The organism is Sphingomonas sp. NFX23 (assembly GCF_049887795.1).
Classification (GTDB): Bacteria; Pseudomonadota; Alphaproteobacteria; order Sphingomonadales; family Sphingomonadaceae; genus Sphingomonas.
In genome coordinates this window covers 55,786-112,642 of sequence record NZ_JAGEKH010000004.1, presented here as the reverse complement: position 1 = coordinate 112,642, position 56,857 = coordinate 55,786, and the positions used below count along the sequence as shown (strand labels likewise).

Here is a 56,857-nt window from a genome sequence, read left to right as displayed (position 1 = left end):
CTCGGGCGACTCGATGGTCGAAGCGGGCATCCTCGACGGCGACTACGCCCTGATCCGCCGCACCGAAACGGCGAGAGACGGCGAGATCGTCGTTGCGCTGATCGAAGACAGCGAAGCCACCCTCAAATACTTCCGCCGCGAAGGCGCCATGGTCCGCTTAGACCCGGCAAACCGAGCCTACGACCCCCAACGCTACGCCCCCGCCCAGGTCCGCGTCCAAGGCAAACTCTCCGGCATCCTCCGCCGCTACGACTGAGTCGCGGAGACCGACCTGCGTTATCATCGCGCAGGCCGGTCTCTGTTTTAGCTGCTTAGGAAAAGTGCCCGCTCAAGCTGGTGAGCCAAGTCGCTCTCTCCCGCTAGCGACAGCGACCGGTCTGATCGGCAAATTAAGCGATGTACTCGGAGTTGTCCGAGACAGTTCTTCGATATGCCCAAGCAAAGACCGCCAAGCGTCCGGAAGACTCTGTCCCGCTTCGATGCATAAGCGCGACCTCGACTCGAACCCTAAATATCTGTGCCTCCGCGCCTTTGCGCGAACATATCGCCATCTGCCCCCCGCGCAGCCGAAGAATTGGTTCGCGCGGAGACGCGGAGGTGTTGCGTTCGGGGAGGGATGAAGCTGTTCCAATGCCTTCGGTAGTGAGACTGAACAATAGCCAGCCCGATTCATCCATCGTATCAAAATTCTCCGCGGCTCCGCGTCTCCGCGTGAACAAATTCTTCGCACTGCGATCGCAGGTGATGACGGATGATTTTGTTCACGCGAAGGCGCAAAGGCGCGAAGATGTGGTGCTTAGATTGGCGTCTATTTGTCTTCGCAGACCACGGAAAAACCGACGTCGGCTCATCGTTCATGAAGGTGTGAAGGTCTCCCGAATCGCATCACCTTCGCAACTGTGCGCCTTCACGTGAACATTTCTACTTTTGACGGCCTCGGCTGGCACGAAACGCCGGCGCAGTACCGTGAAACCGGTCATAGCGCGGCCTGAACGAATGCGCGGTGCGTTCGAGGAGAGGCGGATCGCGCCAAGGGTGACGATCACCTGCGTTCAGGATGGTCACGACTGTCCCGCTCCCCAAGGTCAGCGCGACGCCCCCCGTACGCCGGAGTACACGACGATCCAGTTTCAACCACCGCGGTACACACCGTCTCGGCAGACCGCGTTCGCTGACGACAATATCGGCGCCCTGACAGGCGGCGATGAACTCAGCAATCGGAACCATATAGGCGCTGCGCGTCGCAAGTATCCGCCACATCTGCCCACGCGCGGCGATATCGGTGACGCACAGATCGCGGCTGCACCGGGCATCGGGTTGGTCCGCGAGCAGGAGCGGCTCGCCGTCCACCCCGCCATTCTCGGCGAGCATGTCGCGCGTATAGTCGCCTGCCCGGTCACGCAGCATTGCCAGCCCCGCCGCGGTTCGTACCGCGACGTGGCGACCGTCTCCCGTCACCAGAACGTCAGGCGCTGGCGTGGTCAGCGCCCAGATCGCGCCGACCATGAGCGGCAGAATACCCAACCGACGCCACCAAGTCCGCCACAGCGCGATCCAAATCCCCCCGACAATCATGAGCACGAACGCCGCCGTCGGCATCGCGGGCAACGACCGCACCGAGCCGGGAGCGCTGGCCACGATATGCGCGAGCCACAGCAGCGCATCGAGCGAGCGCTGGACCAGCCACCAGATCGGCGCGCCGAAGCCGCCCGCATCGAGCAGCAGCGCCAGCGCCTCCAGCGGCATCACGACGAACGTGGTCAACGGGATCGCGACGATGTTGGCGAACGCGCCGTACAGCCCCGCCTTGTGGAAATGATAGACCGCGATCGGCATCAGTGCGAATTCGACCAGCAGCCCCGTGAGCAGCAGCGATGCGACACCCCGCGCCAGCTTGCGTCCCCGCCCTTCGTCATGCGGGCCGAAGAACGCGCGGATCACCGGATGTTCGTGCAGCGCCATGATCGCGGTGATCGCCGCGAACGAGAGTTGGAAGCTCGGCCCCGCCGCCGATTCGGGCAGGACCAGCATGACACACGCCGCCCCCGCCGCGACCAGCCTCAAGGTCATCGCCTCGCGTCCCATCGCCAGCGCGGCCAGCACGAGCAAGGCGGCCACGCAGGATCGGATCGTGGGGACCTGGCTGCCGGTCAGCAACGTATAGCCGATCGCCGCCGCCGCACCCGCCAGCGCGGCGATCAACGGCAGGCGCCCATGCAGCGCCAGCCACGGACTGAGCGCCAGCAGCCGCAACACGATCAGCATCGTCGCCGCCACGGCTGCGGTGATATGCAACCCGCTGACCGACAACAGATGCGCGAGCCCCGCCCGGCGCATCGCCTCCGAATCGTCCTCGCTGATCGCACCGACGTCACCCGTTGCTAGGGCGGCGGCGATGCCGCCTGCGCTGCCGTCCAGCCGCGAAACGATGTGGTGCGACAGCGCGACGCGTATGCCCGCGCCCGATTCGCTCGGCGTCGTTACGACCACCGGTGCGAAACCGCGTCCGGTCGCGCCAATTCCGCCGAACCACGCGACCCGGGCAAAGTCGTAGGCGCCCGGCACCGCTGGCAAAGGTGGCGGCATCAGGCGGGCGCGCAAATGCACGACTGCCCCGGTCCCGAGCAGCTTGGGCGCATCGGCCTCCGCGAGGTTGACGCGGACTCGGTATGGCAAGGCAACCGGCTGCCCATCAGTCTCCACACCTTTACCAAGTGGGAGAACCGTCAGCCGCACCAGTTTGCGCGCTACCAGCGGCTCGATCGCCTCCACCTTGGCCGAAAAGCTCGCGATCGTCGGGCCGCCCAACACCGGTCGTGCCACCGATTCCGACCGAGCCCAGATCAACCCAAGACCGAGCCCCGCCGTCAGCAGACCAATCGCCAGCGAGCGCGCCGCACGCCCGCCCTGCCCCACGGCCAGACAAGTCAGCCCACTCGCCACCAGCAGCAGCACCGCCACGCACCACGCCGGCGGGTCCGGCAAAGCGAACCACAACGCGATCCCGCTCCCCAGCATCACCGGCAGCCACAGCACCAACTGGTCGCGCTCCGCCTCCAGCCAGCGCTCGACCGCCAGGCCCCCGCGCTCCACGGCAAGCTCGACGACGGCCCCCCATCGCGGCACGCCCATTTGTCGCCGCCAAGGACGCATGCTAGGGGCGGCGACGGCTGTCATGGCCATCGTTTCTCCATCGTTTCATCAGTCTGGGAGCACCCGCGGTTGGGCGCAATATCTGATACGGGCACCGCCAATTCGGCCGCACCCGTGGTTACCCGTTTCGCTCCGTCGCCGACGGGGTTCCTGCATCTTGGCGGCGCGCGCACAGCGCTGTTCAACTGGCTGTTCGCAAAGGCGAACGGGGGTAAATTCCTGCTGCGGATCGAAGATACCGACCGGGTCCGCTCGACCCAGCCGGCGATCGACGCGATCATCGACGGGATGCGCTGGCTCGGGCTCGACTGGGACGGCGACGTCGTCATGCAGTTCGCGGGCGCCGAGCGCCACGCACAGGTTGCGCACGAGATGGTGGCAAATGGGCATGCCTATCGCTGCTACATGACCAACGACGAGATTGCCGCGATGCGCGCCGAGGCACAGGCCGCGAAGAAGCCGCTGCGCATCCGCAGCCCGTGGCGTGATCGCCCGGAAAGCGAAGCGCCGAGCCTTCCCCATGTCGTCCGCCTGCGCGCGCCGCAGGAAGGCGCCGTCACGATCGAGGACCGCGTGCAAGGCGCCGTCACGGTCAAGAACGAAGAGATCGACGACCTCGTCCTGCTCCGCTCCGACGGCACGCCGACCTACATGCTCGCGGTCGTCGTCGACGATCACGACATGGGCGTCACGCACGTCATCCGCGGCGACGATCATCTCAACAACGCGTTCCGCCAGTTGCCGATCTACCGCGCGATGGGCTGGCCCGAGCCGATCTATGCGCACATCCCGCTGATCCACGGCCCCGACGGCGCCAAGCTGTCGAAGCGTCACGGCGCAGTCGGCATCGAAGCGTACCGCGACGAGATGGGTATCCTGCCCGAGGCGTTCGACAATTACCTGCTCCGGCTCGGCTGGGGTCACGGCGACGACGAGATCATCAGCCGCGAACAGGCAGTCGAGTGGTTCGATCTGTCGGGCGTCGGCAAGTCGCCCTCGCGCTTCGACCTGAAGAAGCTCGAGAATCTCAATGGCCACTACATCCGCGAAGCCGACGACGCGCGGCTGGCACAGCTCGCCGCCGATCGCCTTGGCCACGACCTGCCGACCGGCGGACTCGATCTTCTGACTCGCGCAATGCCCGTCCTGAAGCCGCGTGCCGCAAACCTGAATGAGTTGGCCGAAGGGTCGAATTTCTTGTTCAGCCAACGGCCCTTGGCGATGGACGACGCCGCGGCGAGCCTTTTGCAGGGTGAAGCGAGTGCGATTTTGGTCAATGCCCATGCCGAACTTGACGCGCTCGCCACGTGGGATACGGAGGCGCTCGAAGGCGCGGTACGGCGCGTGGCCGAAGCGTGGGGCGTCAAGCTCGGCCAGGTTGCACAGCCGCTTCGCGCCGCGCTGACGGGACGCAAGACGTCGCCGGGGATCTTCGATGTGCTCGACCTGCTCGGGCGCGACGAGAGCCTGGGACGGATCGCCGACCGGATGGCTAGCTGATAAGATTTCGAGGAAGGATACAAGCATGAGCGAGACCGCAACCCTCAAGGTCGACGGCAAGGATTTCGAGTATCCGGTGATGTCCGGTACGGTCGGACCCGATGTCATCGATATCCGCAAGCTGTACGCGCAGACGGACAATTTCACCTATGATCCGGGGTTTACCTCGACGGCGTCGTGCCAGTCGAAGCTGACCTATATCGATGGTGACGCGGGCACGCTGCTGCACCGCGGCTACACGATCGGCGAGCTGGCCGAGCAGTCGAACTTCATGGAAGTCGCCTATCTGCTGCTAAATGGCGAACTGCCGAGCGAAGACGAGCTAGCGAACTTCTCGAACACGATCACGCGCCACACGATGGTGCACGAGCAGCTCGCGCAGTTCTTCCGTGGCTTCCGCCGCGACGCGCATCCGATGGCGATCCTGTGCGGCGTCGTCGGCGCGCTGTCGGCGTTCTATCACGATTCGACCGACATCCACGATCCGGCGCAGCGCGTCATCGCGTCGCATCGCCTGATCGCCAAGATGCCGACGATCGCCGCGATGGCGTACAAGTACAGCGTCGGCCAGCCGTTCGTCTATCCGGACAACACGCTGAGCTACACCGGCAATTTCCTAAAGATGACGTTTGGTGTCCCTGCCGAGAAGTACGTCGTGAACCCGATCGTCGAAAAGGCGATGGACCGCATCTTCATCCTGCACGCCGATCACGAGCAGAACGCGTCGACCTCGACCGTCCGTCTCGCCGGTTCGTCGGGCGCCAACCCGTTCGCGTGCATTGCGGCCGGCATCGCCTGCCTGTGGGGCCCCGCGCATGGCGGCGCGAACGAAGCCGCGCTCAACATGCTGCATGAGATCGGCACCGTCGACCGCATCCCCGAGTACATCGCCCGCGCCAAGGACAAGAACGATCCGTTCCGCCTGATGGGCTTCGGTCACCGCGTCTACAAGAACTACGATCCGCGCGCGGCCGTCATGCAGACGACCGTCAAGGAAGTGCTCGGCGAGCTGGGCGTCACCGACCCCGTGTTCGACGTCGCGATCGAGCTCGAGCGTCTCGCGCTCAGCGATCCGTACTTCATCGAGAAGAAGCTGTTCCCGAACGTCGATTTCTACTCGGGCGTGATCCTCTCGGCGATCGGCTTCCCGACGTCGATGTTCACCGTCCTCTTCGCGCTCGCCCGTACCGTCGGCTGGGTCGCGCAGTGGAACGAGATGATCACCGATCCCGACCAGAAGATCGGCCGCCCGCGCCAGCTGTACAGCGGCCCGACCGCGCGCGACTACGTCCCGATGGCGTCACGCTGATGAAGGCCCTTCGGCCGATTCTGATGATCGTCGGCGTGCTCAGCGCGCTGATGGGTCTGCTGTGGATCGGTCAGGGGCTCGGTTACGTCCACTGGCCGCAGTCGAGCTTCATGCTCGATCAGCGGCCATGGGCGGACCGCGGTGCATTCCTCGCCGCGTTCGGCCTCGCGCTGATATTAGTGGCGCGCCGGATCCGCCGGTAACGTCAGCACGAACCGCGCGCCTTCGCCGGGTGCGCTCTCGATTCCGAGATCCCCCTGCATCGCCCGCGCGAGACGCCGTGCGATGTACAGGCCGAGCCCGTTGCCGCCGGCCTCCGATGGATCGACCCGCTCGAACTTCTCGAAGATCCGCACCTGATCCTCGGGCGCGACGCCCTTGCCCTTGTCCGCGACCACGACGACCGCGTGGGTCTGAGTCCGCGTCACGGTGACGATCACCTGCGCACCGCGTGGCGAATAGCGCACCGCGTTGCCGACAAGGTTGACCAGAACCTGCAACACGCGGCGGAAATCGCCCAGAGCCGGAACACGCACGTCCAGCGCCGGGCGCGTGATCGTGACGCCTGCGTTCGCCGCGCGCACCGACAACAGCCCAGCCGCTCGTCGCGCTACATCGGCAAGGTCGATCGGCTCGGGCACGAGTGCAAAATCGGGCCGCTCGACCGCCTGGAGATCGACGAGGTCATCGACCAGTTCGAGCAGATGCCGTCCGGCGCTGGCGATATCCGCGGCGTAATCCGCGTAATCGCCCTGCACCGGGCCATCCGCCTGCGCATTGATGCTGTCTGCGTTGGCGACGATACGCGCGAGCGGAACCCGCAACGCCTTGTCGAGTCCGCTCGTAAAGGTCGGCGACAGTGTCTCGGTCGAGGCAGCAGGGGACGGCGCGTCTTCTACCACCATGCGTGCAGCGCCAACGAACCCCGCAAAGTCGCCCGCCGCATCATGTCGAACATTGGCCGTCAACGTCACCGCGCGTCCGGAACTCCGCAGCCGCGCGGGCTGCGCCGTCATCGGGCGTCGCCGGGCGAGAGAATCGAGGATCGGCAAAGCCCCATCCACACCGGTATCCAGCGAAAACATCGCCGTCAGCGGCTGGCCAAGCAAGGCGAACGCGTCGAACCCGTGCTTCGGCCCTGCATCGAGCGTGACGAACGTCAGCCGCAGCGCGGAATCCGTCTCCCACCGCCAATCCGTATCGCTGCCGTGGAAATCGTCCTGCGTATCCGGCGATGGTCGCGCCGGCCGCCACGCCGCGATCTCGCGCCAGCCGCTCACCGTGAGCCGTACGTTCTCACCATCTGGTTGAGCCCGCACCCAGAGATCTACGTCCGTTTCGTCGTCGGCGACGACCACGCCGCGCGACACAACGATTTCGAGCCGACGTGCGAGCCGGGCGATCGTCGCAAGCTGCGGCACGGCAAGTGGCGCACCGCGCATTCCGCCCGCCCGCTGGTTGAGCGCAACCAGCGCCGGGTCCGCAAACGACAGCGAGCCGTCCGGTGCGACGATCGCATGCGCGATCGGACTTTCGATCGAAGGGTCGAACACGCTCATCGCCGATCCGTACGCGCCAGCGCGCGCAACGCCATCCGAAAATCGCGGTTCAACGCCAATGGCGCGAGCGACGCACGCGCATCCTCGACCCCGACCGACACGATCGCATCGAGCGCATCCGCAAACGCCTCGATATCCCGCCGCGGATCCGCCTCCGACAGCGCCAGCCCGATCCGCGCGATCGTCGGCCGATCGAGATCGATCGCGCGCAACGCCAGCCACAGCCGATCGCCCTCCGGGTCCAGCGTGATAGCCCGCGCCTGATCGAACGCGATGCCGATCGCATGCGCCAGCACCGCGACGAACAAAGACAGCCGCCGGTCGCCGATCGATTCGACCAGCACCGCAGGCAATTCGTTCGGTCGCGCATCGAGCGCTCCGGCGAGCCGCGTCGCTACCGCATCGGGTCGCTCGCCTTCGTCATGCGCCGCGAGACTGCGCTGTGCCGCATCGGTGATCGCCCGGTCGCTTTCCCGCGTGACGGACTTCAAGCCATCGCGCACGGCCGCCGCCACCCACCAGACCAGCCGGTGATGCAGTTCGGCCGGCAACTCGCTGCCCCCGACGGCCCCCTGCTCGTTCGCCACCCGCCGCCGGCTTTCCGCAGCCAGCAGCGCAGACGCCGCCGACGCCACCACGCTGTCCGGCACCCCCGCCAGCCGTACCAGCAAGCTCGCTTCGTCGGGTTCCGCGACCTCGACCGGCAACGACGCGGCGATCAGGTCATGCCGCACGCGCGCGATCAGTTCGTCCATCAATTCTTCGTCGCGAAGCAATCCCGCCCGCGTGAGACGATCGAGAACGCCGCCCGCCCCGGCCTTCAACATCGCCTCCCCGGCCTGCGTCGCGCCACCACCCGCGAGCAGTCGTGCGGCATGTCGGCGGATGTCCCATTCGATCGCCCCGACGATCGCGCCGAGCACCTGCGCGAGCATCAGCCGCGTCCGGTCGTCGAGCCGTGCATCGGCATCGAGAAAGAAATCCGCGATCGTTCCGGTCAGCCGCGCGTCCGCGCGCAGGCGTGCATCCTCCGCTCGCGCAACGGGATCATAGGGCGACACGACGTCACGCACTGGGTCTGGACCGACCGACATGATCCCGTGCTTAGCCTCCGGACGTTAAGGTCCGCCTAAGGCGTTCGGCGAAGTCGCTCGATGACCACGGCCAGCGTCGCGGTCGCATACACCGCGGTCAAGCCGAGCCCGAACACCGGGAACCCCAGGATCGCGAACAGCGCGATGATCAGCAGATAGGCCGCCGGACTTCCCCACCACATCTGCCGTTCGCGCTCGAGGATGGCGCGTTCGGCCAGCGCGCCGATCGCGACGAGCGCGGTACCGATCGCCAATGCGGTGTTGTTCCCAGCATAGCCGCTGACAAAAAACGCGAAGACCAGGATCGATGCCGCGGCCACGCCGCCGATCGCCAGGGTCTGCCCCCGGGCCATCGACGCATCGTCGCGCAGTCCGCTGAGCACCGAGCCGAGTGCCAGGGCTACGCATCCGAGGAGCGACAGGACCAGGCCGATCGACGGCAGCCCGAAGCCGATCGTCACCAGTCCGGCCACGCCCAGCGCTGCGCCGGCGGCTCCAACGGTCGTACCAGCCGCACCGCGATCGACCAGCAGCGGCAATGCGAGCCGCGCGATCGGTGCGAGAACGAAGCGGTCGAACCAGCCGCGCCGCCCCGACACGATCGTCATCAGCACCGCGCGCCCGCGCTCTTCCAGCGTCCGCGCCTGACGCTCGATCCCATGCCCACCGCGCACCGCGTCGGTCGGCAGCAGCACGTGCGTCGCGCGCGACTGCACTGCGAACCGCAACAGCGACGACTGGAGATCGTAATCCTGCGGCAGGCCCGCGACTTCGGCGATCCGGCTCGAACTCAGCCGAGCGACGCCGGCCCACGCCATTTGCCCGCCGACACGCTCGAACCCCGGCCCTGCGTCGCTCTCGGGGACGACGAGCAGGCAGTCGCCATCTTCGACCGCCATCGCCTTGACGATCGCGTCGGTGGTGACGAGCCCGTCGCCGAGCATGAGCACCGGTGCCAGCGGATGAAGTTTCTCGCCAGCTTCCATCGCGGATCGTACCGTATCGACGCTCACGCCGCGTCGTCCGATGCGGTTGATCGCCCCGAGCAATTCGGGTGTCATGCGCGCGACGACGATGATGATCTGCGAAACGCCGGCGGCGATCAGCAACCGCGCCTGATACTCGATCAGCGTCACGCCGCTGAAGGGCAAGGTCGCAGCAAGACGATCGGGGCGATCGTCGGCATCATGAATTGCAAATAATAGGCCGGCAAGCATCGCAGGCTGTTAGGCGGTACGCGCCGTCCTGCAAAGCCCGCGTTCGGCCGAACCGCCCTGCGCCAAGGCTCGGTTCGGCGTGCAGGCACGAAACCGCGCGTCGTACGGTACCTAACCTTATGGTCGCCGGATCGTAAGCCGTGCCGCCCTGCTTACCGGACGGATGAACGCGCAAGGATCGCATCATCCGTTTTGTCCCGCTGCAATTCATGATACTTCCGCAGTTCATGAACGGGGGTTCGTCAATGATCGGGTTTCGCGCGTCGGCAGGCAATGCCCATCCCATTCGCGCGGATATCGTGATGGATCCGGTGATAGAAAACATGTCCGACACCGTCACAGAATCCAGTTTCGATGAGGTTTATCAAGACCCTGCGCCCGACCGCGCACGCCTTTACGTAGGTATCGCGGTTGCCGTCGTGGTCGTCTGGCTGGCGGCGATGCTGTGGCTCGCGCGCGGTTCGCTCGCGACGATCGAGCCGGTTGCTTTAGTCCAGTTCATCGCCGCGCTCTGCGTTATCCCGGCGCTGATCGGCATCGTCTGGCTGCTCGCGATGCGGACCAGCCGTAGCGAGGCGCACCGGTTCGGCATTACCGCGCAGGCGATGCGCGACGAGGCGGCGAGCCTCGAACGCACCGTCGCCGCCCTGTCGAACACGATCGACGCCAACCGCCAGCACCTCGCCGAACAATTGAACGCGTTGATGGCGATGGGCGGCGGCGCGACCGAGCAACTCGCAGCGATTGGCCGCGGCATGGTCTCCGAAATCGACCAAGCCGCAGCGCACGCGCGCAATCTGGCGACCTCGACGGCCGGCGCACAGACGAGCCTCGGCGTCCTGATCGCCACCCTCCCCCGCGCGCAGGCGGATATCGACGACGTCGCCAAGCGCCTCGAACGCACCGGGCTGTCTGCGAGCGAACACGCCGCCGCCCTCGACGCGCAGATCGTAGCGCTGGCCGAACGCGGCCGCGATGCCGACGCGATGGCCAGCGGCGCCGCACAGCGTCTCGCCGCCCACATCGTCCGGATGGAGGCGACCAGCCAGACCGCCGGCGCGCATCTCGAATCGGTCACCGACGGCATGTCCGCGGCGGTCGACGCACTGCTCAACCGCACCGCCGACGCGGTAGACCTGTCACGCCGTGGTATCGCCGCGCAGGGTGACGCGATGCTGGCGATGGTCGGCGCGAACCAGGCCGCACTCGACAGCGCCGCCCGCGACAGCGCCGAAGCGCTCGCCAAGCGGATCGCCAGTGTCGAGGACGCGATCGAACGCGTCGCGATCCGTCTCGACCTGCAACGCAGCGCCGGCGACCGTATCGTCGACGATCTTCACACCGGACTCGGCGAAGTCGAATCCCGGATCGAACTGCTCCATCGCCACGGCACCGAGCGCACGCAGGATCTCGCGGTATCGATCAGCGCGCTAGGCGGCTCCGCGGATGCCATGACCGAAGCGCTTCGGGCTGGCGACGACATGGCGCACCGGACTATCGCGACGACCGAAACACTGCTCGTCGCCCTCGACTCTGCCGCGCGCGAGATCGACGAAACGATGCCAGCCGCACTCGGCCGCCTCGATACGCAGGTCCTCGCCAGCAAGAGCATCGTCGTTTCGGCACGCCCCGAACTGCTCGCGCTCGTCACTGCGGCGGAGAGCACGCACGACGCGATCGAGGCGATCGCCGGGGTGATCGGCGAACAGCGCCATGTGCTCGACACGCTCTCGACCGACCTGCTCAACACGCTCAACACCGGCCGCGCGAAGGCCGATGCGCTCGGTCACATGGTCGATGAGGCGATCGGCCGGACGCAGCATTTCGCCGAAGACGCCGCGCCGCAGCTGATCGAGGCGCTCCACCGCGTCCGCGAGACCGCCGCCGTCGCCGCCGACAAGGCGCGCGAGACGCTGTCGAAGGTCATTCCCGAAGCCGCAGCCGCACTCGAAGCCGCCAGCGCCGACGCGATGCGGCGCGCGACCAATGACACCGTGGAACGCCAGGTCAAGGCGCTCACCGACGCCACCGGCGCCGCGGTCGACGCCGCTACCGGCGCGACCGAACGCCTTGCGCGCGAAGTCCAGGCGATCGTCGACCAGACCGCGATCGTCGAAACGCGGCTCCAGGAAGCCCGCGCCGAGCGCGAGGACGCCGACCAGGACACCTTCGCGCGCCGGGTCTCTCTGCTGATCGAATCGCTCAACTCCGCCTCGATCGACATCACCAAGGCGATCGCACCCGAAATCTCCGACAGTGCCTGGGGAGCGTATCTCAAGGGCGATCGCGGCGTCTTCACGCGCCGCGCCGTCCGCATCCTCGACGCCAGCGAAGTCCGCGAGATCGCCGGGCTGTATGACGAGGACGAGACCTTCCGCGAGATGGTCAACCGCTACATCCACGACTTTGAAGCCATGCTTCGCACGATCCTGACGCAACGCGACGGCTCACCGCTCGGCGTGACGTTGCTCTCATCCGACATGGGCAAGCTGTACGTGGCACTGGCGCAGGCAATCGAACGCCTGCGCTGAAAACGACCTCCCGAAATGATTCAACGTCACCGCTAACGGAGCAATCCGCCGACCGGACTCATATTTCGAGGCCCAAATGCCAAGACTGAACATGAAGATCTGCGTCATAACCGGCGCAGCCCGCGGCATCGGCCGCGCGATCGCCGAGCGCTTCCACGACGAAGGCGCCATCGTCATACTCACCGACATCGACGAAACCGCCGGCGTCGAGGCTGCGACGGCGATAGGCTGCCGGTTCGAAAGGCTCGACGTCCGCGAAGAGGCGGATTGGCAGCGCCTGGCGGAGATCGTTCCGGTGGTCGACGTGCTCGTCAACAATGCGGGCGTAACGGGTTTCGAGCACGGCATGGTCGCGCACGATCCGGAACATGCTAGCCTTTCAGACTGGCGCGCGGTCCATGCGGTCAACCTCGACGGCACGTTCCTCGGCTGTCGTTATGCGATCGGCGCGATGAAGGTGGCCGGCCGGCTCGATCATCAACATCTCGTCGAGATCCGGGCTGGTCGGGATTCCCCTCGCCGCGGCCTATGCGTCGTCGAAGGCGGCGATCCGCAATCACAGCAAGACGGTGGCGCTGTATTGCGCGCAGCAGGGGTGGAAGATCCGCTGCAACTCGGTGCATCCCGCGGCGATACTGACGCCGATCTGGGAGCCGATGCTCGGGGATGGGCCGGACCGCGAGGCACGGATGGCAGCGCTGGTGGCCGATACGCCGTTGAAGCGGTTCGGGGTACCCGACGAAGTCGCCGCGGTCGCGGTAATGCTCGCGTCGGACGAGGCGACGTATATTACGGGGACAGAGATCAATATCGATGGCGGCTTGCTGGCAGGTTCGGCCGCATCGCCGGGGTAACGACGACTGTGTAATCCTCCCCCGCTAGGGGGAGGTGGCACCGAAGGTGACGGAGGGGGAGGACACGGAACAGAGGTTACCACTTCCTCCCCCTCCGTCTGGCAAGAGCCAGCCACCTCCCCCTTGCGGGGGAGGATCGTGGGGTCGCCCCTCAGCGCGTGACCATGTTCCCGCGGTCGAACAGGTCGACGCTCTGCGGCGTGATCCACCCGTAAGAATAATTCAGCTGGAACAACACGAACAGAACCGTCGCGACCACAGTCACCCGCCACGCCGTCCACCCCGGCCGAAACTCGTGCGGCGCGCTTTCCGCCTGGCCGGGGACGTGTTCGCCCCCGACCTCCCGCGTCGTCTTCACGCCAAACGGCAGGACCAGGAACACCGAGAACGACCAGAACAGGACGTAGATCGCGAGTGCCGAGGTCCAGCGCATCGGCTCAGCCCTCGATCAGCAGGACATCGACGATCGGCTGCTTGCCGGTCCAGCGCTTGGCGACCTTGCGCACTGCGAGACGAATCTGCTCGCGCATCTTCTCGCTCTCGCGCTTGCCACCGCGTACCGTGTCCGTGGCCGCCTGGACCGCATCGGCGATGAACGCCGCGCGGTCTTCCTCGACCGGCACGCCCTGCACGCGAACCTGCGGCTGGCCGACCATCCGGCCGTCCTTGCCGAGCGCGACGCCGACCGAAATCTGACCGTTGATCGCCAGCTTGCGCCGCTCGCTCAGCGTCGCGCCGTCCGCCGGGAGGATCACGTCGCCATCGAGCACGAGACGCCCGACCGTCGCGTTGCCGATCTTCGCCGGGCCCTTGGGCGCCAGACGGATGATGTCGCCATTGCTCTGGACGATAGCGCGCGGAATGCCCTGCTCGAGACCGAAGCGCGCATGCTCCATCATGTGGCGCATCTCGCCATGCGTCGGCACGAGTACCTCCGGCCGGAGCCAGTCATACATCTGCGCGAGCTCGGGCTGACCCGGATGGCCCGACACATGGACGTGCGCCTGGCGCTCGGTGATCATGCGAATGCCCTTGGCCGCCAGCGTGTTCTGGATGCGACCGATCTGGACCTCGTTGCCCGGGATCTGCTTCGACGAGAAGATCACCGTGTCGTCGGCCTCAAGCGTGATCGTGTGCTGGCCATTGGCGACACGCGCCAGCGCCGCGCGCTCTTCACCCTGGCCACCGGTGGCGATGATCAGCACCTTGTTCGTGGGCAGGCGCATCGCCTCGTCTGGGCTGATCGTGTCGGGGAAATCCTTCAGATAGCCGGTCGCACGCGCGACCTTGATGATCCGGTCGAGCGAACGTCCGGTCACGCACAACTTGCGCCCGGTTTCCTTCGCGACTTCGCCGAAGGTGTGCAGCCGCGCGGCGTTCGACGCGAAGCTGGTGATCATCACGCGGCCCTTGGCCTTGGTGACCTCCTCGAACAGGCCCTTCCGCACGGTGCTCTCGCTGCCCGATGCGGTGGTGTTGAAGATGTTGGTGGAATCGCAGACCAGCACGTCGACGCCCTTGTCGCCGATCGCCATGAAGCCCTCGGGCGTGGTCGGATTGCCGATCACCGGGTTCTTGTCGAGCTTCCAGTCGCCGGTGTGGAACACGCGACCGTAAGGCGTGTCGATCAGCAGCGCGTTCGCCTCGGGGATCGAATGCGACATCTCGACGAAGGTAAAGCCGAACGGCCCGAGCTGGAAATTGCCGCCCATCGGGATCATCTTGAGCTTCACGCGGTTGGCGATGCCCTCTTCCTCGAGCTTGCCGCGGATCAGGCCCATCGTGAACGGGGTCGCGTAGATCGGCACGCCGAGGTCTTCGGCGAGATACGGCAGCGAGCCGATGTGATCCTCATGGCCGTGCGTGATGACGATGCCAAGCAGGTCATCGATCCGGTCCTCGATAAAGGACAGGTCGGGCAGGATCACGTCGACGCCGGGATATTGCGGATCGGCGAAGGTGATGCCGAGATCGACCATCACCCACTTGCCCTGGCAGCCGTACAGGTTGACGTTCATGCCGATTTCGCCGGAGCCGCCAAGGCCACAGAAAAGGAGTTCGTTCTTCGGAGTCATTGATTACTTTCAGGATTATACAGGAATATGGCCCGCAGGCCGGTCGGCGCGAGCCCAATGGCCCTAGATATGGTGACGATCCCACATCATCGCCAGCCCCTGGATCGTCAGGTCGGCTTCGATGACGTCGAACACGTCGGTCTGTTTCTCGAATAATGTAGCAAGCCCGCCAGTGGCGACGACCTTCACGGGACGGCCGATCTCGCGCTTCATCCGCGCGACCAGCCCCTCGATCATCGCGACATAGCCCCAATAGATGCCGATGTGCATCTGCGAGACGGTGTTGAGCCCGATCACGCTTGTATCGCTCGGCGCCTCGATCGCGATCCGCGGGAGTTTCGCCGCGGCGGTGACCAGTGCGTCAAGCGACAGGTTGATCCCCGGCGCAATGATCCCGCCCTTGTACGCGCCGCTATAGTCGACGACGTCGAACGTGGTTGCGGTGCCGAAATCGATCACGATCAGATCGCCGGGATGCAGCGCGTGCGCGGCGATCGTGTTGACTGCACGGTCGGCACCGAGCGACGCAGGCTCGTCGACGTCGATAGAGATGCCCCATTCGACCGGAGCGTGGCCCGCGATCAGCGCTTCGGTGTTGAAGTATTTCGACGCGAGCACCTGAAGGTTGTGCAGCGCGCGCGGGACGACGGTGGCGACTATTACGCCCTCGACCGCGTTACGATCATGCCCCCCAAGCTGCATCAACTGGCTCAACCACACCGCATACTCGTCCGCCGTCCGCCGGGGATCGGTCGCGATCCGCCAGCGTGCGACGATTTCGCCGCTTTCGACGAGCGCGAACACGACATTGGTATTGCCGGCATCGATCGCGAGCAGCATCAGCGGGGCCTCAAAGCAGGAAGACGTCGGCAGCGTGAATGACACGCCGTTCGCCAGACGCCAAGCGGAGGATCAGCGCGCCGTCGGTGTCGAGCCCGACGAACAGGCCGTCGATCCCGGTGCCATCGGGGAGCCGCGCGGTCAACGCTGTGCCCGCCGGGTGCGCGCAATCGACCCAGCGCTCGCGGACGGGGGCGATGCCCTCGGTGCGCCAACGGCCGATCCAGCGCGCGAAGCTGTCGGCGAGGATGTCGAGGAACATCGCCGGTTCGACGACCACGCCGTGCGCGGCGAGATCCGTCGTCGCACGGTCGGGCAAATCGGGATGATGCGCGATGTTGACGCCGTAGCCGACGATCACCGCATTGTCCGCGCGTTCGAGCAGGATACCCGACAGCTTGGCATCCGCCAGCAACAGGTCGTTCGGCCATTTCAGGACAAGCGTCTCGCTCGCATCGGTCGTGCCCTGGCAGATCCCCGCGACGAGAAACGTCGACACCGTTTCCTGCAAGGCGACCGCGGCGACCAGCGCTAGGCTGGCGGCTGGCGGATCGTTAGGTCGCAACCGGACGAGCGTGCTCGCGTAGAGGTTACCCTCGGGTGACGACCACTCCCGCCCGAGCCGCCCCCGCCCCGCCGTCTGTCGGATCGCACGCAGCCAGAGACCGTCCTCGCCACCGCCGCGTGCAAGCTCCAGCAGGTCGGCGTTGGTCGATCCTGTCTCCGCGACGGTGCGGATGATGCTCAGAACAACGCCCGTGCGGCCGCCATCGTCCACGCGCCGAGCACGGGGATGAGGAGGTAGCCGGCTGGCGACACGAACACCGCGGCGATGGCGATCAGGCCACCCTCGACCTTGCTCTCCATCGGCGCGAACGCCGGAGCGGGGTCGTCAAAGTACATCGTCTTGACGACACGCAGGTAATAATACGCGCCGATCACCGAGGCGGCGATGCCGACCACTGCCAGCGGGAACAGCCCGGCGTCGACCGCTGCGCTGAACACCGCGAACTTCGCGTAGAAGCCGAACAGCGGCGGGATGCCGGCGAGGCTGAACATGAAGATCGCGAGTGCCGCCGCCAACGCAGGCCGGGTCCGCGACATGCCGGCGAGACTGTCGATCGTCTCGACCGGCTGCCCGTCGTCACCACGCATCTGCAACACCACCAGGAACGAGCCCAGCGTCATCGCGACGTAGATCGTCAGGTACATCAGCACGCCCGATACGCCCTCCGGCGTCCCGGCTGCCAGACCGATCAGCGCGAAGCCGACATTGTTGATCGACGAGTACGCCAGCAGGCGCTTGATGTTGGTCTGGCCGATCGCGGCGACCGCACCGAGGATGATCGAGGCGAGCGCCGCGAAGATCACGATCTGGCGCCACTGGTCGGTTGCCGGGCCCATCGCATCGACCGCCACGCGCACGCTGAGCGCAAGCGCCGCGACTTTCGGGGCGGACGCGAAGAACGCGGTGACCGGGGTAGGTGCGCCCTCGTACACGTCGGGCGTCCACATGTGGAACGGCACGGCGCTGATCTTGAAGGCGAGGCCAGCGAACACGAACACCAGACCGAACAGCAGGCCGAGCGACTTCGTGCCTGCATAGGCTTCCGAGATGCCCGAGAACAACGTCGTGCCGCTGAACCCGTAGACCAGCGAGATGCCGTACAGCAGGATGCCGCTGGCAAGCGCGCCGAGCACGAAATACTTCAAGCCGGCTTCCGCCGAACGCCCGTCGCGCCGCATGAAGCTCGCAAGGACGTATGCCGCAAGGCTCTGGAGTTCGAGACCGACATACAGCGTCAGCATGTCGGTGGCCGAGACCATGATCCCCATGCCGCACGCCGACAGCAGGACCAGCACCGGATATTCCGGACGCAGATCGTCGCCGTGCGTCCGCGCGAAGAACCTCGGCGCCATGACGATCGCGACCGCCGAGGCGATGTAGATCAGCACCTTGGCGAACGCGCCGAACGCGTCCGCGCGGTACAGGCCGTCGAACGCATAGCCACCCGACGACGCCGGACCGACCAGTGCGATCCCTGCCCCGACCAGCACGAAGACGGCGGCGATGGAGACGGCGCGCGTGGACTTGTCCCCGCCCCAGGCCGAGACGAGCATCAGGGCGATCGCACCCAACGCAAGCACCAGTTCGGGCAGCGTCATTGCGATGTTAGCAGCGTAATCCATCAGTGTGCCTCCCCGTGCGCGGCACTATGGACGGTTGCGGCGGGCTTCCCCGCAGTTGGGTTGGAATCGTTGGCAGGCTTGGCGCGGTCGACACGGGCGAGAAGCACGCCCACGTCCTTGCGCATCGGTGCCAGGAAGCTCTCGGGATACACGCCCATCCACAGCACGACGGCTGCAATCGGTGCGAGCAGCCACATCTCGCGGCCCGACAGGTCGACCATCGCACGAACGTCATCCGACTTGATCTCGCCGAACACGACGCGACGGTACAGGAACAGCATGTACGCGGCGCCCAGGATGATGCTCGTCGTGCAGAGCAAAGCGGTCCAGGTCGAGACCTGATACGTGCCCATCAGCGACAGGAACTCGGCGACGAAGCCGCTGGTGCCCGGCAGGCCAATCGAGGCCATCGTGAAGAACAGGAAGAAGATCGCATACTTCGGCATGTTGATCGCAAGGCCGCCATAGCGCGAGATCTCGCGGGTATGGAGCTGGTCGTAGATCACGCCGACGCACAGGAACAATGCACCCGATACCAGGCCGTGGCTCAGCATCATGATCATCGCGCCCTCGATGCCCTGCCGGTTGAATGCGAACAGGCCGATCGTGACGATCGCCATGTGCGCCACCGACGAATAGGCGATCAGCTTCTTCATGTCCGACTGCACGAGCGCGACGAGCGACGTGTAGATCACCGCGACCGCCGACAGGCCGAAGATCAGCCAGGTCAGCTGACCCGAGGCTTCGGGGAACATCGGCAGCAGGAAGCGCAGGAAGCCATATCCACCGAGCTTCAGCAGCACGCCGGCCAGGATCACCGAGCCTGCGGTCGGCGCCTGAACGTGCGCATCGGGCAACCAGGTGTGGACCGGCCACATCGGCATCTTGACCGCGAACGACGCGAAGAACGCCAGCCACAGCCACGTCTGCACGGGCGCCGGGAAGTCGTAGTTCATCAGCGCCGGGATGCTGGTCGTGCCCGCAGTCTTCGCCATGTAGAGCATCGCGATGAACATCAGGACCGAGCCGAGCAGCGTGTACAGGAAGAACTTGTACGACGCGTAGATCCGGTTCGCGCCGCCCCAGATGCCGATGATCAGGTACATCGGGATCAGGCCGGCTTCGAAGAACACGTAGAACAGGAACAGGTCCTGCGCCGCGAAGGTACCGATCATCAGCACTTCGGTGAACAGGAACGCCGCCATGTATTCGGGCACGCGCGTGGTGATCGAGCGCCAGCTGGCGCCGATGCAGATCGGCATCAGGAACACGCTGAGCATGATCAGCATCAGCGCGAAGCCGTCGATCCCGAGCGACCAGCCGAACGGGCCGAAGATGCCGGGGGCATGCTCGACGAACTGCCACTGCGCGCCGCCGATATCGTAGTTCATCCACAGCATGATGCCGAGAACGAAGTCGATCAGCGTTGCCGACAGCGCCAGCGTCCGTGCCGTATTCGCCGAGACGAACAGGCACGCGATGGCCGCGATCATCGGGACCGCGATCAGGACGGAGAGGATAGGAAAGCCGGTCATTACAGTCCGATCGCCCAGGTTACGGCTGCGGTCAGCCCGATCAGCATGACGAAGGCATAGGTGTAGAGATATCCCGTCTGGAAGCGGTTGGCGACACGGCTACCGATCAGGACGACCCAGGTCGCGCCGTCGGGCCCGAACCGGTTGATCGTCTTCTCGTCGCCGCGGTGCCACAGGAAACGACCGATCGCGAACGCCGGGCGGACGAAGATCAGGTCGTACAGCTCGTCGAAATACCACTTATGCAGCAGGAAGTCGTAGAGCACGCCGAACTGTTCGACGACCTTGGCCGGGAACGTCGGGGCCTTGATATAGGCGTACCAGGCGGTCAGCAGTCCGAGCAGCATCGCGATCGTAGCCGACAGTTTGATCAGCAACGGCACGCCGTGCATCTCGTGCATCAGATGTTCGCGGAACGCGAGTGCGCCCTTCCAGAACTCTTCGCCTGCGGTCGGCTCGATGAAGAAGCCGTGGAACACGAAGCCGGCGAGAACCGCACCGATCGACAGGACGATCAGCGGGATCAGCATCGGCAACGGGCTCTCGTGCGGGTGATACCCACCATCGCCCTCGGCTGGCGCATGCGCGGCGTCGTGATGACCGTGCGGCGCGTGCCCTGCATCCTCGGCCTGAGCCGGGTTCGCATGATGATCGTCCGCATGATGCGCGTCATGCGCGTGGCCGTCATGACCATGCGCATCGTGAAGCGCATGCTGGATGTGCTCCGATGCAGCCCAGCGTGGCTTGCCCCAGAAGGTCAGGAACATCACGCGCCATGAATAGAAGCTGGTCAGCAACGCGACGAGCACGCCGACGAACCACACGCCCGGCTGGCCCGCAGCCCAGCTCGCCTCGATGATCGCATCCTTCGAATGGAAGCCTGCGAAACCGATCGCGGTGTTGCCGAAGATGCCGGGGATGCCGACACCGGTGATCGCGAGCGTACCCGCCATCATCGCCCAGAACGTCACCGGGATCTTCTTACGCAGGCCACCGTAATAGCGCATGTCCTGCTCGTGGTGCATCGCATGAATGACCGAGCCGGCGCCGAGGAACAGCAACGCCTTGAAGAACGCGTGCGTGAACAGGTGGAACATCGCCGCGCCGTATGCGCCGACACCGGCCGCGAAGAACATGTAGCCGAGCTGCGAACAGGTCGAATACGCGATCACGCGCTTGATGTCGGTCTGCACGAGGCCGCAGGTCGCCGCGAACAGGCAGGTCGCGGCACCGACCGAGGTGACCACGGTCAGCGCGACCGGGCTCATCTCAAACATCGGCGACAGGCGGCACACCATGAACACGCCGGCGGTGACCATCGTCGCTGCGTGGATCAGCGCCGACACCGGGGTCGGGCCTTCCATCGCGTCCGGCAACCAAGTGTGCAGGCCGAGCTGCGCCGACTTGCCCATCGCGCCGACGAACAGCAGCAGGCAGAGCACCGTCATCGTGTCGAAGCGGTAGCCGAGGAAGCCAAGCGTCGAGCCCGCCATACCGGGGGCAGCAGCAAGAATCTCGGGGATCGAGACCGTGCCGAACACCAGGAACGTACCGAAGATACCGAGCATGAAGCCGAGATCGCCGACGCGGTTGACGACGAACGCCTTGATGGCCGCGGCGCTGGCGGAAGGCTTGCGGAACCAGAACCCGATCAGGAGGTAGGATGCGAGACCCACGCCTTCCCAGCCGAAGAACATCTGGACGAGGTTGTTCGCGGTCACGAGCATCAGCATCGCGAAGGTGAACAACGACAGATACGCGAAGAAGCGCGGCTGGTCGGGATCCTCGTCCATATAGCCCCAGCTATACAAATGGACGAGCGCCGAGACCGACGTGACGACGACGAGCATCACCGCGGTCAACGCGTCGACGCGCAGCGACCACGCGACGTTCATGTCGCCGGAGTGGATGAAGTCGAGCAGCGGCGCGACGGTGGCCGTGCTGGTGCCCGAAAGGAAGCCGATGAAGATCGGCCAGGACAACAGGCACGACGCGAACAGTGCGGCCGTGGTGACGATTTTCGCCGGCACGTTGCCGATCGCGCGATTGCCGAACCCGGCAACGATCGCGGCCAGTAACGGCAGGAAGACGATAAGCTGGATCAACCGTATTACCCCTTCATCCGGTTGACGTCGTCGACCGCGATGGTGCCGCGACCGCGGAAATAGATCACGAGAATGGCGAGGCCGATCGCGGCTTCACCTGCGGCGACCGTCAGCACGAACATCGCGAACACCTGTCCGACGAGATCGTGGAGGAACGCCGAGAACGCGACGAGATTGATGTTCACCGCCAGCAGGATCAGCTCGATCGCCATCAGGATGACGATGAGGTTCTTGCGGTTCAGGAAGATGCCGAGCACCCCCATCGTGAACAGGATCGCCGCGACGACCAGATAATGGACGAGACCGATCGTCACAGTTCGACTCCCTGCCCGACGACCGGGCTCGTGTTGCGCGTAGCGTCCTGCGGACGGCGCGCGTTCTGGCGGCTGATGTTCTGCGCCTTGACGCCGCCACGCTGGCGGTGGGTCAGCACGATCGCCCCGATCATCGCGACCAGCAGCACCAGGCCGGCACCCTCGAACACGAACAGATAGCGCGTGTAGAGTAGGTTACCGATCGCCTGGATGTTGGGCACGGTGTCATCGATCGGCGCGGCACGACGTGCGAGCTGGATTGGCCCCGTGCGCCATGCGCCGATCGCGATCATCACCTCGGCGGCGAGTGCGACGGCCAATGCGAGACCGATCCCGAAATACCGGGCGACGCCTGCGCGCAGTTCGGTGAAGTCGATGTCGAGCATCATGACGACGAACAGGAACAGCACCGCGACTGCCCCCACATAGACGATGACGAGCAGCATCGCGATGAACTCGGCGCCGACCAGGATCATGAGGCCGGCCGCGTTGAAGAACGCGAGGATCAGCCACATCACCGAATGGACCGGGTTGCGCGACGCGATCGTCAGCGCGCCCGACAGGACGACGACGAAGGCGAAGAGGTAGAAGGCTAAGGCCTGAATCACGATTGCGGCCCCTTAGACGCCCACGAGAAGAATGAGCGCGCCATTAACGGTACGGCGCATCGGCGGCAAGGTTCGCCGCGATCGCGCTTTCCCAACGGTCGCCATTATCAAGCAGCTTCGACTTGTCGTAGATCAGCTCTTCGCGCGTCTCGGTCGCGAACTCGTAGTTCGGCCCCTCGACGATCGCATCGACCGGGCACGCCTCGGCACACAGGCCGCAGTAAATGCACTTGGTCATGTCGATGTCGTAGCGCGTGGTACGGCGCGAACCGTCGTCACGCGGCTCGGCTTCGATCGTGATCGCCTGTGCGGGGCACACGGCCTCGCACAGCTTGCACGCGATGCACCGCTCTTCACCATTCGGATAACGACGCAGCGCATGCTCGCCACGGAACCGCGGCGACACCGGATTGCGCTCGTACGGATAGTTGATCGTCGCCTTTTCCTTGAAGAAATAGCGAAGCGTCAACGCGTGCGCCTTCACGAATTCCCACAGGGTAAACGACTTGATGATCTGAGCGACGCTCATGAACCCACTCCAACGCGCGTCAGCATGAGATAGCCCGACACGAGGAAAACCCAGAACAGCGAGACGGGAAGGAAGACCTTCCAGCCGAGCCGCATCAGCTGATCGTAGCGATAGCGCGGCACCGTCGCCTTCACCCAGCTGAACAGGAAGAAGAAGAACAGGATCTTGGCGAACAGCCAGATGATCCCCGGCACGTAATACAGCGGCGCCCAGTCGACCGGTGGCAGCCACCCGCCCCAGAACAGCGTCGCGTTCAGCGCGCACATCAGTAGCACGTTGGCGTACTCGCCGAGCCAGAACAGCGCGAACGACATCGACGAATATTCAGTCTGGTACCCGGCGACGAGCTCGCTCTCCGCCTCGGTCAGATCGAACGGTGCACGCTGCGTCTCGGCCAGCGACGAGATGAAGAACATCACCGCCATCGGGAACATCAGCGGGTTGAGGATGTACCCGTTGAAGAACCAGACGTGCGACTTCTGCGCCATCACGATCGCGGACAGGTTGAAGCTGCCGGTCCACAGCACGACCGAAATCAGGATGAAGCCGATCGCGACTTCGTACGACACCATCTGCGCGGCCGCACGAAGCGCCGAGTAGAACGGGTATTTCGAGTTCGACGCCCAGCCCGACAGGATGATCCCGTAGACGCCGAGCGACGAGGCCGCGAGAACGTAGAGCAGCCCGACGTTGATGTCCGCGAGGACGACGCCGACCCCGAACGGCACCACCGCCCAGACGATCAGCGCGACCGTGAAGGTGATGATCGGCGCCAGCAGGAACAGCGTCCGGTTGGCGGCTGCGGGGACGATCGTCTCCTGCAGGAACACCTTCAGGCCGTCGGCAAAGCTCTGCAGCAGACCGAACGGACCGACGACGTTAGGACCGCGGCGCAGTGCCATCGCCGCCCAGATCTTGCGGTCGGCATAGATGATCATCGCCACCGCCAGCATCAGCGGCAGTGCGATCACGAGGATGTCGATGATCGTCGCGAGGAAGAAGGCCCAGTCGTAACCGAGCGAGGATTCGAACCAGGAGATCATTCGGCTGCCTCCGCGTAATCTTCTCCGTGGAGAAGTTCGGCCGAGCAGCGCTGCATCGTCGGCGACGCACGGCAGATCGCGTTAGTCAGGTAGAAATCCTTGATCGGATAGCCGGCGAGAGCGCCCTGCCCTTCACCCTGAAGCGAAGGAGGGTTCCACTCGAACGTCGCGAGCGCCTGATGACGCAACGCAGGCACGTCCGCGTACATTTCCTCGCGCAGCCCCTCGAAGCTGTCGAACGGCAGCGTGTGGCCGAGCGTGTCGGACAGCGCGCGGAAGATCGACCAGTCGTCACGCGCATCGCCCGGTGCGAACACCGCACGCTCGCCGCGCTGGACACGCCCTTCGAGATTGACCCACGTCCCCGACTTCTCGGCATAGGTCACACCCGGCAGGATGACGTCGGCAGCCGCCGCCCCCTTGTCGCCGTGATGGCCCACGAACACCTTGAAGCCGGCGAACTTCGAATAGTCCACCTCGTCCGCGCCGAGGAAGAAGCCGAGCTTCGCCCCCATCACGTCGGCGATACCGCCCTTCTGCGCATAGCCGAGCATCAGCCCGCCCATCCGCGAGGCCGCCATGTGAACGACGTTGAAACCGTTCCAGCCGTCCTTCACGAGACCCAGCGTATCGACCAGCTTCAGCGCAGCCGCATGGCCACCCTTCAGCGCGCCGCCACCGACGATCACCATCGGACGCTCGGCCTTGCCGAACGCCTCGGTCACCGCCTCGGGCAGCGCGCCGAGCAGCGCCAGATCGTCACCAAGCCACTCGACCTTGTACGTCAGGTCCGTCTCCGGCCCGATCGCGAAGACCTTCGCGCCCTTCTTGATCGCTTTGCGCACCCGCGTGTTCACCAGCGGCGCTTCCCAGCGCAGGTTGGTGCCCACCAGCAGGATCGCATCGGCACGCTCGGTGCCGGCGATCGTCGTGTTGAAATTCACCGCAGCGATGCTCGTCGCGTCATACTCCATGCCGGTCTGACGGCCTTCGAGCAGGGTCGACCCCATCTTCGCAAGCAGCGCCTTGGCGGCGTACATCGTCTCGCAATCAACCAGATCGCCGGCGACGGCCGCGACGCTCGACCCGGCGTTAACCGCCTTGATCGCCGCAAACGCTTCGTCCCACGTCGCGGGAACCAGCTTGCCGTTCACCCGGACATAAGGCTTGTCGAGACGACGACGCACGAGGCCGTCGATCGCGTGGCGCGTCTTGTCGGTCGCCCACTCCTCGTTCACGTCCTCGTTGATCCGCGGAACGCAACGCAGCACCTGGCGACCACGGCTGTCGAGCCGGATGTTGGTGCCGACCGCGTCCATCACGTCGATCGTCAGCGTCTTGCGCAATTCCCACGGACGCGCCTCGAACGCATATGGCTTCGACGTCAGCGCACCGACCGGGCACAGATCGACGACGTTGCCGCTGAGCTCGCTCTTGACCGCATTCTCGAGATACGAGGTAATCTGCATGTCCTCGCCGCGGAAGATCGCACCGATTTCCTCGACGCCGGACACTTCCTCGGCGAACCGGATGCAGCGCGTGCACTGGATGCAGCGGGTCATGACCGTCTTGACGATCGGACCCATATACTTCTCGGTGACCGCGCGCTTGTTCTCGTCGTAGCGCGAATGGCCGCGGCCGTACGCGACCGACTGGTCCTGGAGATCGCACTCGCCGCCCTGATCGCAGATCGGGCAATCGAGCGGATGGTTGATCAGCAGGAATTCCATGATGCCCTCGCGGGCATTCTTCACCATCGGTGAGTTGGTGAAGATCTCCTGCTTGTCCGCCGCCGGCAGCGCGCACGACGCCTGCGGCTTGGGCGGACCAGGCTTCACCTCGACCAGGCACATCCGGCAATTGCCAGCGATGCTCAGGCGCTCATGATAACAGAAACGCGGGATCTCCTTGCCGGCAAGCTCGCACGCCTGCAGCACGGTGGCGCCCTGCGGCACCTCGATCTCTACGCCATCGACTTTGACTAAGGGCATTACTCTGCGGCTTCCATCATCGGCGCGGTGTCGCCACCACGTTCGCGGATACGGCGTTCCATCTCGGGGCGAAAATGCTTGATCAGGCCCTGGATCGGCCATGCTGCGGCGTCGCCCAGCGCGCAGATCGAGTGACCCTCGACCTGCTTGGTGACCTGCTGAAGCATGTCGATCTCGGACAGCTCGGCGTCGCCGGTGCGCATCCGCTCCATCACGCGCCACATCCAGCCGGTGCCCTCGCGGCACGGCGTGCACTGGCCACAGCTCTCGTGCTTGTAGAAGTACGAGATGCGGCTGATCGCGCGGACGATGTCGGTCGACTTGTCCATGACGATGATCGCCGCGGTGCCGAGGCCCGACCCGACCGCCTTCAGGCCGTCAAAGTCCATCGCGCAGTCCATGATCTGCGCGGCGGGCACGAGCGGCACCGAAGAACCACCCGGGATCACCGCGAGCAGATTGTCCCAGCCGCCCCGGATGCCACCGCAATGGGTCTCGATCAGGTCGCGGAACGAGATGCTCATCTCCTCCTCGACCACGCACGGCTTGTTCACATGGCCGCTGATCTGGAACAGCTTCGTGCCGCGGTTGTTCTCCGCGCCGAAGCTGGAGAACCACGCAGCACCGCGCCGCAGGATCGTCGGCGCGACTGCGATCGACTCAACGTTGTTGACCGTCGTCGGGCAGCCGTAGAGGCCTGCACCTGCCGGGAAAGGTGGCTTCAGCCGCGGCTGGCCCTTCTTGCCCTCGAGGCTCTCCAGCATCGCGGTCTCTTCGCCGCAGATGTAGGCGCCAGCACCCCGGTGGACGAACACATCGAAATCGTAACCCGACCCGCATGCGTTCTTGCCGATGAAGCCGCGGTCATACGCCTCGGCGACGGCCGCAAACAATGTCTCGGCCTCGCGAATATATTCGCCGCGGATGTAGATGTACGCGGCGCGCGCGCGCATCGCGAACCCGGCGATCAGCGCGCCCTCGATCAGCTTGTGCGGATCGTGGCGGATGATCTCGCGATCCTTGCAGCTGCCCGGCTCGGATTCATCGGCGTTGATGACGAGGAAGTTGGGCCGGTCCGGCTTCGGCTCCTTCGGCATGAACGACCATTTCGTGCCGGTCGGGAAGCCCGCGCCGCCACGGCCGCGCAGACCAGACGCCTTCATCACGTCGATGATCGCGTCCTGGCCGAGCGCCATCAGGTCCTTGGTGTTGTCCCAATCGCCGCGCATGATCGCCGCGTCGATGTTCCACGGCTGGAAACCGTAGACGTTGGTAAAGATGCGGTCCTTGTCGGCGAGCATCAGGCCCACTCCCCCCGGTAATCGTGGTTCGCGTCGACCATCGCCTTCAGCGAGGTCGGCCCGCCTTCGGGGCAGCTCGCGCGACGACCGAATTGCGGACCCGGCTTCGGGTGCCCGCCATTGGCCAACGCCTCGAGGATCTCGGTCGTCTTGTCGTAATCGAGATCTTCGAAGTTATCGTCGTTGATCTGCACCATCGGCGCGTTCGCGCACGTGCCCAAGCACTCGACTTCGGTCAGCGTGAACATCCCGTCCGGCGTCGTGCCGCCCTTGACCAGACCGCGGTTCTTGCAGGCGGCAAGAACGTCGTCCGACCCGCGCAGCATGCACGGCGTCGTGCCGCAGACTTGGACGTGGAAGCGACCGACCGGCGAGAGGTTGAACATCGTGTAGAAGGTGACGACCTCATACACGCGCATGTACGGCACGCTGATCTGACGCGCGACGAACTCGATCACCGGTACCGGCAACCAGCCCTGCGTCTGCGTTTCCGCGCCGACCTGGCGCTGCGCCAAATCGAGCAACGGGATCGACGCCGACTGCTCGCGACCCTTCGGATAGCGCCCAAGGATCTCGTTCGCCTTCACCTGGTTCTCGTCCGTCCACGCGAACGAACCCCAGCGAGCGCGGGTCTCGGCCTCGTCGGGAATTTTCGGAGCTTCAGCCATCAGCGGTCACATTCACCAAAAACGATATCCATCGCACCGAGGATCGCGGTCGTATCCGCCAGCATGTGGCCTTTCGCCATGAAGTCCATGGCTTGCAGATGCGAGAACGCGGTCGGGCGGATCTTGCAGCGGTACGGCTTGTTCGAGCCATCGGCGACGAGATACACGCCGAACTCGCCCTTAGGGCTTTCGGTCGCGACATAGACGTCGCCGGCGGGCACGTGGAAGCCCTCGGTATAGAGCTTGAAGTGATGGATCAGCGCTTCCATCGACTGCTTCATCTCGGCCCGCTTGGGTGGCACGACCTTGCGATCGAGCGACGCGATCGGCCCCTCGGGCATGTCGCGCAGGCACTGCTTCATAATCCGCGCGGACTGGCGCACTTCCTCGACGCGCACCATGAACCGGTCATAGCAATCGCCGCGCGTGCCGACCGGCACCTCGAAATCCATCTTCGCGTACACATCATAAGGCTGCGACTTGCGCAGATCCCAGGCGATACCCGAGCCGCGGATCATCGGGCCGGAGAAGCCCCATTTGATCGCATCGTCGCGGCTAACCACGGCGATGTCGACGTTGCGCTGCTTGAAGATGCGGTTATCCGCGACGAGCGAGATCGCATCCTCGAACAGCCGCGGCAGGCGCGTGTCGAGCCAGTCGCCGATGTCGGCGAGCAGCTTCAGCGGCGCATCTTGATGTACGCCACCAGGGCGGAAATAGTTCGAGTGCATACGCGCCCCCGAGACACGCTCGAAGAAGTTCATGCAGTCTTCGCGGATCTCGAACAGCCACAGGTTCGGCGTCATCGCGCCGACGTCCATCACGTGCGAGCCCAGATTGAGCATGTGGTTCGAGATGCGTGTCAGCTCGGCGAAGAACACCCGCAGATACTGCGCACGCTCGGGCACTTCGAGGTCGAGCAGCTTCTCGACCGCCAGCACCCAGCTATGCTCCATGCACAGCGGCGAGCAGTAATCGAGACGATCGAAATACGGCAGCGCCTGCGTGTAGGTCTTGTACTCGATCAGCTTCTCGGTGCCGCGGTGAAGCAGGCCGACATGCGGGTCGACACGCTCGACGATCTCGCCGTCGAGCTCCATGACCAGGCGCAACACGCCGTGCGCCGCCGGATGCTGCGGACCGAAGTTGATCGTGTAATTCTGGATCGTGACGTCGCCGGTCGTGGGATCGGCTGCGTCGGCTTCGCCCAGAAGCTCTTCGACATACAGACTCACTGGTTCTGTCCTCCACCCTTGGTCGGGACCACGTCGGGATTCGCAGGCTTCGGCGTCGCATCAGACTCCGACTTGCCGGCGCCCGTCTGCGCGGTCGACTCGGTGCTCTTGGGTTCGGTCGGCGCCTGGGTCGGCGACTGCGCCGCGTCCGCCTTCACGATCGTGTCAGCCTTGAGCGGCGTCGGCGCGCCCTTGGCCTCGGGCAATGCGCCCTTCTCGTCACCCGGAAGGACGTAGTTCGCGCCCTCCCACGGGCTCATGAAATCGAACGTACGGAAATCCTGCGCAAGCTGCACAGGCTCGTACACGACGCGCTTCGACTCTTCCGAATAGCGCAGCTCGACATACCCGGTCAGCGGGAAGTCCTTGCGCTGCGGATGACCGCGGAAACCATAGTCGGTCAGGATGCGGCGCAGGTCCGGATTGCCACTGAACAGCACGCCGTACATGTCGTACACTTCGCGTTCGAGCCAGCCGGCGACCGGCCAGATGTCCGTCACCGACGGCACCGGCTTCTCCTCGTCGGTCGCGACATGCACGCGCAGGCGGTGGTTCCGCGTCAGCGACAGCATGCAATAGACGACTTCGAACCGCTCAGGCCGATCCGGATAGTCGACGCCGGCGATCTCCATGAGCTGCTGATAGGCAAGCCCCGGCGTGTCGCGCAGCGCGATCATCGCGTCGTACAGATCTTCGCGACGAACGTGCAATGCGACTTCGCCGACATGGTCGACCGCATCGAGCAACATGCTGCCGAGCGCCGCGCGGGCGCTGTCGATCACACCGTCGTTCGACGCGTAAGCGGGTGCGGGAGCCCTCAACGCTCGATGCTCCCGGACCGCCGGATCTTCCGCTGCAACTGCATGATGCCGTACAGCAATGCCTCAGCCGTCGGCGGGCACCCGGGGACGTAGATGTCCACGGGCACGATCCGATCGCAGCCACGCACGACGCTGTAGCTGTAATGATAATAGCCGCCGCCGTTCGCGCACGATCCCATCGAGATTACGTACTTCGGCTCCGACATCTGGTCGTAGACCTTGCGCAATGCAGGGGCCATCTTGTTGCACAGCGTACCGGCAACGATCATCACGTCCGACTGACGCGGCGACGCGCGCGGTGCGGCGCCGAAGCGCTCCAGATCGTAGCGGGGCATGTTGACGTGGATCATCTCGACCGCGCAGCAGGCGAGCCCGAACGTCATCCACCACAGCGAGCCGGTACGCGCCCACTGGAACAGCTCCTCGGTCGACGTGACGAGGAAACCCTTGTCCGTCAGCTCACCGTTCAATCCGTCGAAAAAGCCCTGGTCGGGTGGCACCAGCGAGCTGGGCGAACCGGGTGCGGGCTGAAGCTCTACTCCCAATCGAGTGCTCCCTTCTTCCATGCGTAGACGAGGCCAAGGGCCAATTCGCCGATAAAGATCATCATCGAAATCCACGCGGTCCAGCCGAGCGTGAAGACCGAGACGGCCCAGGGATACAGGAACGCGGCCTCGAGATCGAAGATGATGAAGAGGATGGCGATCAGGTAGAAGCGTACGTCGAACTGGCTCCGCGGATCCTCGAATGCGGGAAAGCCGCACTCGTATTCGCTGAGCTTTTCAGGCGTAGGCTTGTGTGACCCCGTGAGGCGCGAGACGGCCATCGGCAGGAACACGAACGTGCTCGACAATGCGATGGCGATCCCGAGGAACAGGAGGATCGGAAGATAGTGCGACAGGTCGACCAAATTGCTTCTCGCAAGTGCGAACGGAACGGGGCCGCTTTAGGCCGATGGGGGGTGATGGGCAAGGCGTGGAGGGTGTGAGAATCACTCGCAAGTGGAGGGACCGGGGTGGCGGGAAACATGCGTTACTCGGCGTACACGAGCGCTGGCGCTCCATGACGTCGCCGATACCGATCCGTCACCTCGGACGTGTTCGGCGCCTTGCTGAGAAGCGAAGACGACGCCGCGTTCGAAAGACAGCCCCCGCCTCCTTGTTCTTCCGCGAAGGCGGAAGCCCAGTCTGGATCCGCGCCTTCGCGGGGAGACAAGCTGACTTCGGCTCTAGGGGATACACCGAGTAGCCCCGAGGTCCCCGGCACCGCAAACAAACGACGGGAGATGTTTGCGCGAGTGGATGCCGGAACAAGCCGGCATGACGGACTGCGCGCTGACGCCGTCAGACCTCACGATCCTCCCCGCCAGGCGGAGGCGGCACCGAAGGTGACGGAGGGGGGGGGGGACGCGGAACAGAGGTTGCCCTTACCTCCCCCTCCGACTGGCAAACGCCAGCCACCTCCCCCTTGCGGGGGAGGATCGTTCATCCGCCTTAGCGCAGCGCGCCGGCCACCAGCTTGTGAAGACGCGAGTGCAATGCATCGTTCGCAGCGAGGAACTCGTTACGCTCCATAGCGCGGTCGCCGCCGCGGAAGTCGGTGACGAAACCGCCGGCCTCCTTCACCAGCAACATGCCGGCTGCAACGTCCCAAGGCTTCAGGTTCGATTCCCAGAACCCGTCGAAACGCCCGGCTGCAAGCCAAGCCAGATCCAACGCCGCAGCACCAAGACGACGGATCCCAGCAACCTCAGGCGCAACCGCGCCGAAAATCCGGCTCCACTGCGCGAAGTCGCCATGCCCCAGGAACGGAATCCCCGTAGCGATCAGCGATTCGGACAAATCACGCCGCGACGACACGCGGAGACGCTGGTCCGTGAGCCACGCCCCCCGCCCCTTCTCCGCCCAGAAGCTCTCGTCGGTCAGCGGCTGATACACCAACGCGGTGGTGACCTCGCGCTTGCCGTTCGGCATCGGCTCCTCGACCGCGATCGAGATGCAGAAATGCGGGATGCCGTGGAGGAAGTTCGACGTCCCATCGAGCGGATCGACGATGAAGCGCGGCTTGTTCGGATCGCCCTCGACCTCGCCGCGCTCTTCCATCAGCATGCCCCAGTCGGGACGCGCGTGCGACAGTTCTTCGAAGATCGTCTGCTCGGCGCGCTGGTCGGCCTGGCTGACGAAGTCGGCTGGACCCTTGCGGCTCACCTGGAGCTGCTGGACCTCGTTGAAGTCGCGGCGCAGGCGCGGCGCGGCCTTGCGGGCGGCGCGCTCGATGACGGTCATGATGCCGGAATGGCTGGGCATTAGAAATCTCCTCCCCTCCCGCTTGCGGGAGGGGTCGGGGGAGGGCTTGAACCGATACGCGAAGCTGGAAGAAGGCCCTCCCCTAACCCCTCCCGCAAGCGGAAGGGGAATTTAGTCCGCGCGACGCACGTAGGTCTGCTCGTAGACATCGACGACGATCCGCGTGCCCGCGCCGATATGCGGCGGGACCATCACGCGGACGCCGTTCTCGAGCACCGCGGGCTTATACGAAGACGAGGCCGTCTGCCCCTTTACGACGGCATCCGCCTCGACGATCAGCGCCTCGATCGTATCAGGCAGCTGGACCGAGATCGGCCGCTCTTCCCAGAGCTCCATCACCACGTCCATGCCGTCCTGCAGGAACGCCGCGGCGTCGCCCAGGATGTCGGCATCGAGCGAGATCTGCTCGTAGTTGATCTTGTCCATGAAGGTAAGCATGTCGCCTTCGCGGAACAGGAACTGGAAGTCGACGGTCTCGAGCCGCACCTTCTCGACGCTCTCGGCGGAGCGGAAGCGGGTGTTGTTCTTGCGGCCGTCGATGAGGTTCTTCATCTCGACCTGCATATAGGCACCGCCCTTGCCGGGCTGGGTATGCTGAATCTTGACGGCGCGCCAGATGCCGCCCTCATATTCAAGAATGTTGCCGGGACGAATCTCGACCGCGTTGATCTTCATGACCGATTCCTGCTGGAAAGAGCTAGGGGCCGTCCGCGAAGCATGGCCATCAAGGCGTGGCTCTGTGGAAACCCGAAGCGGCGGGCTTTAGCGGGCGCGCTCGCGTCCGGCAAGCAGCGGGTACGGGTTGACGTTCTCACCCTGCCACCAGCGCTCCCCTGGCTGCATCTTGGTCAGCCCGAAATGGAGGTGGTAATTGCCTGCCCCCGCATCGCCGGTGTCGCCCACATAACCGAGCGTATCACCCGCCTTGACCGCCATCCCCTCGCGAAGGCCAGCCGCGTAGCCGGCAAGATGCGCGTAATAATAGGTCCAGCGGCGGTCGGGCGAGCGGACGTACAGCGTGACGCCACCGAGTGCGCTCTGGAACAGTTTCTCGATCCGTCCCGGCGCGGCTGCAACTACGGGCGTGCCGCCCGGCGCCATGATGTCCGTGCCATGGTGGCCGCGCAGACCGCCCCCCCGCGCACCGTTCCAGCTGTCCGCAATCGCTTTTCGCGGAACGCCAGCCACCGGGACAACCAGCGCCCCCGGCGTCACGGAAACGGTAGCAATCTGAGCCGGAGGCACCGGCTTGCGCCAAGGCACCCGCCGCTCGATGCCGCTACCGCTGCTCCCGAACGACATCATCGAGGCAAAACCGCCGACCACGACCACGATCAGCCCAAGAATGATCCAGAACGTCCGCGTCATCGCCTCAGTCCTGGAACACGGCCTTGGTCCCCGGCTTGATCATCATCGACAATCGCGCCGCATCCCAGTTGGTCAGGCGAATGCAGCCATGACTCTCCGCACGCCCGATCGTCTCGGGGTTCGGCGTGCCGTGGATGCCGTAATGCTCCTTCGACAGATCCATCCAGACGACGCCGACTGGACCATTCGGCCCCGGCGGCAGCATCTCCTTCTGCTGCCCCTTCTTCGCATCCCAGAACAGCGCAGGATTGAAGTGGAACTTCGGGTTGTAATCCGAACCGTAGATCTTCCACGTGCCGAGCGGCAACGGGTCATGGCCCGATCCCATCGTCGCGGAGAACTGCGCGATCAGCTTGTCGTTCGCGTCGAGCACGCGGAGCACGCCATCCGACTTGTCGACGACGATATGGTCCGCCTGAGGCTGCTTCGCGTCGACGTTCAGCATGGTGAGCGTGGCGATCCAGTCCGGCTTCAGCTTTGGATCGTACGCGCGCGAGGTCGGCAGAGCGTTCGGGAACACCACCTTCGTCCCCGGTGCCAGCTTCGTCGTCGGCGAGTTCAGCGCCACGATCACCGCCGGCGTCGTGTGGAACATCTCGCCGAGCTTCTCCATGACGGTCTTGTAGCCCAGCGACGGGAGCTCGGCCTGCTTGGCGGGATCCTTCGGGAACGGATTGACGAACGGCCCCGCCAGCATTTCCGGCGTCAGCACGACCGTCACGGTCGGCCGAGCAGCGCGGTACGGATACAGCGCCTGCAACGTCCGCGCGTCAGGCTTGCCAGTGATCGGCAGTCCCTTCGCCTCCTGGAACCCCTTCAGCGCCGCCACCAGCGACTGCCCGCCGCGCCCGTCGAGCACGCCCGGCCCAAAGCCGAGATGGTCGAGGATTACCTGCACATGCAGGATGTTGCGATCGATCGGCGCGGGCTTGGCTGGCGCCGTCTGCGCCAATGCGGGCGAAGCGGCACCCAGCAAGCAGGCCGCAAGAACCGAAGCCTTCATCGCAAATGCCACCATGCCCATCATCCCAAACCGTTACGCCGCTGCATCAAACGGTCGGGACGACGGTTGTTTCCAACGGTTCAGCGCGATCTCAGCGCTGCGCAAGAACCTCGGCAAACGCCTTGACTGCGGCGACCTCATCGCCGCCCCAAATGGCGCCTGACACCGCAATGAAATCCGCACCGGCCGCCACGAGCGGCGCGGCATTTTCTGGCGTGATCCCACCGATCGCGACGCACGGCATCTCGAACAGCGTCGACCACCAAGACAGGATCACCGGCTCGGCGGTGTGCGTCGCGATCTTCGTCGTCGTCGGATAGAACGCGCCGAACGCAACGTAATCGGCGCCCGCCTCGCCCGCTTCCATCGCCAGATGACGGCTGCCGTGACAGCTCACGCCGATCTGCGCATTGGGCCCAAGCTGCGCCCGCGCCTCGCGCGGATCGCCATCGTCCTGCCCGAGATGCACGCCGTCAGCATCGAGCCGCTTCGCCAACCCGATATCGTCGTTGACGATGAACGCGACATCGCGCTCAGCACAGATCGCGCGCAACGGCTCGCCCAGCGCCGCAGCTGCATGCTGATCGATATCTTTCACGCGAAACTGGAACGCAGCCACCGGGCCAGCATCAAGCGCCCGAGCAAGACGCTCCGGGAAGTCGCCACCGACGTCCAGCGGCGACACCAGGTAAAGCTGGCAAGCCGGCCGACGCATATCGCGGCGGAAATTCTCGGCGAAATTGGGATCGAGCGGGCCCAGAGGATCTTCGAATTCGGTCATTTCCGCCCCCTAGCCGCTCATGCCGGCCACGTCACCCCGGCGCATGACCGAGGTGACGTGCAGTCAAACCGAGGCTTATTCCTCGTTCTTGTAGATCCGGATGATCCGGTCGAGCATCGCCAGCGCCTCGTCGCGCGGGCGCTGGAAGGTGTTGCGGCCGATGATCGAGCCGTTGCCGCCGCCGTCGCGAATGTCGCGCGCGTCCTGGAAGATCGCGTCCTCGCCCTTCGACGCGCCGCCCGAGAAGACGTTGATGCGACGCCCGGCAAAGCTCGACTGGACGACGTGCTTCACGCGGTCCGACTGCTTCGACCAGTCGGAGTTCGCGTAGAGCGGCTTGGCTTCCTTCTGCTCGATATGCGCGGTCGGCAGCTTGGTCTTGATGATGTGCGCGCCGAGCAGCGCCGCGATGTGCGCGGCATAGGCGCCGACGTCCAAAGCGAGCTCGCCGTCCTTGGTCAGCTCGCCGCCGCGCGGGTACGACCAGATCACGGTGGCGATGCCGACCGACTTGGCCTCTTCGCTCAGCTCGCGGATTTCCTCGACGAGGTCAAAGAACTGGTCCGCGCCGGGATAGATCGTGAAGCCGATCGCCGCCGAGCCCAGCCGCACCGCGTCCGACACCGTCGCCGTCACCGCCTGGTCGATCGTCGTCGCCCAGCTGTTCGAGCTGTTGCACTTCAGGATCGTCGGGATCTGCCCGGCAAACGTATCCGCCCCCGCTTCGAGCATGCCGAGCGGCGCTGCATAGGCGCTGAGCCCGGCATCGATCGCCAGCTGGTAATGATAATGCGGGTCGTACGCCGGAGGATTGACCGAGAAGCTGCGCGCAGGGCCATGCTCGAAGCCCTGGTCGACCGGCAGGATCACGAGCTTGCCGGTGCCGCCGAGCTTGCCCTGCATCAGGATGCGCGCGAGGTTCGCCTTCACCGCCGGACTGGTGGCTTCGTACTTGTCGAGAATGGTTTTGACTTGCGGAGTAATCGTCGATGTCATGCTGAAATCCTGTCTTAAAGTTCGAGCCAGCGGCGCAGCGCGTCATCGACTCGGGTCATGGTGGTGATGGGTATCGTACCGATAATCTTAACGACCTTGTTGCGGTCGAGCGTATCAACCTTGTCGATCTGGATCTCGCTATCGCGAAACAGGCCGGTTTCCGCCGATGCCTCGAGCGACACGCGAAACAGGTTCGTCCCGCTAATGACGCTGGTCAGCGGGCACAGAGAAATCGTCTCGTGATCTGCAAAAAGGTCTGATTGGACGACAAGAAAGGGGCGCGGCTTGCCAGAGAAATCGCCCTTGCCCGCTCCGACGACGATCATACCGCGGACGAATTTCATGCAGGGGGCGCCCCGATGAGTGCGTCCCAATCCTCTTCACCTGCTTGCCTATCGTGATCCGCCGCCGCGAGCGACTGGCGCTTCGCCTCGGCAAGGAAAGCCTCGTCGTGGCGCTCGACATAGCGACGTACGGCTTCGCGTGCGATATCGCTCTTGCTGCGCCCTTGGGTGCGCGCAACTGCCGCGAGCCGCTCTTCGAGTTCGCTATCGAGCCTGACGCCGAGCATCCGAGTCTCTCCGTTTAACATGTTAAACATAGGCCCGCCGACCGTCGAGATCAATCCCCGTCCGCTCGATTGGCTGCACGATTGACGGAGCGGCGTTCGACGCCGAGACTGGCGAAGGGGAGACAGGGCCGATGACGATTTTACGCTGGGTCATGGCGTGCGCGGCGTTGATGGCGACATCCGCGGCACCAGCGGCCGTGAAGGTGGGCGAACGCGCACCCGACTTCGAAATGACGCTGATCGACGGGACCAAGGTGCACAATGCCGACCTGCGCGGGCAGGTCGTCGTGCTGAACTTCTGGGCGACGTGGTGCGGGCCGTGCAAGGCGGAACTGCCGCTGCTCGACAGCTATTACCGCATTCGCAAGGACAACGGCCTGCGCGTGTTCGCGGTGGCGACGGAGGATTCTCTGCCTGCCTCCAGGCTGAAACCCCTGGTCGCGGCCATGGCGATCCCGTCGGCGCGGCGAATCAAGGGGCCGTTCGCGGTGATGGGCGCCCTCCCCACCAACTACATCATCGATCGCGCCGGCGTGGTTCGCTATGCGAAAGCCGGCGCGTTCGACCTGGATGAACTCAATACCCTGCTGGTCCCGTTGCTGCGGGAACCGGCGCCTTAGCGCGTCAGCGCCGCGACGCCAGGAAGGTCCTTGCCTTCCATCCACTCGAGAAACGCGCCGCCTGCGGTCGAAACGAAGGTGAACGCTTCCGCGACGCCAGCGTGATTAAGCGCCGCAACCGTATCGCCACCGCCCGCGACCGAGACGAGCGAACCGCCTTCGGTCAATGCTGCGGCGGTCTTTGCGAGGGCGACGGTCGCTTTGTCGAACGGCACCGTCTCGAACGCACCGAGCGGGCCGTTCCACACCAGCGTGCGGCAATTCTTGAGCACGTCGCCGAGCGACTCTACTGCCGCCGGACCGACGTCGAGGATCATCTCGTCGGCGGCGACTTCGTGCACGTTGACCGTACGGGTGGCGGGGTTCGGCTTGAACTCCTTGGCGACCACGACGTCGTACGGCAGATGAACCGTGCAGTTCGCCTTGTCCGCAGCTTCCATGATCTGTTCGCAAACGCTCGCAAGCTCATGCTCGCACAGGCTTTTGCCGACGTCGACGCCGCGTGCCGCGAGGAAGGTGTTCGCCATGCCGCCGCCGATGATCAGATGATCGACCTTGGTGACGAGGTGGCGCAGCACGTCGAGCTTCGACGACACCTTCGCGCCACCGACGACCGCCGCGACTGGATGCTCGGGCTCGCCGAGTGCCTTCTGGAGCGCGTCGAGTTCGGCTTCCATCGCGCGGCCGGCAAAGGCGGGAAGAACGTGGGCAAGGCCTTCGGTCGAAGCATGTGCGCGGTGTGCGGCGGAGAAGGCGTCGTTGACGTACAGATCGCCAAGGCTTGCAAACCGCTGGACGACAGCCGCGTCGTTGGTTTCCTCGCCGCCGAAGAACCGCGTGTTCTCCAGAACCGCGATGTCGCCGGGGTCGAGCGTCGCGACGGCGTCATCCGCGCCTTCCCAGTCGATGTAGCGGACTTCGCGGCCGAGCACTTCGCTATACGGCTTCACGACCTGCGACAGTGAGAATTCGGGGCTCGGCACGCCCTTCGGACGGCCGAAATGGGCGAGGACGAGGACGATCGCGCCCTTGTCGGCAAGCTCGCCAACCGTCGCGACGGTCGCGCGCAGGCGGGTATCGTCGGTAACATGACCCTCGGCCATCGGCACGTTGAGGTCTTCACGGACGAGCACGCGCTTGCCCTGGACATCGCCCATATCGTCGAGCGTCTTGAATGGCTTGGTCATGGTTCTTCGATCCTGATCTCATCACCGACGGCGATTCTGCCGCCCATCAAAACTCGGGTACAGGCCCCGCCCCGCCAATCCGGCGCCAGCGCGGCGAACAATCCTGGCGCCAGTGCATCCATGCGGTCGCATGGATCGGTGTGACGCGTCACCTCTAGCACGACGTCCGCGCCGATGCGCAGCCGCGTGCCGGGTATCTGGGGAAGGTCGAAGCCGTCGACCAGCAGATTGGCACGCCGCTCGTACCACGGAATATCGCGCCCGACTTCAGCCATCGCCGCGTCCCAGTCACCACGTTCGAGCAACGTGATCTGCCGCCGCCCCTTGCCGCCCGGCTTCACGCGACCGCGGAAGTCGCCGTGCAGGCCAGCCTCGATGGTGATCTCGACATCGTCGATGACCTCCATCGGGCCCTTGGCGCGGGCGTGGCGGGCGATCCCGGCGATCGTGCCCACCTCGGGGCCGACCGTCATCATCCTTCCTTCAAGCCGTCACCCCAGCGAAAGCTGGGGTATCCCTGTTGGCGGGTGCTGCAACCCGAACGGGGAGATCCCAGCTTTCGCTGGGATGACGGTTTTGTCCGGAGCGGAAGTTGTAGGAACGCAGCGTCCGTCTACCTTCAGATGAACTTGGCCATCGCGGTCGCAGTATCGACCATCCGGTTCGAGAAGCCCCACTCGTTGTCGTACCAGCTGACGACGCGCACCAGCTTGCCGTCGATCACCGCGGTCTCCAGGCTGTCGATCGTCGACGACGCCGGGGTATGCTGGAGATCGATCGAGACGAGCGGCTCGTCCGACCAGTCGAGCACGCCGACCAGCGGGCCGCTCTCGGACGCCGCCTTCAGCACCGCATTCACCTCTTCACGCGTCGTATCGCGCGACGGGGTGAAGGTCAGGTCGATCAGCGAAACGTCCGGCACCGGCACGCGGATCGCCGAGCCGTCGAGCTTGCCCTTCAACTCCGGCAGCACTTCGGCAACCGCACGCGCGGCACCCGTCGTGGTCGGGATCATCGACATCGCCGCAGCACGCGCGCGACGCAGGTCGGGGTGGATCTGGTCGAGGATCTTCTGGTCGTTGGTGTAGGCGTGGACGGTCGTCATCAGGCCGCGCTCGATGCCGATCGCATCGTTCAGCACCTTGGCGACGGGCGCGAGGCAGTTGGTGGTGCACGACGCGTTCGAGACGATCGTGTGCTCGGCGGTCAGCTTGTCGTGGTTGACGCCGTAAACGACGGTCAGGTCGACGTTCTTGCCCGGTGCCGAGATCAGTACTTTCTTGGCGCCCGCATCGAGATGCTTCTGGCAGCTAGCCTTGTCGGTGAAGAAGCCGGTGCATTCGAGGACGATGTCGACGCCCAGCTCGGCGTGCGGCAGGTTGGCGGGATCGCGCTCGGCGGTGACGCGGATGCGCTTGCCATCGACGACCAGCTCGTTGCCCTCGGCCGAAACCTCACCCGGATACTTGCCGTGCACGCTGTCGCGCTTGAACAGCCAGGCGTTCGACTTCGCATCGCCGAGATCGTTGATCGCGACGAGTTCGAGTGCGCCGTTCGACTGTTCGAGTACCGCACGGGCGACGAGACGGCCGATGCGCCCGAAACCGTTGATCGCAACCTTGACCGTCATTGCTGTCTCTCCGCTACGCCCGCGAGTCCGTTCCGGGCGCGCAGCCTTTGCGGGGCGGTGGGGCGCCCTGTCAACACCGTGGATGGTGATGGGTTTCGCCTAAACCGACTTGTCGCACCCCCCGTCCATGCTATCTCGCATGGCATGTCAGAAACACTTCCCGACGGACCAACTGCCGTCGAACGGATCGACGCCGCGATCGCACGGATCGAATCCGCCATTGCAGCCCGCACTGAAGCCGGCGACGCGCTCGCCAAGCGCCACGCCGCGCTCAAGGCGCGGATGGCCGAAGCCGTCGCCGCGCTCGACGACGTCATCACGCGCGGGAGCCCCAACTGATGGCCCAGGTCATGCTCGATATCGGCGGCCGTCCCCACGCCGTCGCCTGCCGTGACGGCGAAGAGTCGCGCGTGCGCCTGCTGGGTGCGATGGTCGCCGAACGCTGGGCCACCGCGGACCGTGCCGCAGGCGGCCTCAGCGCGGAGCGCGCGATGTTGTTCGTCGCGCTGATGCTCGCCGACGACCTCGACGAAGCCGCGCATCGCCCACCCGAAGGCTCCGCGGTCAGCGAGATCGCACTTACCCGGATCGCCGATCGTCTCGAAGGCCTCGCACAAGCCCTTGAGCTTAGCCCGCCCAACGCCTAGATTGGCTGTGGCGGGTTCTGCCCGGTACGAGCCTTTATTATCCCTGAGGCTATTCATCATCCATAGGGGGCTGTCCCTGTTAGGATCCTGGTCCGAAGCACATGGTCCCCACCTGACGTACCGTGCGTCAGTGGATAACCCGGCACACGGCCATGGTGGGCCCGCCACACCACCATCTTCCCCCTATCTCAGGGTCGCAAGCGCATGACCAACAAGAGCGCGCTGAGAGCCTCACTCCGCGCCGCGCGGGAAGCGCGCCCGCCGGTCGAGCTTCCAGTGCCGTCCGCGTTTCTGGCACGGCTGAAACCCGGATTGACGGTCGCCTCCTATGTCCCGTTCGGCGGCGAGGCCGATCCCTCGCCCTTTGCGCGCGCTGCGGTCGATGCCGGATGCATCATCGCCCTGCCCCATGTCGTCCGCCGCTCGCTGCCGATGCGCTTCCTGTCGTGGGCGACCGAGGCCGCGCTGATCGCCGGACCCTTCGGGTTGCACCAGCCCGCCGAAGACGCCGCCGAACTCGAACCCGACATCATCCTGACGCCGCTCGTCGGCTTCGATCGCAGCGGCAACCGGATCGGCCAGGGCGCCGGCTATTACGACCGCGCCTTCCTCGCGCACCCGAACGCCTGGCGCGTCGGGGTTGCGTTGTCGGTGCAGGAAGTCGACACGCTGACGCCAGACCCGTGGGACGTCCCACTCCACGCCATCGCCACCGAATCAGACTGGATTACGCCATGACGCCAACCTGGCGCAAACCCGTCGGCATGCTCGGCATCCTGCTCCTGATCCTGGTGTGGTGCGTAGCCATCGTCAGCTTGTCGAACATCGTCGGCAGCTGGCACTGGCTGGGGCAGTTGGTATTCTACGTGTTCACCGGCCTGATCTGGATCGCGCCGCTGAAGCCGGTGCTGCGGTGGATGGAGCTTGGGCGGTAACTCAGCCCCGCCTGTCGTCTTCCTGTGCCGATGCGCTCCGCTGCCCCCCCCCCGGCCCCTACCGTTCGTCCCGAGTAGCCACCGAGCAGTCGCGCAGCGGCGTATCGAGGGGGCGTATCGAAGGACAGGCTGGCGCGCGGAACCCATGCTTCGATACGAGCCCTCGATACGCTTCTGACGAAGCTACTCGGTCTCTACTCAGCACGAACGGTGTGGGGGGAAGTGGTCCTGACCCGGTGGCAGGACGGAATGCTCTCTGCATCCAAAATCTAAAAGGGCCCCGGCCACCCATAGGGTGGCGCGAGTGACGGGACTCGAACCCGCGACCTCCGGCGTGACAGGCCGGCGCTCTAACCAACTGAGCTACACCCGCATTCCCAATGACGAAACCTAGCGCCCCAAGGGACACGCGGGAAGGCTCGTCAAAACCTCAACACCATCTCGAACCATCTAAACGATGGCGCGAGTGACGGGACTCGAACCCGCGACCTCCGGCGTGACAGGCCGGCGCTCTAACCAACTGAGCTACACCCGCTGAAACAGCGTGGAGGCGGCAACTAGGCGAGGGTTCGGATACCGTCAACCCAAATTATCCGCCAGTTTCACGTTGTGCCTCGGGCGGATCGCCGCGACGGCGATTTCGCCCGGTCTTGGGCTGCACTAGCGTCCCGTGCTCGAACAGGAACCCGGCGATATCGGGCTTGCCCGCCGCCTTCACGACCGTCTGGATGATGATCAGCAGTGGCACCGCCAGCAACGCACCCGACGTGCCCCATACCCATCCCCAGAAGCTCAGCGAGATCAGGATCAGTAACGGGCTGATCGTCAGCCGATGCCCGACGACGAACGGCGTGATCGCGTTCGCCTCGACCAAGTGCAGCCCGTACATCAGCGCCGGCGGCAGCATCGCCATCCAGATGTCCGAAAACGTCATCAGCCCGCCCAGCGCGAGCAGGAACGCGCCGATCACCGGCCCGAAATACGGGATGTAGTTGAGCAACGCGACGATCCCGCCCCACATCGCCGGATACGGCATGCCAATGAACCACAGCGCTACCCCGGTAATGATCCCCAAAACGATGTTAATGAGGGTAATCGTGCCAAGATACGCGGACACGTCGTCGACGATGTCCTGGATCACGCGCGCGGTCGCCATCGCGCCGTCGAAGCTGGTCCGCCCGGTGATCGTCTGGCGCCGCATCCGCGTCCAGCCTGAGAGGAAGAAGAACACGATCAGCACGCCGAACAGGAATTGCACGATAACGGCCGGCGCCGACGTCGCCGCAAGTTCGAGGATCGAGCCCGGCGCGGCGACGCCAGCGGTCGCCGGCTGCTTGATCGGCGTCGACGCGACCTGCCGCAGCGTCTTGTTCACGTATTTTTCGAGGCTCGAATAAAGATCGAGCAGCGGTGCGAGGTTGTTCTGGATCCGGTCCAACCGCGTCGGCAGGAGGCGGAAGAAGTCGGTCGCGGGCACGAGGATCGCCGCGATCGCGATGTTCGCGGCGATCAGGAACACGAGGATGCACAGGATCGCAGCCAGCGGCGACGGCACATGGCGTCGCTCGAGCCATTCCAGCACCGGCACGAGCGCGACCGAGATCACGAGCGCGATGGTGAGCGGAAGGAAGAACTCCGCCCCCGACTTCAACGCGAACGGCGTGGCGAGGATCAGGCCGACGCCAGCGGTGAGCGTCAGCGCCGCCAGCAACCGATCGCGCCGCTGCGCGATTCGCATCGCATCCTCGACCCCGACCGCGATCGGCAATCCGAACGCACTCTCGGCCGGCGGACCTTCGGTAACGGCGCTGTCCCCGCCCTGCGGCTGGTTCGTTTCGTGGCGAAGGCCCTCGTCCGTCATGGCATTTTCCTTTGTTCCCCCATCCCGTAATCGTGGCTAGCATTCAAGCATGCCGAACGACGCCAACGATCTAATTCTCGTCATCGACGAGGGCACCACGTCCACCCGCGCCATGCTGTTTGCGACCGACGGCCGCTGCATCGCCAGCGAAGCCCGCGCACTCGACCAGACATACCCCCGCGCCGGATGGGTAGAGCATGATGCCGCCGAGATCTGGCGCAAGACGTTGCGCGTAACCGCGGCGATGGTCGCGCAGGCAGGCGGCGCGCACCGGATTGCCGGGATCGGCATCACCAACCAGCGCGAGACGATCGTCTTCTGGGACCGCGCGACCGGCGAACCGCTCGCGCCCGCGATCGTCTGGCAGGATCGGCGTACCGCTGCGACCTGCCGGGACTTGCGCGAACGGGGCCACGAAGCTGAGGTTCAGGCCAAGACCGGCCTGTTGCTCGACCCGTATTTCTCCGCCTCGAAGATCGGGTGGGCCATGCGTGAATGGCCGCATCTCGCCGACGCGGGAGCGCGCCTTGCGATCGGCACGGTCGACAGCTGGCTGATCTGGAAACTGACCGGCGGGTTGCACGTGACCGACGCGACCAACGCCTCGCGCACCGCCTTGATGGACGTGCACACCGGCAGCTGGGACGACGGACTCTGCGCGCTGTTCGGCGTGCCCCGCGCAGCCTTGCCTGAGATCGTCGATTGCGCCGGACGGTTGGGCGAGACGACCGCGTTCGGCGGGGCGATTCCGATCTGCGGCATCGCCGGCGATCAGCAGGCAGCCGCGATCGGCCAGGCCTGCCTCGCGCCCGGCCAGACCAAGGCCACGTTCGGTACAGGGGCGTTCATCCTCACCCACGCCGGTGCGACACCGCCGACTTCGGGCCACCGTATGCTCTCAACGGTCGCGTGGCAGCTCGGCGGCGAGCGCGCCTATGCGCTGGAGGGGTCGGTGTTCGTCGCCGGCAGCCTCGTCCAGTGGCTCCGCGACACGCTAGGCCTGATCGGCACGGCCGCCGAAACCGAAGCGCTGGCCCGCAGCGTGCCCGACACCGGCGGCGTGTACCTGGTGCCAGCGCTCAGCGGCCTCGGCGCGCCGTGGTGGGAACCGGACGCCCGCGCGAGCATCTCGGGACTGAGCTTCGCCACGGGCAAGGCGCATGTCGCCCGCGCGGCACTGGAGGCGATGGCGTACCAGGCGCACGACCTGAAGACCGCCTTCGCCGCCGACGGCATCGACTGGCACAGTCTGCGCATCGACGGCGGCATGGTCGCCAACGACTGGATGGCGCAGGACATGGCGGACCTGCTCGGCATCGAGGTCGAGCGGCCGAGATTTGCAGAGACGACCGCGTTGGGCGCGGCGATGCTGGCCGGCGTGGGTGCGGGACTGTTCGGAGGGCTCGATGAGGCCACCTCAATGCGCGGCGAGGTCGAGACGTTTACGCCGTCGCTGGGAGAGGACGAGCGGCAGGCGCGACTTGTAGGGTGGAAGACAGCCGTCGATGTGGTGGTGGCTGCCAGCCGTTTGTAAGCGCAACGTGCTTCCCTCCCTGGAAGGGATGAGTTGGTGGGTTGATCGGTCCGATTCACGCTGCATCGAGCATGCGGCAATCGATCCACCCCCAGCCCCTCCCTTCCAGGGAGGGGAGCAGAAGATTTACGCGGTCACTCGGGCCAGATCCTCGAACAACGCCTGCTATTCCTCCTCAGGTCTTCCCATTCGCTCCACCATAAATTTCGATCAGGAGCGCGGCTGCGACCGACCACCACCGAAGCCCAGAGCACCACATGCCCCCTCCCTTCCAGGGAGGGGGCAGAAGATTATGCCGACACCCCGGCCCGATCCTCGAACAACACCTGCAGGTCCTTCTTCAAGATCTTCCCATTCGCATTCCGCGGCAACGTCTCGTGCACGAAGCGCACCGCGACCGGCGTCTTGAACGCCGCCAGATGCTGCCGCACCCAGCCCTGCAACTCCGCCTCGGTCGTCACCGCACCCGGCGCGAGGTGCACCACCGCTGCGGGCTCCTCCCCCAAAATACGATGTGGAATGCCGATCAGCGCCGCGTCGGTCACCGCGGGGTGCGCGTAGAGGACGTTCTCGACCTCGCTGGAGTATATGTTCTCGCCGCCACGGATGATCATGTCCTTGGCGCGATCGACGATGTAGCAGAATCCTTCGTAGTCGAGGCGCGCCAAGTCTCCGGTCCGAACCCAGCCATCGACGAACGTCGAGGCGGTCGCGTCCGGCTTGTTCCAATAGCCTTTCACGATCATCGGCCCGCGCGCCCAGAGTTCGCCGACCTCGCCCAGCGGCATCTCCGTCACGCCGTCGTCCGCCATGATCTTCAAGTCGGCAGCCGCAACCGGAGGCCCCGCGCTGGTCGGGCGGTTGAGATAGTCCTCTCCCCCATGATGCGTGACCGTCGCCATCGTCTCGGTCATGCCCCAGCCATTGCCGGGCATCGCGCCGAACTCGGCATAGATGCGCTTCACCAGTTCGGGGGCAGCGGGCGCTCCACCGTAAGCAATCGATTCGAGCGACGAGAGGTCGTATTTCCCACGATCGGGATGTTCCAAAAGCTGCCAGGCGATGGTCGGCACGCCACCGGTGATGTTGACCTTCTCGCGCTGAATGATCTCCATCGCCCGCACGGTGTCCCATTTGCGCATGAAGATCATCGTGCTGCCGGTCGCGATCACCCCCATCATCCCCGCGGAGCAGGCGGTGACGTGGAACAGCGGGATCACCGTCAGCGTCACACGCGGCGTCGGCTCGGGCGGTGCCTCGCCGCGCCGCAAAAACGAGCGGGCGGAGGAATAGCCGCCGGACATGATGTTCGACATCATGTTGCGGTGCGTGCCGAGTGCTCCCTTGGGCGCGCCGGTGGTGCCGCTGGTGTAGAAGATCGTCGCGTCGTCGTCGGGCGCGATCGTCGCTTCTGGGAGGCCTACATCGGGCAGCGCAGCCCAGTCGTGCGGGGTGCCGATCACGTCCTCAAGCCGCGTGACGATCCCCGTCAGCGGTTCTGCGGCGCGCGCGACGAACACGTGCTCCAGCGCCGGCAGCGTCGCGTAGGCCGCCTCCAGCCGGTGATGACGCTCGTCGTCGGTGATCAGCACGCGCGCGCCCGAGTCGGCTAGGCCGTATTCCATCTCCGCGCCGGTCCACCACGCGTTGAGCGGCACCATGATCGCACCGATGCTCGCGCCCGCAAAGAACGCGACCGGCCATTCGGACAGGTTGCGCATCGCCAGCGCGACGCGGTCGCCGGGACCGATACCCATCTCGCGCAACCGGTGCGCCAGCACCGCGATTGCGCGAAAGTTCGCCTCGTAGGTGACGCGCTCGTCCTCATAGGCCGTGAAGACCCGTTCGCCATGCGCGCGCGCCGCCTCGGCTAGCCAGCGCAACGACGGCGGCGCGTTCTTCCAGATGCGCGTTTCGATGCCGTCGATCGTCAGCATCTCCATCTCGAACTTCGCGCCGGGCGCGGTCAGCATTCGCTCGGCATCGGCGAGCGACATCGCCGGCCAGGAGGGATCGAGTGCGATGATCGGTTCGCTTGCCAAGACCGGTGGACTCCAGAGTTGAATTTCGGGTTTGGCTTATCGCCTGTTCGAAGACAGGTTATAGTTGATTCCTGCCGCACTCAAGGCAATAGAGGCACCAAGTTCGAACTAGGGGTATGGAGCGAGTCATGACACGGACGGTCGAATCGTGAAAATCGCTGAACCTGCCGCGCACGGCTTCGATGCGAGCCGGTTGGCGGCGATCGATACGCTGCTCCAGGCCCGCTACATCGATTCGGGCAAGCTGCCGAACGCGCAATTGCTGATCGCGCGTGACGGCGAGATCGTCCATTTCTCGAACGCGGGCGCGGCGCGCGAAGGCGGCAAGAGCGTCGACGAGGGATCGCTGTTCCGGATCGCGTCGATGACCAAGCCGATCACCTCGGTCGCGTTCATGATGCTGGTCGAGCAGGGCCTCGTCGCGGTCGATACGCCGGTCCACCACGTGCTGCCCGAGTTCAAGGATATCGGCGTCTATGATGGCGGCGGTGGCGGCGTGCCGTTCGTGACCAGGCCGACCGCCGAGCCGATGCGGATGGTCGACCTGCTCCGCCATACCTCGGGGCTGACCTATAGTTTCCAGAACCGCTCGAACGTCGATGCCGCGTACCGCGACGGCAAGATCGAGGGCTGGCATGGCGGGTATGACCTCGACGGGTTCATCGGCGCACTAGGGAAGATCCCGCTCGAATTTTCGCCCGGCACCGCGTGGAATTACTCGGTCGCGACCGACGTGCTCGGCGCGGTCGTGCAGCGCGTGTCGGGCCTGCCGCTCGACCAGTTCTTCCGGACGCGCATCTTCGCGCCGCTGAAGATGGACGACACCTTCTTCCAGGTTCCTGCCGACAAGCTCGACCGGTTGACCGATTGCTACACGCTCGCGCCGGGCAAGGGCCGCGTGATGTACGATCGCGGGACTGAGAGTGCGTGGAGCCGGCAGCCGAAGCTCGTTTCCGGCGGCGGCGGGCTCGTCTCAACCGCGCTAGACTACCACCGGTTCAACACGATGCTGCTGAACGGCGGCGAGCTCGATGGCGCGCGCATCCTCGGGCGCAAGACGCTCGACCTGATGACTCAAAACCACCTGCCCGGAAAATCCGATCTCGCGGCAATGTCGAAGTCGCTGTTCAGCGAGGCGTCTAACGCGGGCACCGGCTTCGGGCTCGGGTTCGCGATCACCGACGACGTCGCGAAGACGATGGTGCCGGGGTCGAAGGGCGAGTTCTACTGGGGCGGGATGTTCTCGACCGCGTTCTTCGTCGACCCGGTCGAGCGCCTGTCGATGGTGTTCATGACGCAGCTTTCGCCGAGCAGTTTCTATCCCATCCGCCGCGAGCTGAAGACGATGATCTACGCGGCGATGACCTGATCCCCCAACGGCCGTCATCCCGGCGGACGCCGGGACCCAGGGCCGCACGCACACCGAATTTGGCTCTGGGTCCCGGCGTTCGCCGGGATGACGGGGCCGGCACCAGGAGACTAGAATGACCAGCCCGATCAGCACCGAACGCCATGACGACGTGCTCGTCATCATCTCGAACAATCCCCCCGTCAACGCGCTCGGCGCGGCGGTCCGGCAGGGTCTCGAAGCGGCGATCAAGGAGGGCGTCAACGACGACAGCATCACCGCGATGGTGATCCGCTGTGATGGCCGCACGTTCTTTGCGGGCGCCGACATCACCGAGTTCGGCAAGGAAATGGTCGAGCCCGGCCTGCCCACCGTCGTCGACATGATCGAGGCGTCGTCGAAGCCCGTCGTCGCGGCGATCCACGGCACCGCGCTCGGCGGCGGCTGCGAAGTGACGCTCGGCTGCCATTACCGAGTCGCGGTCCCTTCGGCTAAGATCGGTACGCCCGAGGTGAAGCTCGGCCTGCTCCCCGGCGCTGGCGGCACGCAGCGTATCCCGCGGATCGCCGGCGTGAAGCTCGCGCTGGAGATGACCGCGAAGGGCGATCCGATCTCGGCGAAGAAGGCGCTCGACGCCGGCCTGATCGACAAGATCGTCGGTGAAGACAGCCTTGAGGCCGATGCCGTCGCCTTCGCGCGCGAGATCGCGACCAAGCGTCCCCTGCCCCGCGCGTCCGAGAAGACGGCGCAGGCCGATCCCGACGCCGTTGCGGCGTTCAAGAAGGAAAATGGCCGTCGTTTCCGTGGCTTCGAGGCGCCTCTTGCCAACATTGCTTGCATCGAAAAGGCCGCCGATGGCTCCAGCTTCGAGGAGGGCATCGCCTTCGAACGCCAGGAATTCATGAAGCTCATGACCGGCGTGCAGTCGGCCGCCCAGCGCCACATCTTCTTCGCCGAGCGTCAGGCGGCCAAGATCGACGACGTTCCCGCCGACACCAAGCTTCGCGAGATCAAGCGCGTCGGCGTGATCGGCGCGGGCACGATGGGCGGCGGCATTTCAATGAACCTCCTGTCCGCGGGCATCCCCGTGACGATCGTCGAGATGCAGCAGGACGCGCTCGACCGTGGCACCGGCGTCGTGCGGAAAAACTACGAAGCGACCGCCGCCAAAGGCCGGATGAAGCTCGAGCAGGTCGAGCAGGCGATGGGCGCGCTGAAGCCAACGCTCGACTTCGCCGATCTCGCCGAATGCGACCTGATCATCGAGGCTGTCTACGAGACGATGGAGGTGAAGAAGGAGATCTTCACCAAGCTCGACGCGATCGCCAAGCCGGGCGCGATCCTGGCGTCGAACACGTCGTATCTCGACATCGATGCGATCGCGGCGTGCACCAAGCGGCCCGAGGACGTGGTCGGGATGCACTTCTTCTCGCCGGCCAACGTGATGAAATTGCTCGAAGTGGTGCGCGGTGACAAGACCGCGGACGACGTGCTGGCAACGGTCATGGCGCTCGCGAAGAAGATCAAAAAGGTGGCCGTGGTGGCGGGCGTCACCTACGGGTTCATCGGCAACCGCATGCTGATGCCGCGCCAGGTCGAGGCGACCAAGCTGCTGCTGGAAGGCGCGAGCCCGGAGCAGATCGACAAGGTCCATGTCGCGTTCGGTATGCCGATGGGTCCGTTCCAGATGAGCGATCTCGCGGGCGTCGACATCGGCTGGCACCGCGATCCGAGCCGGATCGAGAACATCCGCGATGCGCTGGCGGCGGAGAACCGCTGGGGCCAGAAGACCAAGGCGGGCTTCTACGATTACGACGAGAAGCGGACGCCGTCGAACTCTGCGCGGGTGACCGAGATCATCGACGATTTCCGCAAGAAGTCGGGCGTGACGCCGCGCGAGATCAGCGACGAGGAGATCGTCGTGCGGACGCTCTACACGATGGTGAACGAAGGCGCGCTGATCCTCGAAGAGGGCAAGGCACAGCGGGCGTCGGACGTCGATGTGGTCTGGATCTACGGCTATGGCTGGCCCGTCTACCGCGGCGGGCCGATGTTCTGGGCGCAGTCCGAGGGGTTGGCAAAGGTCGTCGCGGGGCTCGAGAAATACGGGTTCCCGGTGGCGAAGTCGCTCAAGGACGCGGCGGCATCGGGCGGTCGGCTGAAGTGATCGGTCGCGGTCGTTTCTTGCCGGTAGTCGATCGCTGATGGAGCGTTCCGCGCTTCAGACTGCGGCTGCGATCCGTGCGGGCGAGACGACCGCGCTCGCCGCGTGCGACGCGGCGATCGCGCGGATCGAGGCGCGCGACGGTGCGATAAACGCCGTCGTGATCCGGGATTTTGCGCGGGCGCGCGAGGCCGCACGGGCGCTCGATGCGGAAGGGCCGGACGATCGGCCGCTGTTCGGCGTGCCGATGACGGTGAAGGAGTCGTTCGACGTCGCCGGCTTGCCGACCAGCTGGGGCGTCGGCGTCCACCGCGACAACATCGTCGACCGCGATGCCGTCGCCGTCACCCGGCTGAAGGCGGCGGGCGCGGTGATCCTCGGCAAGACCAACGTGCCGGTGCGGCTGAGCGACTGGCAGGCGGACAATCCGATCCACGGCCGGACGAACCATCCGCTCGACCCGACGCTGACGCCCGGCGGATCGTCGGGTGGTGCCGCGGCGGCGCTCGCATCGGGGATGGTACCGCTCGAGCTCGGCTCCGATATCGGCGGCTCGATCCGCGTGCCTGCCGCGTTCTGTGGCGTCTGGGGGCACAAGCCGACCTATGGCGCCTTGTCCGATCTGGGTCACCGCGTGCCCGGCACCGATGGGGCTAGTGCGGCTCTCGGCGTGATCGGGCCGCTCGCGCGCAATCCCGAGGATCTGGCCGTTGCGCTTGATATACTCGCCGACATCCCCTTGCCGCGCGCGACCGTCGACTTAGCCCGCCCACGCATCCTGCTGCTCACCGCGCATCCCTCGGCACGGGTCGATTCGTCGATCATCGGCGCGATCGAGCGCGTCGGTGAAGCCCTCGCCGCGGCCGGCGCCACCATTTCGAGTGCCCGCCCGCCGATCGACCTCGCTGCTCAGCATGCCGACTATATGCGGATGCTCGGCATCGCGATGACCCGCGGCGGGCCTGCGCGCGATGGCAAGGTCGCGACGCTGTCGCACTGGTTCGACCTCCTCGACTCGCAGGCGCGACTGCAGCGCGCTTGGAGCTTGCTGTTCGAGCGGTTCGACGCGGTGATCGCGCCGGCGAGCGGCGTGAACGCCTTCCCGCATATCGCCGAGCGCAACGTCGCGCGACGCACGCTGACGATCGATGGCGAGGATACCCGTTCGGCGTCCAGTTCGCCTGGGCGGGGCTCGCCACCTTCCCCAACCTGCCCGCGACCAGCGTGCCCGTCGGGATCGACCCGCGCGGCCTGTCGATCGGCGTGCAGGTCATCACCAACCGTTACCGCGACCACGACGCGATCGCCGTCGCCGCGCTGTGCAATCGACTAAGCAGGAGCTGATCCGATGTCCGACCTCGATACTTTCCGGTCCGAAACGCGTGCGTGGCTCGCGGAGAATTGCCCGCCCGAGATGCGCAAACCGGTGCGCTCGGAGGACGACGTCTGCTGGGGAGGCCGCCAGTTCAAGCCGTCGAGCCCTGCGCAGAAGGAGTGGCTCGACAGGATGGCCGCCAAGGGCTGGACCGTGCCCGACTGGCCCAAGGCCTATGGCGGCGGTGGGTTGTCGCCTGCGGAGACGAAGATTCTGCGCGAAGAGATGGCAGCAATTAAGGCGCGCAACCCGCTCAATTCGTTCGGGATCTCAATGCTCGGACCGGCATTGCTCAAATACGGCACCGAGGAGCAGAAGCTCGATCACCTGACCAAGATCGCGCGCGGCGAAATCCGCTGGTGCCAGGGCTATTCGGAGCCGAATGCAGGATCCGACCTTGCCGGGCTTGCGACCTCCGCGGAGGACAAGGGCGACCATTATCTCGTCAACGGGCAGAAGGTGTGGACGTCCTACGCCGACAAGGCCGACTGGATCTTCTGCCTCGTCCGCACCGACAAGACCTCGAAGCAGGGCGGGATCAGCTTCGTGCTGTTCGACATGGCCTCGCCGGGCGTGTCGACCAAGCCGATCCTGCTGATCAGCGGCAATTCGCCGTTCTGCGAGACGTTCTTCGACAATGTCGAGGTGCCCAAGGTCAACCGCGTCTACGAGGAGAACAAGGGCTGGGACGTCGCGAAATACCTGCTCGGGCATGAGCGCGAGATGATCTCGGGGATGGGGCTGGCGTCGAGCGGCGGCAACCCGCTGATCGACGGGGCGATCGCGACCGTCGGGCTTGGGCATGACGGGCGGCTGGCCGATCCGTTGCTGCGTGCGTCGATCGCGCTGTTCGAGGTACGCGCGAAGGCGTTCGGGGCGATGTCCGAGCGGTTCATCGACGAGCTCAAGGCGGGCAAGGCGCATCCTGCCCAGCCGAGCATGATGAAATATTACGGCACCGAGCTGAACAAGGGTCGGTACGAACTGATGATGGCGGCAGGCGGTTCGGATGCGCTCGAATGGGACAGCGATCGGTCGCGCGGCGGGGCGATCCCGCGGTCGTGGCTGCGGACCAAGGCGAACTCGATCGAGGGCGGGACGAGCGAGATCCAGCTCAACATCATCACCAAGCGGATTTTGGAACTGCCGGCGTAATTCCCTCACCCCTTCGGGGAGAGGGTGCCGCAGCGAAGCGTAGGCGGGAGAGGGGCAGTGAGGCTCGGGCGATCCGACCCAACAGCCCCTCTCCCCGACCCTCTCCCCGACGGGGCGAGGGAGCAGAAGGACGAAAACATGCCATTGTATCTAGACGACGACCAGACCGTCCTTCAGGACACCATCCGCGATTTCGTCGCGGAGCATGCACCCGTGAGCCACATGCGGGCTTTGCGCGATGCCGACGACACGACCGGCTTCTCGCGCGACCTGTGGAAGCAGTTCGCGGAGATGGGCTTTACCGGCATCCTGATCGGCGAGGACCAGGGCGGGCTCGGGCTCGGCCATGTCGAGGCGGGCGTGGTGCTGGAAGAGATCGGACGCAATCTGTCCCCCTCCCCGTTCCTCTCCACCGCGGTCGCGGCGGTCGAGGCGCTCAAGGGCACGGGGCAGGCCGAACGCTGGTTCCCGAGCATCATCGCCGGCGAGACCGTGGCGGCGCTGGCGATCGATGAGGGTGCCAAGCATCGCGATACGGTGGCGATGACGGCGGAACGCTCGGGGAACGGGTTCAAGCTGACCGGCGCCAAGCGGTTCGTGACGCACGGCCACACCGCCGACCTGATCATCGTCGCCGCGCGGACCGGCGGTAGCGCCGACGACACGGACGGTATCACGCTGTTTGCGGTGCCGAAGGACGCTGCGGGGCTGACCGCGAATGCCGAGCGTCTCGCGGATTCGAGCTTGGCGGCGCGGCTGGAGTTCGAGGGCGTCGAGGTCGATGCGGATGCGGTAATCGGCGAAGTCGATGCGGGCCGTTCGCCGCTCGATCGACTGTTGCGCGCAGGCCGGACCGGGGCTTCGGCGGAGCTGCTCGGTGTCGGCGGTGGCGCGATGGACATGACGATTGGCTACATGAAGGAGCGCAAGCAGTTCGGCACGCTGATCGGCAGCTTCCAGGCGCTTCAGCACCGCGCCGCGCATCTGTATTCGGAGATGGAGGTGGCGCGGGCCGCCGTGCTGAAGGCGCAGCAGTTGCTCGACCAGGGCAGCGATCGCGCGGACGAGGCGGTATCGGTGGCCAAGGCGATGACCGCGCTGGCCACGACGCTGAGCGTGCAGGAGGGCGTGCAGATGCATGGCGGAATCGGCATGACCGACGAATACGACATCGGCTTCTATATGAAGCGCGCGCGGGTGCTGGCCGAGATGTTCGGGGATGCGAACTTCCATGCGGATCGGTTGGCCGTAGCCGCGGGGTATTGACCGTAGGGTGTGCCCCCGCGAAGGCGGGGCCCCAGTCTGGGAGTGCTGGGTCGGATCGTCCGCCGGACGATCCTTGCGCATGCGGGGCATGCGCATCCCAGCACTCGCCTTCGCGGGTGAACACGGAGGTCAGATGAGCTTAGATACTGCCGATACGTCGCCCGAAGCACTCGCGCAGGGGCTCTTGGACCTGCTCGAGATCGAGGAGGTGGACACCGATCTCTATGTCGGGAAGCGTCAGCCGGGCGGCGTCGGTCGCGTGTTCGGGGGGCAGGTCATCGCGCAGGCGTTGCAGGCCGCGCAACGCTCGACCGAGGCACCGAAGGCGGCACATTCGCTGCACGCGTATTTCATGCGGCCGGGCAACGAGGATTACCCGATCGTCTACCGCGTGGTGCGCGATTTCGAGGGGCGGAGCTTCGCGACGCGGCGCGTGATCGCGATGCAGAAGGGGCAGCCGATCCTCAACATGGCGGCGTCGTTCCAGACGCCGGAGGACGGCCTTCATCATCAGGACGCGATGCCCGATGTCGCCCCGCCCGAAGACCTGCGCTCCGATCGCGAACTGCGCCTGGAGAGCATCGACGGCATCCCCGAGAAATACCGCGCGCACATGCTGCGCCAGCGCCCGATCGAGATCCGTCCCGTCAACCCGCGCAGCTGGATCGAGCCCGTTCCGCAACCCGCGGCGCATGCCAACTGGTTCCGCCTGGTCGCGCCGATCGGCGACGATCCGGCGATGCACCGCGCGATCCTGTCCTATGCGTCCGACATGGCGTTGCTCGGTACCGCGCTGCTGCCGCACGGCGTCAACTGGATCACGCCGGGGCTGCAGACCGCAAGCCTCGACCATTCGCTGTGGCTGCACGAGGATTTTCGCGCCGACGACTGGCTGCTCTATGCGTGCGACGCACCGTGGTCCGGGCATGCCCGCGGGTTCAACCGCGGGCGCATCTTCTCGCGCGACGGCCGACTAGTCGCCAGCGTTGCGCAGGAAGGGCTGATCCGGATGCGGCAATAACCCGCGCGGTTACTTGCGCACCCAGACCTTTTCGCCGCCGATCCACGTCTCGCTGACCTTGGTCGCGCGTAGGTCGGTCGGCGAGGCCATTGTCGGGTCGCGGTCGACGACGATGAAGTCCGCACGCTGGCCGGGCGCGAGCGCACCGAACTGCTTCTCGGCGAACCCGGCATAGGCGGCCGCACCGGTCATCGCCCACCACGCCTGTTCGCGCGTGACGAGTTCCTGCGGCTGCCAGCCACCTTGTGGTTGCCCATCGGCATCCTGACGGGTGAACGCCGCCGCCCAAGTCGCGAACGGATCGGGCTTCTCGACGGGAAAGTCGGTCCCGAAGGCGAGCTTCGCGCCGTTGGTCAGCATCGATTTCCACGCATAGGCGCCGGCCAACCGGTTCGGCCCTAACCGTGCCTCGGCCATCGTCCGGTCGCTGGTTTCGTGCGTGGGCTGCATCGAGGCGATCGTGCCGAACTTGCCGAAGCGCGGCAGGTCGGTCGGATCGACGATCTGCGCATGCTCGATCCGCCAGCGGCGATCGCCGGTGTAGGTCTCGCTCTCGACCTGGATCGCGTCGAGCA

The 56,857-nt window shown here is 65.4% G+C and carries 53 protein-coding genes, 2 tRNA genes and 1 pseudogene (2 of these 56 running past the window's edge); 18 read left to right on the top strand and 38 right to left on the bottom strand.

Translation table 11 applies throughout. The features are described 5' to 3' along the window. On the top strand, window positions 1–256 hold the 3' portion of the coding sequence (lexA, locus tag J4O76_RS11530) for a transcriptional repressor LexA (protein ID WP_426281950.1). It extends 419 nt beyond the left edge of the window; 256 of the gene's 675 nt are visible here — the last part of the coding sequence; the start codon falls outside the window, past its left edge; it ends in the stop codon at window positions 254–256. 665 nt (window positions 257–921) lie between these two features. Here the strand turns inward: lexA and J4O76_RS11525 are convergent. Continuing rightward, entirely contained in the window at window positions 922–3,132 is a 2,211-nt protein-coding gene (locus J4O76_RS11525) for a ComEC/Rec2 family competence protein (protein ID WP_426282435.1), read from the bottom strand. Window positions 3,133–3,222: 90 nt separating this feature from the next. Between J4O76_RS11525 and gltX the strand changes: the two genes are divergently transcribed. From gltX to J4O76_RS11510, 3 genes are read left to right on the top strand one after another with little or no spacing between them, the layout of a single operon-like run. After that, the gene (gene gltX / locus J4O76_RS11520) at window positions 3,223–4,653 is read left to right on the top strand and encodes a glutamate--tRNA ligase (RefSeq protein ID WP_426281949.1); all 1,431 of its coding nucleotides are present in this window, start codon (window positions 3,223–3,225) and stop codon (window positions 4,651–4,653) included. A 25-nt stretch (window positions 4,654–4,678) separates the two neighbouring features. Then, window positions 4,679–5,962, top strand: coding sequence for a citrate synthase (locus J4O76_RS11515; RefSeq protein ID WP_056048581.1), 1,284 nt, complete (start codon window positions 4,679–4,681; stop codon window positions 5,960–5,962). Further along, window positions 5,962–6,165, top strand: coding sequence for a hypothetical protein (locus J4O76_RS11510; RefSeq protein ID WP_060524735.1), 204 nt, complete (start codon window positions 5,962–5,964; stop codon window positions 6,163–6,165). The genes J4O76_RS11515 and J4O76_RS11510 overlap by 1 nt, the downstream gene beginning before the upstream one ends. On the opposite strand, the gene J4O76_RS11505 is transcribed toward J4O76_RS11510, so the two are convergent. Genes J4O76_RS11505 through J4O76_RS11495 form a run of 3 tightly spaced genes read right to left on the bottom strand, consistent with a single transcriptional unit; the run spans window position 6,139 to window position 9,832 of the window. Beyond that, on the bottom strand, window positions 6,139–7,521 hold the full coding sequence (locus J4O76_RS11505; RefSeq protein ID WP_426281948.1) for a sensor histidine kinase: 1,383 nt from the start codon (window positions 7,519–7,521) through the stop codon (window positions 6,139–6,141). The two genes, J4O76_RS11510 and J4O76_RS11505, sit on opposite strands and share 27 nt — an antisense overlap. Continuing rightward, window positions 7,518–8,615, bottom strand: coding sequence for a DUF2336 domain-containing protein (locus J4O76_RS11500; protein ID WP_353453020.1), 1,098 nt, complete (start codon window positions 8,613–8,615; stop codon window positions 7,518–7,520). Before J4O76_RS11500 ends, J4O76_RS11505 begins: the two co-directional genes overlap by 4 nt. Window positions 8,616–8,650: 35 nt before the next feature. Continuing rightward, complete coding sequence (locus J4O76_RS11495; RefSeq protein WP_333960164.1) at window positions 8,651–9,832, bottom strand: hypothetical protein; 1,182 nt, start codon at window positions 9,830–9,832, stop codon at window positions 8,651–8,653. A gap of 245 nt (window positions 9,833–10,077) precedes the next feature. Between J4O76_RS11495 and J4O76_RS11490 the strand changes: the two genes are divergently transcribed. Together J4O76_RS11490 and J4O76_RS11485 are read left to right on the top strand one after the other, a co-directional pair. Continuing rightward, a complete protein-coding gene (locus J4O76_RS11490) occupies window positions 10,078–12,363 on the top strand; it encodes a hypothetical protein (RefSeq protein ID WP_426281947.1) in 2,286 nt (761 codons plus the stop codon). A 76-nt stretch (window positions 12,364–12,439) separates the two neighbouring features. Beyond that, window positions 12,440–13,217 (top strand): annotated as a pseudogene (locus J4O76_RS11485) (SDR family oxidoreductase). Between the two features lie 151 nt (window positions 13,218–13,368). On the opposite strand, the gene J4O76_RS11480 reads toward J4O76_RS11485, so the two are convergent. The 26 genes from J4O76_RS11480 to relB form a co-directional block, all read right to left on the bottom strand. Further along, complete coding sequence (locus J4O76_RS11480; RefSeq protein WP_426281945.1) at window positions 13,369–13,650, bottom strand: DUF1467 family protein; 282 nt, start codon at window positions 13,648–13,650, stop codon at window positions 13,369–13,371. A gap of 4 nt (window positions 13,651–13,654) precedes the next feature. Continuing rightward, complete coding sequence (locus tag J4O76_RS11475) at window positions 13,655–15,292, bottom strand: ribonuclease J (protein WP_426281944.1); 1,638 nt, start codon at window positions 15,290–15,292, stop codon at window positions 13,655–13,657. A 63-nt stretch (window positions 15,293–15,355) separates the two neighbouring features. After that, window positions 15,356–16,132: a type III pantothenate kinase gene (locus J4O76_RS11470; RefSeq protein ID WP_133019532.1), complete on the bottom strand. Its 777-nt coding sequence runs from the start codon at window positions 16,130–16,132 to the stop codon at window positions 15,356–15,358. A 10-nt stretch (window positions 16,133–16,142) separates the two neighbouring features. Next, window positions 16,143–16,874, bottom strand: coding sequence for a biotin--[acetyl-CoA-carboxylase] ligase (locus tag J4O76_RS11465; RefSeq protein WP_426282434.1), 732 nt, complete (start codon window positions 16,872–16,874; stop codon window positions 16,143–16,145). A 2-nt stretch (window positions 16,875–16,876) separates the two neighbouring features. Further along, window positions 16,877–18,322: an NADH-quinone oxidoreductase subunit NuoN gene (gene nuoN / locus J4O76_RS11460; protein ID WP_133019531.1), complete on the bottom strand. Its 1,446-nt coding sequence runs from the start codon at window positions 18,320–18,322 to the stop codon at window positions 16,877–16,879. Further along, the gene (locus tag J4O76_RS11455) at window positions 18,322–19,857 is read right to left on the bottom strand and encodes an NADH-quinone oxidoreductase subunit M (RefSeq protein ID WP_426281943.1); all 1,536 of its coding nucleotides are present in this window, start codon (window positions 19,855–19,857) and stop codon (window positions 18,322–18,324) included. The genes nuoN and J4O76_RS11455 overlap by 1 nt, the downstream gene beginning before the upstream one ends. Continuing rightward, on the bottom strand, window positions 19,857–21,962 hold the full coding sequence (gene nuoL, locus J4O76_RS11450; RefSeq protein ID WP_426281941.1) for an NADH-quinone oxidoreductase subunit L: 2,106 nt from the start codon (window positions 21,960–21,962) through the stop codon (window positions 19,857–19,859). The genes J4O76_RS11455 and nuoL overlap by 1 nt, the downstream gene beginning before the upstream one ends. A 5-nt stretch (window positions 21,963–21,967) precedes the next feature. Next, window positions 21,968–22,276, bottom strand: a complete 309-nt coding sequence (gene nuoK / locus J4O76_RS11445; RefSeq protein WP_082441002.1) for an NADH-quinone oxidoreductase subunit NuoK — start codon at window positions 22,274–22,276, stop codon at window positions 21,968–21,970. Beyond that, window positions 22,273–22,884, bottom strand: coding sequence for an NADH-quinone oxidoreductase subunit J (locus J4O76_RS11440; RefSeq protein WP_060524713.1), 612 nt, complete (start codon window positions 22,882–22,884; stop codon window positions 22,273–22,275). Before J4O76_RS11440 ends, nuoK begins: the two co-directional genes overlap by 4 nt. Before the next feature lie 43 nt (window positions 22,885–22,927). Next, on the bottom strand, window positions 22,928–23,413 hold the full coding sequence (gene nuoI, locus J4O76_RS11435) for an NADH-quinone oxidoreductase subunit NuoI (RefSeq protein ID WP_055877898.1): 486 nt from the start codon (window positions 23,411–23,413) through the stop codon (window positions 22,928–22,930). Beyond that, complete coding sequence (gene nuoH / locus J4O76_RS11430; RefSeq protein ID WP_056058320.1) at window positions 23,410–24,456, bottom strand: NADH-quinone oxidoreductase subunit NuoH; 1,047 nt, start codon at window positions 24,454–24,456, stop codon at window positions 23,410–23,412. The genes nuoI and nuoH overlap by 4 nt, the downstream gene beginning before the upstream one ends. Beyond that, the gene (gene nuoG, locus J4O76_RS11425; protein ID WP_426281940.1) at window positions 24,453–26,447 is read right to left on the bottom strand and encodes an NADH-quinone oxidoreductase subunit NuoG; all 1,995 of its coding nucleotides are present in this window, start codon (window positions 26,445–26,447) and stop codon (window positions 24,453–24,455) included. Before nuoG ends, nuoH begins: the two co-directional genes overlap by 4 nt. Beyond that, window positions 26,447–27,748: an NADH-quinone oxidoreductase subunit NuoF gene (gene nuoF / locus J4O76_RS11420; protein WP_056050371.1), complete on the bottom strand. Its 1,302-nt coding sequence runs from the start codon at window positions 27,746–27,748 to the stop codon at window positions 26,447–26,449. Before nuoF ends, nuoG begins: the two co-directional genes overlap by 1 nt. Continuing rightward, a complete protein-coding gene (locus J4O76_RS11415) occupies window positions 27,748–28,416 on the bottom strand; it encodes a complex I 24 kDa subunit family protein (RefSeq protein ID WP_426281939.1) in 669 nt (222 codons plus the stop codon). Before J4O76_RS11415 ends, nuoF begins: the two co-directional genes overlap by 1 nt. Beyond that, entirely contained in the window at window positions 28,416–29,627 is a 1,212-nt protein-coding gene (locus J4O76_RS11410) for an NADH-quinone oxidoreductase subunit D (protein WP_426282433.1), read from the bottom strand. The genes J4O76_RS11415 and J4O76_RS11410 overlap by 1 nt, the downstream gene beginning before the upstream one ends. Window positions 29,628–29,647: 20 nt before the next feature. Next, window positions 29,648–30,472, bottom strand: a complete 825-nt coding sequence (locus J4O76_RS11405; protein ID WP_426281938.1) for an NADH-quinone oxidoreductase subunit C — start codon at window positions 30,470–30,472, stop codon at window positions 29,648–29,650. Further along, entirely contained in the window at window positions 30,469–31,017 is a 549-nt protein-coding gene (locus J4O76_RS11400; RefSeq protein WP_056058310.1) for a NuoB/complex I 20 kDa subunit family protein, read from the bottom strand. The genes J4O76_RS11405 and J4O76_RS11400 overlap by 4 nt, the downstream gene beginning before the upstream one ends. Further along, a complete protein-coding gene (locus J4O76_RS11395; RefSeq protein WP_056048518.1) occupies window positions 31,008–31,382 on the bottom strand; it encodes an NADH-quinone oxidoreductase subunit A in 375 nt (124 codons plus the stop codon). The genes J4O76_RS11400 and J4O76_RS11395 overlap by 10 nt, the downstream gene beginning before the upstream one ends. Window positions 31,383–31,965: 583 nt before the next feature. Further along, on the bottom strand, window positions 31,966–32,778 hold the full coding sequence (locus tag J4O76_RS11390) for an inositol monophosphatase family protein (RefSeq protein WP_056048515.1): 813 nt from the start codon (window positions 32,776–32,778) through the stop codon (window positions 31,966–31,968). A 111-nt stretch (window positions 32,779–32,889) separates the two neighbouring features. Beyond that, window positions 32,890–33,453 (bottom strand): elongation factor P, encoded by a 564-nt coding sequence (efp, locus tag J4O76_RS11385; protein WP_056482276.1) that lies wholly within the window; start codon window positions 33,451–33,453, stop codon window positions 32,890–32,892. 87 nt (window positions 33,454–33,540) lie between these two features. Continuing rightward, window positions 33,541–34,146, bottom strand: a complete 606-nt coding sequence (locus tag J4O76_RS11380) for a M23 family metallopeptidase (RefSeq protein ID WP_426281937.1) — start codon at window positions 34,144–34,146, stop codon at window positions 33,541–33,543. A 4-nt stretch (window positions 34,147–34,150) separates the two neighbouring features. Then, the gene (locus tag J4O76_RS11375) at window positions 34,151–35,164 is read right to left on the bottom strand and encodes a L,D-transpeptidase family protein (protein ID WP_426281936.1); all 1,014 of its coding nucleotides are present in this window, start codon (window positions 35,162–35,164) and stop codon (window positions 34,151–34,153) included. Between the two features lie 76 nt (window positions 35,165–35,240). Beyond that, complete coding sequence (thiE, locus tag J4O76_RS11370) at window positions 35,241–35,930, bottom strand: thiamine phosphate synthase (RefSeq protein WP_426281935.1); 690 nt, start codon at window positions 35,928–35,930, stop codon at window positions 35,241–35,243. A 75-nt stretch (window positions 35,931–36,005) separates the two neighbouring features. Continuing rightward, window positions 36,006–36,926 (bottom strand): class I fructose-bisphosphate aldolase, encoded by a 921-nt coding sequence (locus J4O76_RS11365; RefSeq protein WP_426281934.1) that lies wholly within the window; start codon window positions 36,924–36,926, stop codon window positions 36,006–36,008. A gap of 14 nt (window positions 36,927–36,940) precedes the next feature. Next, entirely contained in the window at window positions 36,941–37,270 is a 330-nt protein-coding gene (locus J4O76_RS11360) for a type II toxin-antitoxin system PemK/MazF family toxin (RefSeq protein ID WP_426281933.1), read from the bottom strand. Then, window positions 37,267–37,497 (bottom strand): type II toxin-antitoxin system RelB family antitoxin, encoded by a 231-nt coding sequence (relB, locus tag J4O76_RS11355; protein ID WP_426281932.1) that lies wholly within the window; start codon window positions 37,495–37,497, stop codon window positions 37,267–37,269. Before relB ends, J4O76_RS11360 begins: the two co-directional genes overlap by 4 nt. A gap of 131 nt (window positions 37,498–37,628) precedes the next feature. On the opposite strand from relB, the gene J4O76_RS11350 reads away from it, so the two are divergent. Further along, window positions 37,629–38,117 (top strand): TlpA family protein disulfide reductase, encoded by a 489-nt coding sequence (locus J4O76_RS11350; RefSeq protein WP_426281930.1) that lies wholly within the window; start codon window positions 37,629–37,631, stop codon window positions 38,115–38,117. Here the strand turns inward: J4O76_RS11350 and J4O76_RS11345 are convergent. The 3 genes from J4O76_RS11345 to gap all read right to left on the bottom strand — a co-directional run bounded on the left by J4O76_RS11345 (window position 38,114) and on the right by gap (window position 40,934). Beyond that, window positions 38,114–39,304, bottom strand: coding sequence for a phosphoglycerate kinase (locus J4O76_RS11345; RefSeq protein ID WP_426281929.1), 1,191 nt, complete (start codon window positions 39,302–39,304; stop codon window positions 38,114–38,116). The genes J4O76_RS11350 and J4O76_RS11345 overlap by 4 nt on opposite strands. Then, window positions 39,301–39,780, bottom strand: coding sequence for an MOSC domain-containing protein (locus tag J4O76_RS11340; RefSeq protein WP_426281928.1), 480 nt, complete (start codon window positions 39,778–39,780; stop codon window positions 39,301–39,303). Before J4O76_RS11340 ends, J4O76_RS11345 begins: the two co-directional genes overlap by 4 nt. Before the next feature lie 143 nt (window positions 39,781–39,923). Then, window positions 39,924–40,934, bottom strand: a complete 1,011-nt coding sequence (gene gap, locus J4O76_RS11335; RefSeq protein ID WP_056048489.1) for a type I glyceraldehyde-3-phosphate dehydrogenase — start codon at window positions 40,932–40,934, stop codon at window positions 39,924–39,926. Window positions 40,935–41,078: 144 nt separating this feature from the next. Here gap and J4O76_RS11330 point away from each other — a divergent pair, with 144 nt between their 5' ends. The 4 genes from J4O76_RS11330 to J4O76_RS11315 all read left to right on the top strand — a co-directional run bounded on the left by J4O76_RS11330 (window position 41,079) and on the right by J4O76_RS11315 (window position 42,516). Next, complete coding sequence (locus tag J4O76_RS11330) at window positions 41,079–41,273, top strand: hypothetical protein (protein ID WP_181321090.1); 195 nt, start codon at window positions 41,079–41,081, stop codon at window positions 41,271–41,273. After that, window positions 41,273–41,581, top strand: a complete 309-nt coding sequence (locus J4O76_RS11325; protein ID WP_056048487.1) for a cell division protein ZapA — start codon at window positions 41,273–41,275, stop codon at window positions 41,579–41,581. Before J4O76_RS11330 ends, J4O76_RS11325 begins: the two co-directional genes overlap by 1 nt. Window positions 41,582–41,785: 204 nt before the next feature. Continuing rightward, the gene (locus J4O76_RS11320; protein ID WP_426281926.1) at window positions 41,786–42,319 is read left to right on the top strand and encodes a 5-formyltetrahydrofolate cyclo-ligase; all 534 of its coding nucleotides are present in this window, start codon (window positions 41,786–41,788) and stop codon (window positions 42,317–42,319) included. Next, window positions 42,316–42,516: a DUF2842 domain-containing protein gene (locus J4O76_RS11315; protein ID WP_107962004.1), complete on the top strand. Its 201-nt coding sequence runs from the start codon at window positions 42,316–42,318 to the stop codon at window positions 42,514–42,516. The genes J4O76_RS11320 and J4O76_RS11315 overlap by 4 nt, the downstream gene beginning before the upstream one ends. A 296-nt stretch (window positions 42,517–42,812) precedes the next feature. On the opposite strand, the gene J4O76_RS11310 is transcribed toward J4O76_RS11315, so the two are convergent. From J4O76_RS11310 to J4O76_RS11300, 3 genes are all read right to left on the bottom strand, one after another. Next, window positions 42,813–42,889, bottom strand: a tRNA-Asp gene (locus J4O76_RS11310). An 85-nt stretch (window positions 42,890–42,974) separates the two neighbouring features. Next, a tRNA-Asp gene (locus J4O76_RS11305) sits at window positions 42,975–43,051 on the bottom strand. A gap of 54 nt (window positions 43,052–43,105) precedes the next feature. After that, complete coding sequence (locus J4O76_RS11300; RefSeq protein ID WP_426282432.1) at window positions 43,106–44,254, bottom strand: AI-2E family transporter; 1,149 nt, start codon at window positions 44,252–44,254, stop codon at window positions 43,106–43,108. 172 nt (window positions 44,255–44,426) lie between these two features. Here J4O76_RS11300 and glpK point away from each other — a divergent pair, with 172 nt between their 5' ends. Then, window positions 44,427–45,911, top strand: coding sequence for a glycerol kinase GlpK (glpK, locus tag J4O76_RS11295; RefSeq protein ID WP_426281924.1), 1,485 nt, complete (start codon window positions 44,427–44,429; stop codon window positions 45,909–45,911). A 290-nt stretch (window positions 45,912–46,201) separates the two neighbouring features. Here glpK and J4O76_RS11290 read toward each other — a convergent pair whose 3' ends face one another. Next, a complete protein-coding gene (locus J4O76_RS11290; RefSeq protein WP_426282431.1) occupies window positions 46,202–47,908 on the bottom strand; it encodes a class I adenylate-forming enzyme family protein in 1,707 nt (568 codons plus the stop codon). A 193-nt stretch (window positions 47,909–48,101) separates the two neighbouring features. Here J4O76_RS11290 and J4O76_RS11285 point away from each other — a divergent pair, with 193 nt between their 5' ends. The 6 genes from J4O76_RS11285 to J4O76_RS11260 all read left to right on the top strand — a co-directional run bounded on the left by J4O76_RS11285 (window position 48,102) and on the right by J4O76_RS11260 (window position 56,282). Further along, entirely contained in the window at window positions 48,102–49,322 is a 1,221-nt protein-coding gene (locus J4O76_RS11285) for a serine hydrolase domain-containing protein (protein WP_426281922.1), read from the top strand. 115 nt (window positions 49,323–49,437) lie between these two features. Continuing rightward, complete coding sequence (locus J4O76_RS11280; protein ID WP_426281919.1) at window positions 49,438–51,468, top strand: 3-hydroxyacyl-CoA dehydrogenase NAD-binding domain-containing protein; 2,031 nt, start codon at window positions 49,438–49,440, stop codon at window positions 51,466–51,468. 37 nt (window positions 51,469–51,505) lie between these two features. Beyond that, the gene (locus J4O76_RS11275; protein WP_426281917.1) at window positions 51,506–52,798 is read left to right on the top strand and encodes an amidase family protein; all 1,293 of its coding nucleotides are present in this window, start codon (window positions 51,506–51,508) and stop codon (window positions 52,796–52,798) included. Between the two features lie 15 nt (window positions 52,799–52,813). Then, window positions 52,814–53,995 (top strand): acyl-CoA dehydrogenase family protein, encoded by a 1,182-nt coding sequence (locus J4O76_RS11270; protein ID WP_426281915.1) that lies wholly within the window; start codon window positions 52,814–52,816, stop codon window positions 53,993–53,995. A gap of 138 nt (window positions 53,996–54,133) precedes the next feature. Then, a complete protein-coding gene (locus J4O76_RS11265; RefSeq protein WP_426281913.1) occupies window positions 54,134–55,261 on the top strand; it encodes an acyl-CoA dehydrogenase family protein in 1,128 nt (375 codons plus the stop codon). A gap of 133 nt (window positions 55,262–55,394) precedes the next feature. Continuing rightward, on the top strand, window positions 55,395–56,282 hold the full coding sequence (locus tag J4O76_RS11260; RefSeq protein WP_426281911.1) for an acyl-CoA thioesterase: 888 nt from the start codon (window positions 55,395–55,397) through the stop codon (window positions 56,280–56,282). Window positions 56,283–56,291: 9 nt separating this feature from the next. Here the strand turns inward: J4O76_RS11260 and J4O76_RS11255 are convergent, their stop codons facing one another. Then, window positions 56,292–56,857, bottom strand: the 3' end of a protein-coding gene (locus J4O76_RS11255) for an amidohydrolase (protein WP_426281910.1). Its footprint extends 1,105 nt past the window's final position; the window shows 566 of its 1,671 coding nt (coding positions 1,106–1,671); the start codon falls outside the window, past its right edge; its stop codon occupies window positions 56,292–56,294.

Excerpts from the sequence above, each read along its gene's own strand:
- J4O76_RS11525 (WP_426282435.1), bottom strand. The coding sequence starts at position 3,132 with ATGGGCGTGCCGCGATGGGGGGCCGTCGTCGAGCTTGCCGTGGAGCGC.
- J4O76_RS11515 (WP_056048581.1), top strand. The coding sequence starts at position 4,679 with ATGAGCGAGACCGCAACCCTCAAGGTCGACGGCAAGGATTTCGAGTAT.
- J4O76_RS11510 (WP_060524735.1), top strand. The coding sequence starts at position 5,962 with ATGAAGGCCCTTCGGCCGATTCTGATGATCGTCGGCGTGCTCAGCGCG.
- J4O76_RS11505 (WP_426281948.1), bottom strand. The coding sequence starts at position 7,521 with ATGAGCGTGTTCGACCCTTCGATCGAAAGTCCGATCGCGCATGCGATC.
- J4O76_RS11500 (WP_353453020.1), bottom strand. The coding sequence starts at position 8,615 with ATGTCGGTCGGTCCAGACCCAGTGCGTGACGTCGTGTCGCCCTATGAT.
- J4O76_RS11495 (WP_333960164.1), bottom strand. The coding sequence starts at position 9,832 with ATGCTTGCCGGCCTATTATTTGCAATTCATGATGCCGACGATCGCCCC.
- J4O76_RS11490 (WP_426281947.1), top strand. The coding sequence starts at position 10,078 with ATGATCGGGTTTCGCGCGTCGGCAGGCAATGCCCATCCCATTCGCGCG.
- J4O76_RS11480 (WP_426281945.1), bottom strand. The coding sequence starts at position 13,650 with ATGCGCTGGACCTCGGCACTCGCGATCTACGTCCTGTTCTGGTCGTTC.
- J4O76_RS11475 (WP_426281944.1), bottom strand. The coding sequence starts at position 15,292 with ATGACTCCGAAGAACGAACTCCTTTTCTGTGGCCTTGGCGGCTCCGGC.
- J4O76_RS11470 (WP_133019532.1), bottom strand. The coding sequence starts at position 16,132 with ATGCTGCTCGCGATCGATGCCGGCAATACCAATGTCGTGTTCGCGCTC.
- nuoN (WP_133019531.1), bottom strand. The coding sequence starts at position 18,322 with ATGGATTACGCTGCTAACATCGCAATGACGCTGCCCGAACTGGTGCTT.
- J4O76_RS11455 (WP_426281943.1), bottom strand. The coding sequence starts at position 19,857 with ATGACCGGCTTTCCTATCCTCTCCGTCCTGATCGCGGTCCCGATGATC.
- nuoI (WP_055877898.1), bottom strand. The coding sequence starts at position 23,413 with ATGAGCGTCGCTCAGATCATCAAGTCGTTTACCCTGTGGGAATTCGTG.
- nuoH (WP_056058320.1), bottom strand. The coding sequence starts at position 24,456 with ATGATCTCCTGGTTCGAATCCTCGCTCGGTTACGACTGGGCCTTCTTC.
- nuoG (WP_426281940.1), bottom strand. The coding sequence starts at position 26,447 with ATGCCCTTAGTCAAAGTCGATGGCGTAGAGATCGAGGTGCCGCAGGGC.
- nuoF (WP_056050371.1), bottom strand. The coding sequence starts at position 27,748 with ATGCTCGCCGACAAGGACCGCATCTTTACCAACGTCTACGGTTTCCAG.
- J4O76_RS11415 (WP_426281939.1), bottom strand. The coding sequence starts at position 28,416 with ATGGCTGAAGCTCCGAAAATTCCCGACGAGGCCGAGACCCGCGCTCGC.
- J4O76_RS11390 (WP_056048515.1), bottom strand. The coding sequence starts at position 32,778 with ATGCCCAGCCATTCCGGCATCATGACCGTCATCGAGCGCGCCGCCCGC.
- efp (WP_056482276.1), bottom strand. The coding sequence starts at position 33,453 with ATGAAGATCAACGCGGTCGAGATTCGTCCCGGCAACATTCTTGAATAT.
- J4O76_RS11380 (WP_426281937.1), bottom strand. The coding sequence starts at position 34,146 with ATGACGCGGACGTTCTGGATCATTCTTGGGCTGATCGTGGTCGTGGTC.
- J4O76_RS11375 (WP_426281936.1), bottom strand. The coding sequence starts at position 35,164 with ATGGTGGCATTTGCGATGAAGGCTTCGGTTCTTGCGGCCTGCTTGCTG.
- thiE (WP_426281935.1), bottom strand. The coding sequence starts at position 35,930 with ATGACCGAATTCGAAGATCCTCTGGGCCCGCTCGATCCCAATTTCGCC.
- J4O76_RS11365 (WP_426281934.1), bottom strand. The coding sequence starts at position 36,926 with ATGACATCGACGATTACTCCGCAAGTCAAAACCATTCTCGACAAGTAC.
- J4O76_RS11360 (WP_426281933.1), bottom strand. The coding sequence starts at position 37,270 with ATGAAATTCGTCCGCGGTATGATCGTCGTCGGAGCGGGCAAGGGCGAT.
- relB (WP_426281932.1), bottom strand. The coding sequence starts at position 37,497 with ATGCTCGGCGTCAGGCTCGATAGCGAACTCGAAGAGCGGCTCGCGGCA.
- J4O76_RS11350 (WP_426281930.1), top strand. The coding sequence starts at position 37,629 with ATGACGATTTTACGCTGGGTCATGGCGTGCGCGGCGTTGATGGCGACA.
- J4O76_RS11345 (WP_426281929.1), bottom strand. The coding sequence starts at position 39,304 with ATGACCAAGCCATTCAAGACGCTCGACGATATGGGCGATGTCCAGGGC.
- J4O76_RS11340 (WP_426281928.1), bottom strand. The coding sequence starts at position 39,780 with ATGATGACGGTCGGCCCCGAGGTGGGCACGATCGCCGGGATCGCCCGC.
- gap (WP_056048489.1), bottom strand. The coding sequence starts at position 40,934 with ATGACGGTCAAGGTTGCGATCAACGGTTTCGGGCGCATCGGCCGTCTC.
- J4O76_RS11330 (WP_181321090.1), top strand. The coding sequence starts at position 41,079 with ATGTCAGAAACACTTCCCGACGGACCAACTGCCGTCGAACGGATCGAC.
- J4O76_RS11325 (WP_056048487.1), top strand. The coding sequence starts at position 41,273 with ATGGCCCAGGTCATGCTCGATATCGGCGGCCGTCCCCACGCCGTCGCC.
- J4O76_RS11320 (WP_426281926.1), top strand. The coding sequence starts at position 41,786 with ATGACCAACAAGAGCGCGCTGAGAGCCTCACTCCGCGCCGCGCGGGAA.
- J4O76_RS11315 (WP_107962004.1), top strand. The coding sequence starts at position 42,316 with ATGACGCCAACCTGGCGCAAACCCGTCGGCATGCTCGGCATCCTGCTC.
- J4O76_RS11300 (WP_426282432.1), bottom strand. The coding sequence starts at position 44,254 with ATGCGAATCGCGCAGCGGCGCGATCGGTTGCTGGCGGCGCTGACGCTC.
- glpK (WP_426281924.1), top strand. The coding sequence starts at position 44,427 with ATGCCGAACGACGCCAACGATCTAATTCTCGTCATCGACGAGGGCACC.
- J4O76_RS11290 (WP_426282431.1), bottom strand. The coding sequence starts at position 47,908 with ATGTCGCTCGCCGATGCCGAGCGAATGCTGACCGCGCCCGGCGCGAAG.
- J4O76_RS11280 (WP_426281919.1), top strand. The coding sequence starts at position 49,438 with ATGACCAGCCCGATCAGCACCGAACGCCATGACGACGTGCTCGTCATC.
- J4O76_RS11275 (WP_426281917.1), top strand. The coding sequence starts at position 51,506 with ATGGAGCGTTCCGCGCTTCAGACTGCGGCTGCGATCCGTGCGGGCGAG.
- J4O76_RS11270 (WP_426281915.1), top strand. The coding sequence starts at position 52,814 with ATGTCCGACCTCGATACTTTCCGGTCCGAAACGCGTGCGTGGCTCGCG.
- J4O76_RS11265 (WP_426281913.1), top strand. The coding sequence starts at position 54,134 with ATGCCATTGTATCTAGACGACGACCAGACCGTCCTTCAGGACACCATC.
- J4O76_RS11260 (WP_426281911.1), top strand. The coding sequence starts at position 55,395 with ATGAGCTTAGATACTGCCGATACGTCGCCCGAAGCACTCGCGCAGGGG.